At 59.6% G+C, this 54,414-nt stretch carries 59 protein-coding genes and 4 tRNA genes (1 of these 63 only partly in view); 42 read left to right on the forward strand and 21 right to left on the reverse strand.

Annotated elements, in window-relative coordinates; genetic code table 11:
- Positions 1–161, forward strand: partial view of a Lon protease family protein gene (locus tag HFK74_RS17520; RefSeq protein ID WP_180204542.1) — the 3' end only. 2,278 nt of this gene lie to the left of the window's left edge; the window shows 161 of its 2,439 coding nt (coding positions 2,279–2,439); its start codon lies off the left edge, out of view; it ends in the stop codon at positions 159–161.
- A gap of 308 nt (positions 162–469) precedes the next feature.
- Positions 470–811: a hypothetical protein gene (locus tag HFK74_RS17525; RefSeq protein WP_008058253.1), complete on the forward strand. Its 342-nt coding sequence runs from the start codon at positions 470–472 to the stop codon at positions 809–811.
- Positions 812–816: 5 nt separating this feature from the next.
- Here HFK74_RS17525 and HFK74_RS17530 read toward each other — a convergent pair whose 3' ends face one another.
- Positions 817–2,646 (reverse strand): hypothetical protein, encoded by a 1,830-nt coding sequence (locus HFK74_RS17530; RefSeq protein WP_180204543.1) that lies wholly within the window; start codon positions 2,644–2,646, stop codon positions 817–819.
- Positions 2,647–2,804: 158 nt separating this feature from the next.
- Between HFK74_RS17530 and HFK74_RS17535 the strand changes: the two genes are divergently transcribed.
- From HFK74_RS17535 to HFK74_RS17545, 3 genes are all read left to right on the forward strand, one after another.
- Positions 2,805–3,293, forward strand: a complete 489-nt coding sequence (locus HFK74_RS17535) for a TIGR00645 family protein (protein ID WP_007970904.1) — start codon at positions 2,805–2,807, stop codon at positions 3,291–3,293.
- A gap of 135 nt (positions 3,294–3,428) precedes the next feature.
- Entirely contained in the window at positions 3,429–3,719 is a 291-nt protein-coding gene (locus HFK74_RS17540; protein ID WP_008058258.1) for a DUF6482 family protein, read from the forward strand.
- A gap of 121 nt (positions 3,720–3,840) precedes the next feature.
- Complete coding sequence (locus tag HFK74_RS17545; RefSeq protein ID WP_180204544.1) at positions 3,841–4,458, forward strand: FKBP-type peptidyl-prolyl cis-trans isomerase; 618 nt, start codon at positions 3,841–3,843, stop codon at positions 4,456–4,458.
- A gap of 115 nt (positions 4,459–4,573) precedes the next feature.
- Here HFK74_RS17545 and HFK74_RS17550 read toward each other — a convergent pair whose 3' ends face one another.
- The 3 genes from HFK74_RS17550 to HFK74_RS17560 form a co-directional block, all read right to left on the reverse strand.
- Positions 4,574–4,831: a hypothetical protein gene (locus tag HFK74_RS17550; protein ID WP_180204545.1), complete on the reverse strand. Its 258-nt coding sequence runs from the start codon at positions 4,829–4,831 to the stop codon at positions 4,574–4,576.
- 208 nt (positions 4,832–5,039) lie between these two features.
- Positions 5,040–5,381: a zinc ribbon domain-containing protein YjdM gene (locus HFK74_RS17555; RefSeq protein WP_020798653.1), complete on the reverse strand. Its 342-nt coding sequence runs from the start codon at positions 5,379–5,381 to the stop codon at positions 5,040–5,042.
- Positions 5,382–5,561: 180 nt separating this feature from the next.
- On the reverse strand, positions 5,562–6,530 hold the full coding sequence (locus HFK74_RS17560; protein WP_180204546.1) for a polyprenyl synthetase family protein: 969 nt from the start codon (positions 6,528–6,530) through the stop codon (positions 5,562–5,564).
- Between the two features lie 239 nt (positions 6,531–6,769).
- On the opposite strand from HFK74_RS17560, the gene rplU reads away from it, so the two are divergent.
- The 5 genes from rplU to HFK74_RS17585 all read left to right on the forward strand — a co-directional run bounded on the left by rplU (position 6,770) and on the right by HFK74_RS17585 (position 10,528).
- Positions 6,770–7,084: a 50S ribosomal protein L21 gene (gene rplU, locus HFK74_RS17565; protein ID WP_007950961.1), complete on the forward strand. Its 315-nt coding sequence runs from the start codon at positions 6,770–6,772 to the stop codon at positions 7,082–7,084.
- 35 nt (positions 7,085–7,119) lie between these two features.
- Positions 7,120–7,377, forward strand: a complete 258-nt coding sequence (rpmA, locus tag HFK74_RS17570; protein ID WP_003281574.1) for a 50S ribosomal protein L27 — start codon at positions 7,120–7,122, stop codon at positions 7,375–7,377.
- Between the two features lie 195 nt (positions 7,378–7,572).
- Positions 7,573–8,796, forward strand: a complete 1,224-nt coding sequence (gene cgtA, locus HFK74_RS17575; protein WP_020798650.1) for an Obg family GTPase CgtA — start codon at positions 7,573–7,575, stop codon at positions 8,794–8,796.
- 137 nt (positions 8,797–8,933) lie between these two features.
- Entirely contained in the window at positions 8,934–10,052 is a 1,119-nt protein-coding gene (proB, locus tag HFK74_RS17580) for a glutamate 5-kinase (protein WP_180204607.1), read from the forward strand.
- Positions 10,053–10,063: 11 nt separating this feature from the next.
- Positions 10,064–10,528 carry a CreA family protein gene (locus HFK74_RS17585; protein ID WP_033041012.1) on the forward strand — a complete coding sequence of 155 codons (465 nt, stop codon included), beginning with the start codon at positions 10,064–10,066 and terminating at the stop codon, positions 10,526–10,528.
- A gap of 180 nt (positions 10,529–10,708) precedes the next feature.
- Here the strand turns inward: HFK74_RS17585 and rpsT are convergent, their stop codons facing one another.
- Positions 10,709–10,987, reverse strand: a complete 279-nt coding sequence (rpsT, locus tag HFK74_RS17590; RefSeq protein WP_008058289.1) for a 30S ribosomal protein S20 — start codon at positions 10,985–10,987, stop codon at positions 10,709–10,711.
- 252 nt (positions 10,988–11,239) lie between these two features.
- On the opposite strand from rpsT, the gene murJ reads away from it, so the two are divergent.
- The 6 genes from murJ to ispH all read left to right on the forward strand — a co-directional run bounded on the left by murJ (position 11,240) and on the right by ispH (position 18,729).
- Complete coding sequence (gene murJ, locus HFK74_RS17595; RefSeq protein WP_180204547.1) at positions 11,240–12,778, forward strand: murein biosynthesis integral membrane protein MurJ; 1,539 nt, start codon at positions 11,240–11,242, stop codon at positions 12,776–12,778.
- A gap of 129 nt (positions 12,779–12,907) precedes the next feature.
- The gene (gene ribF / locus HFK74_RS17600; protein WP_008058292.1) at positions 12,908–13,858 is read left to right on the forward strand and encodes a bifunctional riboflavin kinase/FAD synthetase; all 951 of its coding nucleotides are present in this window, start codon (positions 12,908–12,910) and stop codon (positions 13,856–13,858) included.
- Complete coding sequence (ileS, locus tag HFK74_RS17605) at positions 13,859–16,690, forward strand: isoleucine--tRNA ligase (RefSeq protein WP_180204548.1); 2,832 nt, start codon at positions 13,859–13,861, stop codon at positions 16,688–16,690. It begins immediately after the preceding gene.
- Positions 16,683–17,195 carry a signal peptidase II gene (gene lspA, locus HFK74_RS17610; RefSeq protein ID WP_180204549.1) on the forward strand — a complete coding sequence of 171 codons (513 nt, stop codon included), beginning with the start codon at positions 16,683–16,685 and terminating at the stop codon, positions 17,193–17,195. The genes ileS and lspA overlap by 8 nt, the downstream gene beginning before the upstream one ends.
- A 7-nt stretch (positions 17,196–17,202) precedes the next feature.
- Positions 17,203–17,640, forward strand: a complete 438-nt coding sequence (fkpB, locus tag HFK74_RS17615; protein WP_172435403.1) for an FKBP-type peptidyl-prolyl cis-trans isomerase — start codon at positions 17,203–17,205, stop codon at positions 17,638–17,640.
- 141 nt (positions 17,641–17,781) lie between these two features.
- On the forward strand, positions 17,782–18,729 hold the full coding sequence (gene ispH, locus HFK74_RS17620; protein ID WP_180204550.1) for a 4-hydroxy-3-methylbut-2-enyl diphosphate reductase: 948 nt from the start codon (positions 17,782–17,784) through the stop codon (positions 18,727–18,729).
- Between the two features lie 4 nt (positions 18,730–18,733).
- Here the strand turns inward: ispH and HFK74_RS17625 are convergent, their stop codons facing one another.
- Positions 18,734–19,246: a GspH/FimT family pseudopilin gene (locus HFK74_RS17625; protein WP_180204551.1), complete on the reverse strand. Its 513-nt coding sequence runs from the start codon at positions 19,244–19,246 to the stop codon at positions 18,734–18,736.
- Positions 19,247–19,314: 68 nt separating this feature from the next.
- Between HFK74_RS17625 and HFK74_RS17630 the strand changes: the two genes are divergently transcribed.
- Genes HFK74_RS17630 through thiO form a run of 7 tightly spaced genes read left to right on the forward strand, consistent with a single transcriptional unit; the run spans position 19,315 to position 24,928 of the window.
- Positions 19,315–19,788, forward strand: a complete 474-nt coding sequence (locus tag HFK74_RS17630) for a GspH/FimT family pseudopilin (RefSeq protein ID WP_180204552.1) — start codon at positions 19,315–19,317, stop codon at positions 19,786–19,788.
- Entirely contained in the window at positions 19,785–20,234 is a 450-nt protein-coding gene (pilV, locus tag HFK74_RS17635) for a type IV pilus modification protein PilV (protein ID WP_180204553.1), read from the forward strand. Before HFK74_RS17630 ends, pilV begins: the two co-directional genes overlap by 4 nt.
- A complete protein-coding gene (locus HFK74_RS17640) occupies positions 20,231–20,944 on the forward strand; it encodes a prepilin-type N-terminal cleavage/methylation domain-containing protein (protein WP_180204554.1) in 714 nt (237 codons plus the stop codon). Before pilV ends, HFK74_RS17640 begins: the two co-directional genes overlap by 4 nt.
- Entirely contained in the window at positions 20,941–21,417 is a 477-nt protein-coding gene (locus tag HFK74_RS17645) for a PilX N-terminal domain-containing pilus assembly protein (RefSeq protein WP_180204555.1), read from the forward strand. Before HFK74_RS17640 ends, HFK74_RS17645 begins: the two co-directional genes overlap by 4 nt.
- Positions 21,404–23,356, forward strand: a complete 1,953-nt coding sequence (locus tag HFK74_RS17650) for a pilus assembly protein (RefSeq protein WP_180204556.1) — start codon at positions 21,404–21,406, stop codon at positions 23,354–23,356. The genes HFK74_RS17645 and HFK74_RS17650 overlap by 14 nt, the downstream gene beginning before the upstream one ends.
- A 14-nt stretch (positions 23,357–23,370) precedes the next feature.
- Entirely contained in the window at positions 23,371–23,772 is a 402-nt protein-coding gene (locus tag HFK74_RS17655; RefSeq protein ID WP_180204557.1) for a type IV pilin protein, read from the forward strand.
- Between the two features lie 55 nt (positions 23,773–23,827).
- The gene (thiO, locus tag HFK74_RS17660) at positions 23,828–24,928 is read left to right on the forward strand and encodes a glycine oxidase ThiO (RefSeq protein WP_180204558.1); all 1,101 of its coding nucleotides are present in this window, start codon (positions 23,828–23,830) and stop codon (positions 24,926–24,928) included.
- A 63-nt stretch (positions 24,929–24,991) separates the two neighbouring features.
- Here thiO and HFK74_RS17665 read toward each other — a convergent pair whose 3' ends face one another.
- The 4 genes from HFK74_RS17665 to HFK74_RS17680 all read right to left on the reverse strand — a co-directional run bounded on the left by HFK74_RS17665 (position 24,992) and on the right by HFK74_RS17680 (position 29,297).
- Entirely contained in the window at positions 24,992–26,323 is a 1,332-nt protein-coding gene (locus HFK74_RS17665) for a sigma-54 dependent transcriptional regulator (protein WP_180204559.1), read from the reverse strand.
- A gap of 2 nt (positions 26,324–26,325) precedes the next feature.
- Positions 26,326–27,915 carry an ATP-binding protein gene (locus tag HFK74_RS17670; RefSeq protein WP_180204560.1) on the reverse strand — a complete coding sequence of 530 codons (1,590 nt, stop codon included), beginning with the start codon at positions 27,913–27,915 and terminating at the stop codon, positions 26,326–26,328.
- Positions 27,905–28,138: a PP0621 family protein gene (locus tag HFK74_RS17675; RefSeq protein ID WP_180204561.1), complete on the reverse strand. Its 234-nt coding sequence runs from the start codon at positions 28,136–28,138 to the stop codon at positions 27,905–27,907. The genes HFK74_RS17670 and HFK74_RS17675 overlap by 11 nt, the downstream gene beginning before the upstream one ends.
- Before the next feature lie 136 nt (positions 28,139–28,274).
- Positions 28,275–29,297, reverse strand: coding sequence for an outer membrane protein assembly factor BamD (locus HFK74_RS17680; RefSeq protein ID WP_180204562.1), 1,023 nt, complete (start codon positions 29,295–29,297; stop codon positions 28,275–28,277).
- Between the two features lie 151 nt (positions 29,298–29,448).
- Between HFK74_RS17680 and rluD the strand changes: the two genes are divergently transcribed.
- The 7 genes from rluD (at position 29,449) to HFK74_RS17715 (ending at position 34,542) form a co-directional block, all read left to right on the forward strand.
- Positions 29,449–30,411, forward strand: coding sequence for a 23S rRNA pseudouridine(1911/1915/1917) synthase RluD (rluD, locus tag HFK74_RS17685; RefSeq protein ID WP_008058321.1), 963 nt, complete (start codon positions 29,449–29,451; stop codon positions 30,409–30,411).
- Positions 30,408–31,133: a peptidoglycan editing factor PgeF gene (gene pgeF, locus HFK74_RS17690; RefSeq protein WP_180204563.1), complete on the forward strand. Its 726-nt coding sequence runs from the start codon at positions 30,408–30,410 to the stop codon at positions 31,131–31,133. The genes rluD and pgeF overlap by 4 nt, the downstream gene beginning before the upstream one ends.
- A 130-nt stretch (positions 31,134–31,263) precedes the next feature.
- A complete protein-coding gene (gene clpB / locus HFK74_RS17695; RefSeq protein ID WP_008058323.1) occupies positions 31,264–33,828 on the forward strand; it encodes an ATP-dependent chaperone ClpB in 2,565 nt (854 codons plus the stop codon).
- Positions 33,829–34,127: 299 nt separating this feature from the next.
- Positions 34,128–34,203 (forward strand) — tRNA-Asn (locus tag HFK74_RS17700).
- Between the two features lie 9 nt (positions 34,204–34,212).
- A tRNA-Pro gene (locus HFK74_RS17705) sits at positions 34,213–34,289 on the forward strand.
- Positions 34,290–34,294: 5 nt separating this feature from the next.
- Positions 34,295–34,370 (forward strand) — tRNA-Lys (locus HFK74_RS17710).
- 95 nt (positions 34,371–34,465) lie between these two features.
- Positions 34,466–34,542: transfer RNA gene (locus HFK74_RS17715), tRNA-Pro, on the forward strand.
- A 160-nt stretch (positions 34,543–34,702) separates the two neighbouring features.
- Here HFK74_RS17715 and HFK74_RS17720 read toward each other — a convergent pair.
- The 4 genes from HFK74_RS17720 to HFK74_RS17735 are packed head-to-tail and all read right to left on the reverse strand — an operon-like array spanning position 34,703 to position 37,436.
- Complete coding sequence (locus tag HFK74_RS17720) at positions 34,703–36,001, reverse strand: NAD(P)/FAD-dependent oxidoreductase (RefSeq protein WP_180204564.1); 1,299 nt, start codon at positions 35,999–36,001, stop codon at positions 34,703–34,705.
- 60 nt (positions 36,002–36,061) lie between these two features.
- The gene (locus HFK74_RS17725) at positions 36,062–36,235 is read right to left on the reverse strand and encodes a DUF3094 family protein (protein ID WP_033866070.1); all 174 of its coding nucleotides are present in this window, start codon (positions 36,233–36,235) and stop codon (positions 36,062–36,064) included.
- Positions 36,236–36,285: 50 nt separating this feature from the next.
- On the reverse strand, positions 36,286–36,813 hold the full coding sequence (locus tag HFK74_RS17730; protein ID WP_180204565.1) for an MOSC domain-containing protein: 528 nt from the start codon (positions 36,811–36,813) through the stop codon (positions 36,286–36,288).
- A complete protein-coding gene (locus tag HFK74_RS17735) occupies positions 36,810–37,436 on the reverse strand; it encodes a DUF1780 domain-containing protein (RefSeq protein ID WP_007970534.1) in 627 nt (208 codons plus the stop codon). The genes HFK74_RS17730 and HFK74_RS17735 overlap by 4 nt, the downstream gene beginning before the upstream one ends.
- A gap of 231 nt (positions 37,437–37,667) precedes the next feature.
- On the opposite strand from HFK74_RS17735, the gene HFK74_RS17740 reads away from it, so the two are divergent.
- Genes HFK74_RS17740 through HFK74_RS17750 form a run of 3 tightly spaced genes read left to right on the forward strand, consistent with a single transcriptional unit; the run spans position 37,668 to position 41,538 of the window.
- Positions 37,668–39,035 carry an aromatic acid/H+ symport family MFS transporter gene (locus HFK74_RS17740; RefSeq protein WP_180204566.1) on the forward strand — a complete coding sequence of 456 codons (1,368 nt, stop codon included), beginning with the start codon at positions 37,668–37,670 and terminating at the stop codon, positions 39,033–39,035.
- A complete protein-coding gene (locus HFK74_RS17745; protein ID WP_180204567.1) occupies positions 39,032–40,252 on the forward strand; it encodes a benzoate/H(+) symporter BenE family transporter in 1,221 nt (406 codons plus the stop codon). Before HFK74_RS17740 ends, HFK74_RS17745 begins: the two co-directional genes overlap by 4 nt.
- A gap of 17 nt (positions 40,253–40,269) precedes the next feature.
- Positions 40,270–41,538 (forward strand): OprD family porin, encoded by a 1,269-nt coding sequence (locus tag HFK74_RS17750; protein WP_180204568.1) that lies wholly within the window; start codon positions 40,270–40,272, stop codon positions 41,536–41,538.
- Between the two features lie 13 nt (positions 41,539–41,551).
- Here the strand turns inward: HFK74_RS17750 and HFK74_RS17755 are convergent, their stop codons facing one another.
- Entirely contained in the window at positions 41,552–41,794 is a 243-nt protein-coding gene (locus HFK74_RS17755; protein ID WP_180204569.1) for a DUF2790 domain-containing protein, read from the reverse strand.
- 120 nt (positions 41,795–41,914) lie between these two features.
- On the opposite strand from HFK74_RS17755, the gene HFK74_RS17760 reads away from it, so the two are divergent.
- Complete coding sequence (locus HFK74_RS17760) at positions 41,915–42,847, forward strand: LysR family transcriptional regulator (protein ID WP_180204570.1); 933 nt, start codon at positions 41,915–41,917, stop codon at positions 42,845–42,847.
- A 76-nt stretch (positions 42,848–42,923) separates the two neighbouring features.
- On the forward strand, positions 42,924–43,613 hold the full coding sequence (locus HFK74_RS17765; protein ID WP_180204571.1) for an energy-coupling factor ABC transporter permease: 690 nt from the start codon (positions 42,924–42,926) through the stop codon (positions 43,611–43,613).
- 19 nt (positions 43,614–43,632) lie between these two features.
- Here the strand turns inward: HFK74_RS17765 and HFK74_RS17770 are convergent, their stop codons facing one another.
- Positions 43,633–43,974 (reverse strand): hypothetical protein, encoded by a 342-nt coding sequence (locus HFK74_RS17770; protein ID WP_180204572.1) that lies wholly within the window; start codon positions 43,972–43,974, stop codon positions 43,633–43,635.
- A 181-nt stretch (positions 43,975–44,155) separates the two neighbouring features.
- On the opposite strand from HFK74_RS17770, the gene HFK74_RS17775 reads away from it, so the two are divergent.
- From HFK74_RS17775 to HFK74_RS17795, 5 genes are read left to right on the forward strand one after another with little or no spacing between them, the layout of a single operon-like run.
- Positions 44,156–45,598 (forward strand): c-type cytochrome, encoded by a 1,443-nt coding sequence (locus HFK74_RS17775; protein ID WP_180204573.1) that lies wholly within the window; start codon positions 44,156–44,158, stop codon positions 45,596–45,598.
- 48 nt (positions 45,599–45,646) lie between these two features.
- Positions 45,647–47,422: a cytochrome c oxidase subunit I gene (gene ctaD, locus HFK74_RS17780; protein ID WP_180204608.1), complete on the forward strand. Its 1,776-nt coding sequence runs from the start codon at positions 45,647–45,649 to the stop codon at positions 47,420–47,422.
- A complete protein-coding gene (locus HFK74_RS17785; RefSeq protein WP_180204574.1) occupies positions 47,419–48,111 on the forward strand; it encodes a cytochrome c oxidase subunit 3 in 693 nt (230 codons plus the stop codon). Before ctaD ends, HFK74_RS17785 begins: the two co-directional genes overlap by 4 nt.
- Positions 48,112–48,117: 6 nt before the next feature.
- Positions 48,118–48,822, forward strand: a complete 705-nt coding sequence (locus tag HFK74_RS17790) for a heme-copper oxidase subunit III family protein (RefSeq protein ID WP_180204575.1) — start codon at positions 48,118–48,120, stop codon at positions 48,820–48,822.
- Between the two features lie 13 nt (positions 48,823–48,835).
- A complete protein-coding gene (locus tag HFK74_RS17795) occupies positions 48,836–49,153 on the forward strand; it encodes a cytochrome C oxidase subunit IV family protein (protein WP_032831537.1) in 318 nt (105 codons plus the stop codon).
- 21 nt (positions 49,154–49,174) lie between these two features.
- On the opposite strand, the gene HFK74_RS17800 is transcribed toward HFK74_RS17795, so the two are convergent.
- From HFK74_RS17800 to HFK74_RS17820, 5 genes are all read right to left on the reverse strand, one after another.
- On the reverse strand, positions 49,175–49,735 hold the full coding sequence (locus tag HFK74_RS17800; protein WP_008058360.1) for a hypothetical protein: 561 nt from the start codon (positions 49,733–49,735) through the stop codon (positions 49,175–49,177).
- Between the two features lie 231 nt (positions 49,736–49,966).
- Positions 49,967–50,167: a DNA gyrase inhibitor YacG gene (gene yacG / locus HFK74_RS17805; RefSeq protein WP_060543361.1), complete on the reverse strand. Its 201-nt coding sequence runs from the start codon at positions 50,165–50,167 to the stop codon at positions 49,967–49,969.
- The gene (gene coaE / locus HFK74_RS17810) at positions 50,164–50,787 is read right to left on the reverse strand and encodes a dephospho-CoA kinase (protein WP_180204576.1); all 624 of its coding nucleotides are present in this window, start codon (positions 50,785–50,787) and stop codon (positions 50,164–50,166) included. Before coaE ends, yacG begins: the two co-directional genes overlap by 4 nt.
- Positions 50,784–51,656 (reverse strand): A24 family peptidase, encoded by an 873-nt coding sequence (locus tag HFK74_RS17815; RefSeq protein WP_180204577.1) that lies wholly within the window; start codon positions 51,654–51,656, stop codon positions 50,784–50,786. The genes coaE and HFK74_RS17815 overlap by 4 nt, the downstream gene beginning before the upstream one ends.
- 1 nt (position 51,657) lies before the next feature.
- Positions 51,658–52,875: a type II secretion system F family protein gene (locus HFK74_RS17820; RefSeq protein WP_180204578.1), complete on the reverse strand. Its 1,218-nt coding sequence runs from the start codon at positions 52,873–52,875 to the stop codon at positions 51,658–51,660.
- Positions 52,876–53,185: 310 nt separating this feature from the next.
- Here HFK74_RS17820 and HFK74_RS17825 point away from each other — a divergent pair, with 310 nt between their 5' ends.
- Positions 53,186–53,605, forward strand: a complete 420-nt coding sequence (locus tag HFK74_RS17825) for a pilin (protein WP_180204579.1) — start codon at positions 53,186–53,188, stop codon at positions 53,603–53,605.
- A gap of 309 nt (positions 53,606–53,914) precedes the next feature.
- Positions 53,915–54,268, forward strand: coding sequence for a BON domain-containing protein (locus HFK74_RS17830; RefSeq protein WP_180204580.1), 354 nt, complete (start codon positions 53,915–53,917; stop codon positions 54,266–54,268).
- The last annotated feature ends 146 nt before the right edge of the window (positions 54,269–54,414 follow it).

The raw sequence follows: 54,414 nt of genomic DNA on the forward strand, positions 1-54,414 counted from the left end.
CGGGCGAGCCGGATGAAAACGGCGAGTTCCCTGAAGGCAGCGTCAACGCACGGGTGGTGGAGCGCTTGCGGGTGATCGCGGAGATGATCAGCGAGGAGGACCTGAAAGAGGCCGAGAAGGAAATGGCGGTCGAGGCGCTGGTGGAGGCCAAGCCGGCCTGACCCCCGATCAACCCTGTAGGAGCGAAGCTTGCTCGCGAAGGCAATGTGTCAGGCAATGATGATGTCGACTGACACACCGCCTTCGCGAGCAAGCTTCGCTCCTACAGGTTTTTGGTGTTCTTGAAATTCAAAAGTGCCATCACTCTGGCGCCAATATTCACACAGTGACCATTCGGCGCCTTCTGGTCCTACTTGACGTCCTAGTCAGACTTTTCCTCTATTCTCTGCTCAAGGATATCGACAGTATCACTGGATCGAGACAGCCTTCCCGTGGAGGCTGAATACCGGATTTACCGAGGGTCGCCGCCATGCCGCGCAACCTCTGCCTGACTCGTCAATGTCTAGGTCTTGTGACTCGTATCGAATGCGCCATTCGCCCCTTGGCGGGCGATACGGGCATGTGGACCTTGCTCTTCGCCGCCGGAATGGCCGGTGAACAACCCTCAGCCATCAAGGCCCAAGGCCCGTTTCATGGCCCTTTTGTGGCTGAGTCCATCCTCGATACCATTGTTGAAAGCCTGACCCTGCACGGCTATGAACTGGCCGATGACCCGCAGATCTGGTGCCTGCATCTGCAAGCCCAGTTGCGGGAAATCAACGGTGGCCGTTGTCGTAGCGTGGGTGGCTTCGAGTTCCGGCCCGAGCACTGACAGCGCTATTGGGCCTGGCTGGACATGTCGGCCTTGTCGAGCTTGACCTCAAAACCGTATTGCACGGTGGTGAGGTCAGTTCGTTGATAGGCCTCCAGGCGCGTAGGTAGACCGTAGAAGTAATGCACGGCGAATAACGCGGGTCCTTCTGTGCTCGCGTCATGGCTGACCGCAAGAATTTCCTTCAGGTAATTGCCGCTGTCATCCTTGGCGAAAAAACGCCAGTCCTGGTCGGGAAACGCTTTCGAATCCACCACCAGTGCATTGCCCTTGAGTTCAAGGCCCTTGGGCAATTGATGGGCTTCGAAGGTCTGCTTGTCGACAGTGGCCAGGAACAGCGGGATGGAACCGACCACAAAGGCGGGCGTTTGAGGAAACAGGTTCAGGTCGTAGGTGATGGTGCCGCCCAAGGGATCGACCTCATACGCCTCGGGTGGCAATTCGATCGGCTCATCGCGCTTGCCGCTGCTGTCTTCGGTGAAGAAGCTGACCGGGCTATCGCCCGGGTTGAAAGACGTTCCGAGTAATTCATCGTTGAAGCTGCGCAGGTGAGTGAACTCGACGCGCGCAGCGCTGGGGTCCTCGACCGATTGATTGATCTTCACGCCCTTTTTCAACTGCTCCTGGGTCAGGGTCGCACCCTTGAGCCAGGTCGGGGCGCTGTCGTCATAGACCACTACCGGCAAGCTCAGCGGCTGGATGGTTTTCGCCGTGGTATGGCTATCGAAGCGGCGTACCGGCAGATCCAGGTCCTTGCGGGTCACCGTAACGCTGGAGAAATCCAGCAGGCTGACTTCAAGGGTTTCGAGGGTCCCGTTGAAATACACCTTGGAGTAGTGACGTTTCTGTTGTTTCTCGAAGGTTCGCTGCTCTTCATTGAGCTGTGTTTCCAGCGACTCGCTCCAGAGCTTCTGCTGTTGCAACTTCACCAGTTGTTTCTGGTAGAAGGCAATTTGAGCGGCGTTCTCATTGATCGAGCCTGAGCGCGACAGAAACTGCCCGGTGGCATCCCTCGCCTGGACGATCAGCGGATTCAACGGGGTGTCAGCGATCTCGGGGGCGGGCGGCGCGCTGTCGCTGAACTCGATTTCGGCGTAGTTATCCGCAAGTTTCACCAAGGTAACGCTCAAGTTGTCGTTGGTGCGAGTCTGGCCGATGTCCTTTTTCGTCAGGTCGAAGCTGTAGAGCCGGCGCGGTGCAATGACTTCCACCTTGCCTTGCAGGCTCACCGGTTGTGGCTGGTTCTTGATATCGACGTCCAGGCCTTCGATGAACGGATAGGTCACGGTCAGGTCATCAGGGTTGGTCACGTTGGAGCTCGATGGGCTCAGTTGAATGCCAGGGTCGGTTTCCGACCACTCCGGCTGGAAGGCGATGACCCGTTTGTTGCTCAAGGTGACCGACTGCCATTGCAGGCCATGGGGAAACAGAAACGCCGCCGGGATGCTGAAGTTGAAGGGGAACACCGGTTGCAGGTCCGTCAGGTAGTCGGAGCTGGAGTCCTTGTGCAGGACGAACAGGCCGTTGATGTAGGTGTCGACCAGGGCCTGGGGCGTAGGGTAGTGCTTGAGCATGGCGAGGGCGTCTTCGCCGTACTCGGTTTCCACGGGTTTGCTGTCGAGCTTGAGTTGCGCGCGCTCGAGCAACAACAGCGAGCCACCCAGTTCGGCCACCGCATCCTTGAGTTTCGGGTCCTCGATGGCATCCAGGGACTTCTCGAACTGCGCAGTCTTTTCCTCGAGGCTGACCTGACGCTTCTCGTCGCTGGGCGAGCAAGCGCTGATCAGCAGAGCCAGGCAAATCCCGGCACTCGTTAACGGCAATCGCCCATCCATTTCCAGTCTTCCTGTCCGATGTCATTTTGCTGTCAATGGTTTGGACACTAGCAGAAAACCTTTGATACACACGCGCAGGTGGCGGATTTTTCGATGGTTTTGGCTGTAACGGACGGCTGTTATACTCGCGGCCATTTCCAGTCCACATGTGAGATTCAATGGAACGCTTTATCGAAAATGCAATGTACGCCTCGCGCTGGCTGCTGGCGCCGATCTACTTCGGCCTGTCCCTCGGGCTGCTGGCGCTGGCGCTGAAATTCTTCCAGGAAGTCTTCCACGTTATCCCCAACGTCTTTTCGATGGCCGAGTCGGACTTGATCCTGGTCCTGCTGTCGCTGATCGACATGGCGCTGGTAGGCGGCCTGCTGGTGATGGTGATGATTTCCGGCTACGAGAACTTTGTTTCCCAACTGGACATCGACGACAGCAAGGAAAAGCTCAACTGGTTGGGCACCATGGACTCGTCGTCGCTGAAAATGAAGGTGGCCGCGTCCATCGTGGCGATCTCGTCCATCCACCTGCTGCGCATCTTCATGGACGCCAAGAACGTCGATCCCGAGCATTTGCAGTGGTACGTCATCATCCACATGACCTTTGTGGTGTCGGCATTCGCCATGGGTTACCTGGATAAAGTGACCAAGCACTAAACAACGGCTGTCCAGTTGTTGCTCACCGCCCGCCTGTTGCAAAACAGACGGGCGGTGTCGTTTATGGCTTGTGCTTTGATGCGCCGAGGCATATCCCTGTAAGGGTGTTGGCTCGTCACTGCGTGAGGTGCGCTCATGAACCTGCAAGAGTTGAATGCCTATGCCGTCGCCGGGAAGGTCGATGAGTTGAACCTGATCTCGATGGAGGGGGGTATCTACCTGCTGGAGGCGCGGATGCATGGTGCGGCGTATCCGTTGAGCGATGCGCCGGGTCACACGATGCAGTTGCGCTCGGTGGAGCATGCCCGTGATGTGCTGCGCTCCTTCCCCAAGTTGCACTTCAACCTGGTGCACACCGTGGTTCATGACGAAATGTGCGGGTTGGTTGCCGATATCGAGGAAAACCTGAAGGTGCCGATCGCCTGACCCCTCTGATCAACGCCACGACATCTGTGCTAGTCTGCTGGCCCTTTTGGTTCCGGGCGCTCCGGGACGCGCTGTGCACGCACGGCCAGTTCCCGGGTCGTCCGCACAGCGGAGCAGTGTCATGTCCGAAGTAAATCTGTCCACCGACGAAACCCGCGTCAGCTACGGCATTGGCCGTCAGCTGGGCGACCAGCTGCGCGACAACCCGCCACCGGGCGTTAGCCTGGACGCGATCCTGGCAGGCCTGACCGACGCGTTCGCCGGTCAGCCAAGCCGTGTTGGCCAGGAAGAAATGTCCGCTAGCTTCAAAGTGATTCGCGAAATCATGCAAGCCGAAGCTGCAGCCAAGGCTGAAGCGGCCGCTGGCGAAGGCCTGGCCTTCCTGGCTGAAAACGCCAAGCGTGATGGCATCACCACCCTGGCTTCCGGCCTGCAATTCGAAGTGCTGTCCGCCGGTGAAGGCGCCAAGCCATCCCGTGAAGACACCGTGCGTACCCACTACCACGGCACCCTGATCGACGGCACCGTGTTCGACAGCTCCTACGAGCGTGGCGAGCCAGCAGAATTCCCGGTTGGCGGCGTGATCGCTGGCTGGACCGAAGCGCTGCAACTGATGAATGCCGGCAGCAAATGGCGCCTGTACGTGCCGAGCGAACTGGCTTACGGCGCTCAAGGCGTTGGCAGCATTCCGCCGCACAGCGTACTGGTGTTCGACGTCGAGCTGCTGGACGTTCTGTAATACCTGACCCTGTAGGAGCGAAGCTTGCTCGCGAATGCATCACCTCGGTTTCAAATTGGAACCGAGTTGTCTCCTTCGCGGGCAAGCCTCGCTCCTACAGGGATCTGCAGCGTTTTCATATTTCGATCTTGTGATGCAGCTCATTGGTCGGGCGCAACGCCCGGGCATAGCAGAACAGGAACAGGTTGCGCACCACTTCCTTGAGCACCACCGGCTCGCTTGAACTCAAGCCATTGACGTCCAGGTCCCCCTGATCCTGCAGTTCGCTCAAGGCTTCCTCTTCCAGCACGGCACAGACTTCCCCGGTTTCCCGATGCAGGATCCTGAGGTAGGGGTGTGGGCGGTCCAGCCAGGCATCGATCAAATAAGTCATGGGTTCTCATCTCCATTGATGGGTTTCAATGAGAATAATTCCTATTCAATAAATAGCAAGGGCCTATTGGCTGATTCGGGATTTTTCTGGGTAAAGATTGCGTAAGGTCAAAACGGCAGGCGTTTGGCTATTGCGAGGATTCATTGGGCGAGGCGGGGCAGGGCGAAGTGCCACCCCGCGCCAGGGCGCGGGGTGGCGTGCTGCGGAATCAGACTTTTCTGACGAATTCGGATTTGAGCTTCATCGGGCCGATGCCGTCGATCTTGCAGTCGATGTCGTGATCGCCATCGCACAGGCGGATGTTCTTGACCTTGGTGCCGACCTTGACCACCAGCGACGTGCCCTTGACCTTGAGGTCCTTGATCACAGTGATGGTGTCGCCGTCCTGCAGGACGTTGCCGACCGAATCCTTTTTCACTGCGTCATCGGAGACCGCTTCGGCTTCACCGCTGGCGGACCATTCGTGCGCGCACTCGGGGCAGATCAGCTGGGCGCCGTCTTCGTAGGTGTATTCGGAATTGCATTTCGGGCAGGGTGGCAACGTGCTCACTAAGGCTCCTTGGATTCAGGATCGCTAAAAAGCGCACATTGTATAGGGTTTTATCCGAGGGGGCATAAAACAACTGTGGGAGCGAGCCTGCTCGCGAAGGCGGTGTGTCAGTCAGCAACAATGTCGACTGTCAGATCGCAATCGCGAGCAGGCTCGCTCCCACAGGGTGTTGCGGTGTTTCTAGTGCGTGCGGGCGACCGCAAACTCGCTCAATTCGATCAGTGCATCGCGATATTCGCTGGCGGGCAGCGCGTCCAGGCATTTGATCGCACGGGCCACATAGTCGCGTGCCAGCTGTGCGGTGTATTCCAGCGAACCCGAGGCTTCCACGGCTTCGCGGATGTTTTCCAGGTCTTCGATGCCGCCTTTCTGGATCGCCTTGCGCACCAGTGCAGCCTGATCCGGCGTGCCTTCGCGCATGGTGTAGATCAGCGGCAGGGTCGGCTTGCCTTCGGCCAGGTCGTCTCCGACGTTCTTGCCCAGGGTCTCGGCATCGCCTTTGTAGTCCAGCAGGTCGTCGACCAGCTGGAAGGCCACGCCCAGGTGGTCGCCGAAGGTGCGCAGCGCTTCGCACTGCTCAGGCGTCGCACCGGCCAGGGCTGCCGCACTGTGGGTCGAGGCTTCGAAGAGCATCGCGGTCTTGCCGCGGATGACTTCCATGTAGGTTTCTTCGGTGGTGCTGGCGTCGCGGACCTTCGACAGCTGCAACACTTCGCCTTCGGCGATGATGCGCGTGGCTTGCGAAAGGATCTTCATCACCGGCATGGAGCCCAGCTCGACCATCATTTCGAAGGAGCGCGAATACAGGAAGTCGCCCACCAGCACGCTCGGCGCGTTGCCCCACATGGCATTGGCCGTCGAGCGGCCACGGCGCATGCCGGACATGTCGACCACGTCGTCATGCAGCAGGGTCGCGGTGTGCAGGAATTCGATGGTGGCAGCCAGCAGGCGCAGGTCGTCGCCTTCGCGACCGAGGGCCTTGCCACACAGCAGCACCAATAACGGGCGCAGGCGTTTACCGCCGGCCGAGGTAATGTAGTCGCCGATTTTCGATACCAGCGGCACTCGGGAAGTCAGCTGCTTCTTGATGATGCCGTCGACGGCGCTAAAATCGTCCGCCACCGCGCGGTAGAAAGCTTGGGGTTGCATCAGCGACAGTCGCTCCAGAAGGGTTGCGCGGCATGCTAGGACCCACGCCTGCAGGTGTCAAGGCGCGATGGACGGCCCCTTGCAAGGGACTCGTGCCTTGCGTACAATCGCGCACCCTGAACTTCCTGGGCAGCACCTGCCTTACGCAATTGCAAGCGGGCCTCCAGCCCCATGCAGCCATGCCAGCCAATACCTCTTCTTATAAAGAGCTGGGTGAGCAGGATTATCGGAGAAATACCATGTCTTATGCAGTAATCGTTACTGGCGGCAAGCAGTACAAAGTCGCCCCAGGTGAATACCTGAAGATCGAAAAACTGGAAGTCGCTACCGGCGAATCCGTTACCTTTGATCGCGTTCTGTTGGTTGCCAACGGTGACGACGTGAATATCGGCGCTCCAGTTGTTGCTGGCGCTACCGTTGTGGCTGAAGTGATCTCCCAAGGTCGTCACGATAAAGTCCGCATCATCAAGTTCCGTCGCCGTAAGCACCACATGAAGCGTATGGGCCACCGCCAGTGGTACACCGAGATCAAAATCACCGGTATTCAGGCTTAATTACAGCCTAATTCCTCACTAGGAGAATTGAACTCATGGCACACAAAAAAGCTGGTGGTAGTACCCGTAACGGTCGCGACTCAGAAGCCAAACGCCTTGGCGTGAAGATGTATGGCGGCCAGGCTATCAAAGCAGGCAACATCATCGTGCGTCAGCGCGGCACCCAATTCCACGCTGGCTACGGCGTTGGCATGGGTAAAGATCACACTCTCTTCGCTAAAGTCGAAGGCGTGATCAAGTTCGAAGTAAAAGGCGCCTTCGGTCGTCGTTACGTGAGCGTAGTCGCGGCTTAATTGCGCGATCGCTGGAAAAGCCCTGTCTCGCGACGGGGCTTTTTCGTTTGTGGGGTGAGTCTCTTGCAAAACTGTTTGTATGGGCTGCCGGCGCTGGTTCTAGCGGTCGTTGATTGAGGTCGCTGCGCTCATTTTTGCAAGAGTCTTATGTCTTAGTGTTTTTCGGCTCGTCCGTATGGCGAGAGGCGTTTTGTTATGAAGTTTGTTGATGAAGTATCGATCCGAGTAAAGGCTGGCGACGGCGGTAACGGCTGCATGAGTTTCCGTCGCGAAAAATTCATCGAAAACGGTGGTCCGAACGGTGGTGATGGTGGTGATGGCGGCTCGGTCTACATGATCGCCGACGAAAACCTCAACACCCTGGTCGACTACCGTTACACCCGGCACTTCGATGCCGAGCGTGGCTCCAACGGCGGCAGCACCGACTGCACCGGCAAGAAGGGTGAGGATCTGGTGCTGCGCGTACCGGTCGGCACCACCGTGATCGACTCCGCTACCCAGGAAGTGATCGGCGACCTGACCAAGGCTGGCCAGAAGCTGCTGGTGGCACATGGCGGCTGGCACGGTCTGGGCAACACCCGTTTCAAATCCAGTACCAACCGTGCGCCACGCCAGACCACGCCGGGCAAGCCGGGCGAGCAGCGTGACCTTAAGCTGGAAATGAAAGTGCTGGCCGACGTGGGCCTGCTGGGCTTGCCGAACGCCGGTAAAAGTACCTTCATTCGTTCGGTATCGGCCGCCAAGCCGAAAGTCGCCGACTATCCGTTCACCACGCTGGTGCCGAACCTGGGCGTGGTCAGCGTCGATCGCTGGAAAAGCTTCGTGGTCGCGGACATTCCGGGCCTGATCGAAGGTGCTTCCGACGGCGCTGGCCTGGGGATCCGTTTCCTCAAGCACTTGTCGCGTACCCGCCTGCTGCTGCACCTCGTCGACATGGCGCCGCTGGATGACACCAGCGCTCCGGACGCTGCCGAAGTGATCGTCAACGAACTGACCAAGTTCAGCCCGTCCCTGGCTGAGCGTGACCGTTGGTTGATCCTCAACAAGTGCGACCAGATCCTTGAAGAAGAGCACGATGAGCGGGTCAAGGAAATCGTTGATCGCCTGGAGTGGACCGGTCCGGTATACGTGATCTCGGCCATCGCCAAGCAGAATACCGAGCGCTTGTGCCACGACATCATGCGTTACCTGGAAGATCGTGCCGATCGCCTGGCTAACGACCCGGCCTACAAGGAAGAACTGGCCGACCTTGATCAGCGCATTGAAGACGAAGCCCGTGCCCAGCTGCAGGCGCTGGACGATCAGCGTGCCCTGCGTCGCAGCGGCGTGAAGTCGGTCCACGACATCGGCGACGATGATTGGGACGAAGAAGATGTGGATGACGAAGACGGTCCGGAAATCATTTACGTGCGTGACTGATTCGTTGCGATAAACTTAAGCGCCGCTCAATCGAGCGGCGTTTTAGTATCTGGAAATCGATTGTTGGTCACGAGTAACCACGAATAACGTCACGGGCAGTGCCAGGTCGCGCTGCCCTCAAGCTAAGGTTGAAGATGATGCGGAGCAAGGTGACAGGTGCGCAGCGTTGGGTCGTGAAGATCGGCAGCGCTTTGCTGACGGCGGATGGCAAGGGCCTGGATCGCGCGGCAATGGGTGTCTGGGTTGAACAGATGGTGGCCTTGCACGAGGCGGGAGTCGAGCTGGTGCTGGTGTCCTCCGGGGCGGTGGCGGCCGGCATGAGCCGTCTGGGCTGGACCACGCGACCCAGTGCAATGCACGAGCTCCAGGCTGCTGCTGCAATCGGTCAGATGGGCTTGGTGCAGGCCTGGGAGTCGAGCTTTGCCGAGCATGGCCGGCACACTGCGCAGATTCTCCTGACTCACGATGACCTGTCCGACCGCAAGCGCTACCTCAACGCCCGCAGCACCTTGCGTGCGCTGGTCGAGTTGAAGGTTATCCCGGTAATCAACGAGAACGACACCGTGGTCACCGACGAAATCCGATTCGGTGACAACGATACCCTGGCGGCGCTGGTGGCCAACCTGGTCGAGGCTGACCTGCTGGTGATCCTGACGGACCGTGATGGCATGTTCGATGCCGATCCGCGCAACAACCCTGATGCCCAGCTGATCTACGAGGCGCGTGCCGATGATCCGGCGCTCGATGCTGTGGCGGGTGGTACTGGTGGTGCGCTGGGGCGTGGTGGCATGCAGACCAAGCTGCGCGCGGCACGCCTGGCGGCGCGGTCCGGGGCGCATACGATCATCGTGGGTGGTCGTCTGGAGCGCGTGCTGGATCGCCTCAAGGCGGGTGAGCGCATCGGCACCTTGCTTTCACCTGAGCGTGGCATGCTGGCGGCACGCAAGCAGTGGCTGGCCGGGCATCTGCAAACCCGTGGCACCCTGGTGCTGGACGCGGGTGCGGTGACGGCGTTGTCCGAGGGTAACAAGAGCCTGCTGCCGGTTGGGGTCAAATTGGTCCAGGGCAGCTTCCGTCGCGGCGAAATGGTGGTGTGCGTGGCGCCTGACGGTCGTGAAATTGCCCGTGGGCTGGCCAACTACAGTGCGCTGGAAGCACAAAAAATCATCGGTCAGTCGTCTGAGGCGATTGTCGGTCTCTTGGGTTATATGGCGGAACCGGAGCTGGTTCACCGCGATAACCTGATCCTGGTCTGAAGGAATACCTGATGCGCATGGCAAAAGGATTGTTGGGGTTGCTGCTGGCGATGCCGTTGCTGGCGTCGGCCGAGGAAATTGGCCAGGTGTCGACGGTGTTCAAGTTTGTCGGCCCGAACGATCGCATCGTGGTCGAGGCCTTTGACGATCCCAAGGTCGAGGGGGTGACGTGCTACCTGTCGCGCGCCAAGACCGGTGGTGTGAAAGGTGGGCTTGGGCTGGCGGAAGATCGCGCCGAGGCCTCCATCGCCTGTCGTCAGGTTGGGCCCATCAGCTTCAAGGGTGAACTCAAGGACGGCGACGAGGTGTTCAAGGAGCGTACCTCCCTGGTGTTCAAGACCATGCAGGTGGTGCGGTTCCTCGACAAGAAGCGCAATACGCTGGTGTATCTGGTGTACAGCGATCGCTTGATCGAGGGTAGTCCGCAGAATGCGGTGACGGCGATCCCGATTTTGCCGTGGGCGAGCGCCCAGTAATCTGACGCAATCAGAACTGTGGGAGCGAGCCTGCTCGCGAAGGCGGTGCATCAGTCAGCATGAATGTTGAATGTGATGACGCTATCGCGAGCAGGCTCGCTCCCACAGTTTTTGTGTGTTCATCAAATCGCAGGCAATAAAAAACCGACCCTGAGGTCGGTTTTTTAATGAGCGGGTCGCTTAGGCAGCAGCGACAACGCTCAGGGCCTTAACGTGGCCATTCAGGCGGCTCTTATGACGAGCAGCCTTGTTCTTGTGGATGATGCCTTTATCGGCCATACGGTCGATAACTGGCACAGCCAGAACGTAAGCAGCTTGAGCTTTTTCAGCGTCTTTTGCGTCGATGGCCTTAACTACATTCTTGATGTAGGTACGAACCATGGAACGCAGGCTGGCGTTGTGGCTGCGACGCTTCTCAGCCTGTTTTGCACGTTTTTTGGCGGAAGGTGAGTTGGCCACCGTCGAGCTCCTCGAAAGACTTTTTAGGAAATAGCAAACAAAATAGGCCGCGAATCATGCCGATGAGTTGAGGTCTTGTCAAGGGCGGTTGAGACGTTCCGCTAAGTGGTAGGTGCGACACCTCTGGATATTTCTTTCCAGCGTGCGACCTGTAAACTCGCGAGCTTTGGCTCTGTGCTGTTGCGGCGCGGAGTATCGCATAAGTAGGCGCGTAGTTCGCCTGCTGTTTATCGACAGGCACGAACTCTTTTAATGAATCTGCTCAAATCGTTGGCCGCCGTCAGCTCTATCACGATGCTTTCCCGGGTTTTGGGGTTTGTTCGTGACACCCTCATCGCACGTGCATTCGGCGCGGGAATGGCGACTGACGCCTTCTTCATCGCCTTTAAACTGCCCAACCTGTTGCGGCGGATTTTTGCCGAAGGGGCGTTTTCCCAGGCATTCGTACCGATTCTTGCCGAATACAAAAGCCAGAAAGGCGATGAGGCGACGCGAACCTTCATCGCCTATGTTTCTGGCCTGCTGACGCTGGTATTGGCGCTCGTCACGGCGTTGGGCATGCTTGCCGCCCCGTGGGTCATCTGGGTGACCGCCCCGGGTTTCGTCGATACGCCAGAGAAGTTCGAGCTGACTACGAGTCTGCTGCGGGTGACCTTTCCCTACATCCTGCTGATTTCCCTGTCGTCATTGGCCGGCGCCATCCTCAATACCTGGAACCGTTTTTCGGTGCCGGCCTTTGTGCCGACCCTGCTTAATGTCAGCATGATTATTTTCGCGCTGTTCCTGACCCCGTATTTCGATCCCCCGGTGATGGCGCTGGGCTGGGCGGTGCTGGCGGGCGGTCTGGCGCAGTTGCTTTACCAGCTGCCCCACCTGAAAAAGATCGGCATGCTGGTCCTGCCGCGCCTGAATCTGCGCGACAGCGGCGTCTGGCGGGTGATGAAGCAGATGTTGCCGGCGATTCTCGGGGTATCGGTGAGCCAGATCTCGCTGATCATCAACACCATCTTTGCCTCCTTCCTGGTTGCCGGTTCGGTGTCCTGGATGTACTACGCCGATCGCCTGATGGAGTTGCCGTCCGGTGTGCTGGGCGTGGCGTTGGGCACGATTCTGCTGCCGACCCTGGCCAAGACCTACGCCAGCAAGGATCGCCAGGAATATTCGCGAATCCTCGATTGGGGCCTGCGCCTGTGTTTCCTGCTGGTATTGCCGTGCGCCCTGGCGTTGGGGATCCTGGCCGAGCCGCTGACGGTTTCACTGTTCCAGTACGGTCAATTCGATGCCCATGACGCGTCCATGACCCAACGCGCACTGATTGCTTATTCCGTCGGTTTGCTCGGGATTATCGTGATCAAAGTGCTGGCGCCTGGCTTTTATGCGCAACAGAACATCCGCACGCCGGTAAAAATCGCGATTTTCACCCTCGTGGTCACCCAGTTGTTCAACCTGCTGTTGATCGGTCCGCTGGCCCATGCCGGCCTGGCGCTCGCCATCAGTGCCGGTGCCTGCCTGAATGCCGGGCTGCTGTTCTATCAACTGCGCAAGCAGCAGATGTACCAGCCGCAACCGGGCTGGGCGAAGTTCGGCTTCAAGCTGGTGGTCGCGGTGGTGGTGATGTCCGCTGTACTGCTGGCGGGGATGCATTTCATGCCCGCCTGGGGCGAGGGGCAGATGCCTGAGCGGTTCCTGCGCCTGGGCGCTTTGGTAATCGCCGGTGTGGTGGCGTATTTCGGCATGTTAGTGTTGATGGGCTTCAGGTTGCGCGACTTCAATCGCAGGACGCTTGGTTAAGGTCAGGGCCTGGATAAACAGGGGCGAGTCGGCGTTTTTGTCGGCTCGATTACTTTGGGATACGGTGTTGCCTGTCGTCGGCCGCCGGGTGTGGTTATAATCGACCACTTTATGAGCAAGAAGCGCGTTATGCAGCTGGTTCGAGGCCTCCACAATCTGCGCCCCCAGCATCGGGGCTGTGTCGCCACTATTGGCAACTTTGACGGTGTACACCGTGGCCACCAGGCTATCCTGGCGCGGCTGCGCGAGCGTGCGCTGGAGTTGGGCGTGCCCAGCTGCGTGGTGATTTTCGAGCCGCAGCCACGGGAATTCTTCGCCCCGGACACGGCACCGGCCCGGCTGGCCCGGCTGCGTGACAAACTGCAGCTGTTGGCGGCCGAAGGGGTGGACCGGGTCCTGTGCCTGGCTTTCAACCAGCGCTTGAGCAAGCTCAGCGCCAGTGAATTCGTCGATACCATCCTGGTTGATGGCCTTGGCGTGCAGCACCTTGAAGTCGGCGACGACTTCCGTTTTGGCTGTGACCGGGTAGGGGATTTCGATTTCCTGCAACAGGCCGGCGTCATGCAGGGCTTCACCGTCGAAGCGGCGCAAACCGTCGAGCTCGACGGTATTCGCGTCAGCAGCACCCAGGTGCGTAATGCGCTCGCCGCCGCTGACTTTGCCCTCGCCGAGCGCCTGCTGGGTCGCCCGTACCGGATCGCTGGTCGCGTGTTGCATGGCCAGAAGCTGGCGCGGCAGTTGGGTACGCCCACCGCCAACATTCAGCTCAAGCGTCGTCGCGTACCGTTTACCGGGGTTTACCTGGTCAGCGTCGACCTGGACGGGAAGACCTGGCCTGGCGTCGCCAATATCGGCGTTCGACCCACGGTCCAGGGAGATGGCAAAGCCCACCTCGAAGTACATCTTTTAGATTTTGCCGGCGATCTGTATGACCGGCGTATGACGGTGGTTTTCCACCAAAAGCTGCGTGAAGAGCAGCGTTTCGCCTCTCTGGAGGCGCTTAAGACGGCGATCAATGCGGATGTCGCCGCCGCCCGTGCCCTGTCGCACCTAGCGCCAATCGCTAATGAAGAGCCTTAAATGACCGACTATAAAGCCACGCTAAACCTTCCGGACACCGCCTTCCCAATGAAGGCCGGCCTGCCTCAGCGCGAACCGCAGATTCTGCAGCGCTGGGACAGCATTGGCCTGTACGGAAAGTTGCGCGAGATTGGCAAGGATCGTCCGAAGTTCGTCCTGCACGACGGTCCTCCGTACGCCAACGGCACGATTCACATCGGTCACGCACTGAACAAGATTCTCAAGGACATGATCATCCGTTCGAAGACCCTGTCGGGCTTCGACGCGCCTTATGTTCCGGGCTGGGACTGCCACGGCCTGCCGATCGAGCACAAGGTCGAAGTGACCCACGGCAAGAACCTGGGCGCGGACAAGACCCGCGAACTGTGCCGGGCCTACGCCACCGAGCAGATCGAAGGGCAGAAATCCGAATTCATCCGTCTGGGCGTGCTGGGCGACTTCGCCAACCCGTACAAGACCATGGACTTCAAGAACGAGGCCGGTGAAATCCGTGCCCTGGCCGAAATCGTCAAGGGCGGTTTCGTGTTCAAAGGCTTGAAGCCTGTGAACTGGTGCTTCGACTGCGGATCGGCCCTGGCCGAAGCGGAAGTCGAGTACGAGAACAAGAAGTCCTCGACCATCGACGTGGCGTTCCCGATTGCCGATGAAGCCAGCCTGGCTGCCGCTTTCGGCCTGCCATCGCTGGCCAAGCCTGCTTCGATCGTGATCTGGACCACCACCCCGTGGACCATCCCGGCTAACCAGGCGCTGAACGTCCACCCGGAATTCAACTACGCCCTGGTCGATGTCGGCGACAAACTGCTGGTCCTGGCTGAAGAGCTGGTTGAGTCGTGCCTGGCGCGCTACAGCCTGGAAGGCTCGGTCATCGCGACCACCACGGGCAAGGCGCTGGAACTGATCAACTTCCGCCACCCGTTCTACGACCGTCTGTCGCCTGTGTACCTGGCTGACTATGTTGAACTGGGCGCCGGCACCGGCGTGGTTCACTCCGCACCGGCCTACGGCGTGGACGACTTCGTGACCTGCAAGAAATACGGCATGGTCAACGACGACATCCTCAATCCGGTACAAAGCAACGGCGTCTACGCGACTTCGCTGGAATTCTTCGGCGGCCAGTTCATCTGGAAGGCCAACCCGGCCATCGTCGACAAGCTGACCGAGGTCGGCGCGCTGCTGCACACCACCATCATCGAACACAGCTACATGCACTGCTGGCGCCACAAGACCCCGCTGATCTACCGCGCCACCGCGCAGTGGTTCATCGGCATGGACAAGCAGCCGACCACGGGCGACACCCTGCGCCAGCGTTCGCTCAAAGCCATCGAAGAGACCCAGTTCGTGCCGGCCTGGGGCCAGGCGCGCCTGCACTCGATGATCGCCAACCGTCCCGATTGGTGCATCTCCCGCCAGCGCAACTGGGGCGTGCCGATCCCGTTCTTCCTGAACAAGGAAAGCGGCGAGTTGCACCCACGCACCGTTGAACTGATGGAAGAAGTCGCCAAGCGCGTCGAAGGCGAAGGCATCGAGGCCTGGTTCAAGCTGGACGCCGCCGAACTGCTGGGCGATGAAGCGCCGCAGTACGACAAGATCAGCGACACCCTGGACGTCTGGTTCGATTCGGGCACCACGCACTGGCACGTCCTGCGCGGTTCGCACCCGATGGGCCACGAAAGCGGTCCACGCGCCGACCTGTACCTGGAAGGTTCGGACCAGCACCGCGGCTGGTTCCACTCGTCGCTGCTGACCGGTTGCGCCATCGACAACCACGCGCCGTACCGCGAGCTGCTGACCCACGGTTTCACCGTTGACGAGTCCGGCCGCAAGATGTCCAAGTCGTTGGGCAACGTCATTGCACCGCAGAAAGTCAACGACACCCTGGGCGCCGATATCATGCGTCTGTGGGTCGCTTCTACCGACTACTCCGGCGAAATGGCAGTGTCTGAGCAGATCCTGCAGCGCAGTGCGGACGCCTACCGGCGTATCCGTAACACCGCGCGCTTCCTGCTCTCGAACCTGACCGGCTTCAACCCGGCCACCGACCTGCTGCCAGCCGAAGAAATGCTGGCGCTGGACCGTTGGGCCGTGGACCGCACCTTGTTGCTGCAACGCGAGTTGCAAGAGCACTACAGCGAATACCGCTTCTGGAATGTGTACTCCAAGATCCACAACTTCTGCGTGCAGGAGCTGGGCGGTTTCTACCTGGACATCATCAAGGATCGTCAGTACACCACGGGTACCGACAGCAAGGCCCGTCGTTCGTGCCAGACCGCGCTGTTCCACATCTCCGAAGCGCTGGTGCGCTGGATCGCCCCGATCCTGGCGTTCACCGCCGACGAGCTGTGGCAATACCTGCCGGGCGAGCGCAACGAGTCCGTCATGCTCAACACCTGGTACGAAGGCCTGACCGAGCTGCCGGAAGGCTTCGAGCTGGGTCGCGCCTACTGGGACCGCATCATGGAAGTGAAGGTCGCGGTCAACAAAGAGATGGAAATCCAGCGCGCGGCCAAGGCCGTCGGTGGCAACCTGCAAGCCGAAGTGACGCTGTTCGCCGAAGACGCGCTGACCGCCGACCTGGCCAAGCTGAGCAACGAACTGCGTTTCGTGCTGATCACTTCCACTGCCAGCGTTGCGCCTTTTGTACAGGCACCCGCGGACGCGGTAGTCACCGAAGTCAGCGGCTTGAAGCTGAAAATCGTCAAGTCGGCCTTCGCCAAGTGCGCCCGTTGCTGGCACTGCCGTGAAGACGTCGGCGTGAACCCGGAGCATCCGGAAATCTGCGGTCGTTGCGTCGACAACATCAGCGGCGCGGGCGAGGTTCGTCACTATGCCTAATGCCGTTGGCCGTTTTGGACGGCTGGGCTGGCTCTGGTTGAGTTTGCTGGTCCTGATCATCGACCAGGCCAGCAAGTTCTACTTCGAAGGCTCGTTGCAGATGTACCAGCAAATCGTGGTGATCCCCGATTACTTCAGCTGGACTCTGGCCTACAACACCGGCGCGGCGTTCAGCTTCCTGGCGGACAGCTCCGGCTGGCAGCGCTGGCTGTTTGCCCTGATCGCGGTCGTGGTCAGCGCAGTGCTGGTGGTCTGGCTCAAGCGTCTTGGTCGCAACGAAACCTGGCTGGCCGTCGCGCTGGCGTTGGTGCTGGGTGGCGCGCTGGGCAATCTATATGACCGCATAGCCTTGGGCCATGTGATCGATTTCATCCTGGTGCATTGGCAGAACCGCTGGTATTTCCCGGCGTTCAACTTCGCCGACAGTGCTATCACGGTTGGTGCGGTAATGCTGGCACTGGATATGTTCAAAAGTAAAAAGACCGGAGAAGCCGTTCATGACTGAACAGGTATTGGCTGAGCAACGCATCGGCCAGAACACGGAAGTCACCTTGCATTTTGCATTGCGCCTGGAGAATGGCGACACGGTGGACAGCACCTTCGATAAAGCCCCGGCGACCTTCAAGGTCGGTGACGGCAACCTGTTGCCAGGTTTTGAAGCCGCGTTGTTCGGTTTCAAGGCGGGCGACAAGCGTACACTGAGCATCGAGCCGGAAAACGCGTTTGGCCAGCCCAACCCGCAAAACGTGCAGATCATCCCGCGTTCGCAGTTCCAGGACATGGAGCTGTCGCCAGGTTTGCTGGTGATCTTCAACGATGCGGCCAATACTGAATTGCCGGGTGTGGTCAAAGAGTTCGATGACGCGCAAGTGACCATCGACTTCAACCATCCACTGGCGGGCAAGACGCTGACCTTTGACGTGGAAATCATTTCCGTCAAAGCGCTGTAAACGCTTTTCTGTAGGAGCCGGCTTGCCGGCGAAGGGATCTTGAAGGCTAGCGGTGAACGTGATGGGCTCTTCGCTGGCAAGCCAGCTCCTACAGTGAGTCGCAACGATCCAATTTTTCGCGCGCAAGACACGAGGCACAGCATGCAAATCAAACTCGCCAATCCCCGTGGCTTCTGCGCCGGTGTGGACCGGGCGATCGAAATCGTCAACCGCGCCCTGGAGGTCTTCGGGCCGCCGATCTATGTGCGCCACGAAGTGGTCCACAACAAGTTCGTCGTCGAAGACCTGCGTAACCGCGGGGCAATCTTCGTCGAGGAACTGGACCAGGTGCCGGACGACGTGATCGTGATCTTCAGTGCCCACGGCGTGTCCCAGGCCGTGCGGACCGAAGCTGCCGGCCGTGGCCTGAAAGTGTTCGACGCCACGTGCCCGCTGGTCACCAAGGTGCACATCGAAGTCGCCCGTTACAGCCGCGACGGTCGTGAATGCATCCTCATCGGCCACGCCGGTCACCCGGAAGTCGAAGGCACCATGGGCCAATACGATGCCAGCAACGGTGGTGCAATCTATCTGGTCGAAGACGAAAAGGATGTCGCCGAACTGCAGGTGCAGAATCCGGAGAAACTGGCGTTCGTCACCCAAACGACCTTGTCCATGGACGATACCAGTCGCGTCATTGACGCACTGCGTACGCGTTTCCCGGCCATCGGCGGCCCGCGCAAGGACGACATCTGCTACGCCACGCAAAACCGCCAGGACGCGGTCAAGCAACTGGCCGACGAATGCGATGTGGTACTGGTGGTCGGCAGTCCGAACAGCTCCAACTCCAATCGCCTGCGCGAACTGGCAGAACGCATGTCGACCCCGGCCTACCTGATCGATGGTGCCGAGGACCTGGACAAGAGCTGGTTCGACGGTGTCGAACGGATCGGCATCACTGCTGGCGCTTCCGCTCCGGAAGTCCTGGTGCGTGGCGTGATTCAGCAATTGCAGGCCTGGGGCGCCACCGGTGCCGATGAGCTGGCCGGTCGTGAAGAGAACATCACGTTCTCCATGCCCAAGGAACTGCGGGTCCGTTCGTTGCTCTGAGCCTTCAGGTCGCGCATAACGCCTGCGTGGTCTTCTCGCTGCGCAGGCTGATGCGACCGTTCGAGGCCAGCACCACCTGGTGTTGGCTCTGCGCGGCGCGTGCCGAGCACACATGCAATGTCCCTGCTTGAAAACCCCCGGACACCGGCTCGCCCAGTGGGCCGAATCGTACGGCAGTCCTGACATACTGATTGCCGAAAATCGCCACGCCCATACCGCTGCGGCGCTCGACCAGCAGCGGATTGCCGGGGTCTTCGTGCCCCTTGCCGCTGACATCCAGAATGATCCGCCAGCCCTGGCTCCAGTCGTCGTTTATGCCGTGAACCACGACGGCTTGACCGCGTGATATCGCTTCGCTTCTTGCACTGCGCAGACCGCTGACAAGTGACTTGGCCGCCTCCTCGCGATGGTTCGATTCTACAAGCGCTGCAAATGCCGGACTGACCAGCAGCAGAACAATCCCGGCAATCGCGAGTCCCATAAGCAATTCGATCAGACTGAAACCTTGCTCACGCATGAAATTTTCCTCCCTGGAACGTCCTGGCGTGTGTAAGCAGGTATAGCCGACGGCAGCAGAGGGCAACGATGGATCATCGTACAAAAGGTTTCACGCTGATCGAGTTGTTGATGGCGCTGGCGGTCTTCCTGGTCCTGATCACCCTGGCGGTCCCGGCATTTATCCGTTCGACACAAGGCACCAGGGCCGACACCGAGATGGGGGATCTGCTACGTGGCCTCAATTACGCCCGACTGGAAGCCATCGATCGCGGCATGACCCTCCGGGTTCGACCTACGGTGGGTGGGGGCATGTGGACAGGGGAGTTGTCGGTCTATGAGGGTACTGGCACTCCGGCCAATGTATTGCGGGTTGTTCCAGCGATGAGCAGCGGTGCGACTCTGACGCTAACCTCGGGAGTGACGGCCATCGATTTCAATCATCTGGGCGGGCTGTCGTCATCCTCGACGGCAGTGGTGATCAGCTATGTGCTCGGAACGCAAAGCAGGACGCTGAGTGTGTGTTTGAGCGGACGAATTCTACTGGGTGGAAGTTGCGGATGAGGTCATGGAGCAAGGGTGCCCAGGAGGGCATGACGTTGATCGAGGTCCTGGTGGCGTTGCTGATTCTGGGCGTGGCGCTGTTGGGTGCGGCCGCCGTTCAATTGAATGCCTTGAAATACACCGACAGTGCGCGCATGACCAGCCAGGCCAGTTTTATCGCCTACGACATGCTGGATCGCATTCGCGCCAATGCGGCCGCCGATTACACGGTTACACCGCCGACCTCGGGCAACCTCAACGTCGCCCGGGACCAGGACCTCTACGATTTCACCCAGAACATCGTCAATTTCGGTGGCGCCACGGCAACCGGCAGCATCTCCCTGAGCCAGCGGGTGTACACCATCACCATCACCTGGGACGACTCGCGGGCTGCCAACAGCCCCAACTCACGGCGCAGTTTCGTCCTCGCCAGCCGCGCGACCGTCGACCCGGTGGCCAATCCATGAACCGCTACCATCGCGGCTTCGGCCTGATCGAGTTGCTGATCGCCCTGGCGTTGAGCCTGGTCGTGGTACTGGGTGGGGTGCAGGTGTTCATCGCCGCGAAAAACACCTACATCAGTCAGAATGCCGCCGCGGCCATGCAGGAGGACGCGCGCTTCGTGCTGAGCAAGATGATCCAGGAAATCCGCATGGTCGGCATGTTTGGCTGTCTGGAGACGATCACCGATTCCAGCAAGGCGGGTGACTTCTCGGCCAGCCAGATAACGCCGATCAGTTGGGACAACGCAGGTCTCAGGTTGACCCTGGTGACGGCGGACTTCGGCAGCAATGGCGGGAAGCCAGCCTGGACGGTGGTTTCCGATTGTCGAAGCAGCGCGACGGCTTATACCGACTGGCGCGCACCTGCCACGGGGCAACAGGCATTCCCCATCCGGCGCTTGATCTACAGCTTGAAGAACGATCAGTTGATGCTGGGTGTCGGCAGGGGAAAGCCGCTTGAGCAAGTGCTGGTGGATAACGTCAGTGCCTTCAACGTCAGCTTCGGCCTCGCCAGCTCGGCTTCCGATACGGCGGCTTCCAGTTACAGCAGCAACCCGGCGGACCCAGCGCGCATCCGTAGCGTACGCCTGAGCCTGACCCTCACCGACCCGAACAAGCGGGTAAGCGACCAAACCTTCAACGTGGTTGCCGCCCTGCGCAACCGACTGCCATGAAGGGCGGGCTATCACCTGGTTCCCAGCGCGGCATGGCGCTGCTGGTCAGCCTGGTGTTCCTGCTGCTGCTGACGCTGATCGGCATCTCATCGATGCAAAACGCCACGCTGCAGGAAAAAATGGCCGGTAGCCTGAGCTTGCGCAACCAGTCGTTCCAGGCTGCCGAAGCGGTGTTACGCGTGGGTGAAAGCGCGGTGCAGCTCGACAGTTATTCGTTGCCAGTGTGCAGCGGCACGATTCGGTGTGCACCGCCTGCCGAATCGGTGACCCTCAAGGCGGCCGGATTCAATTCCACCTCGGGGGTGACCTGGATCGCGTCCGGCAGCGGCTTCTATGGCGTGCAGAACATAGGCACCACCCTGGCGGCGGTGAACGTGCCGAGCAACACCTCGGCCACCTTGTACCGGGTAACCGCCGTGGGCGTTGCGGGCAGTTCGCGCAGTGTGGTGGAGAGCATTTATGCGAAGTATTGAAAGGTGCGCGCCGCTGTGGAAATTGTTGAACGGGGTCTTTTGCACCTTGTTCCTGGCAGCTCCCGCCTTTGCCTTCACGCCTTCGGATTCGCCCTTGTTGTGCGCCGCCGGCTCCGGCGGCAGTGGTGTCGCCAGTGGCACTCGCTATTTCCAGACCCGTTACGACCCCAAGGACTGGCGCGGCACGATCAACGCCTACGGTTTCACCGCCAGTGGCGCGGTCGATACCGCATCGGTGCTGTGGTCCACCGACACCGCCATCGTGCCGGGCGCCAAGGCACCGACCTATCAATCCTGGAACAACCAGACCCACAGCGCCGTGACACTGGCCTTCGCCAACTTTTCCGCGGCCCAGCAAGCCGTTCTCAACCAGGGCTTGCCCAGCGGTATTACGGGCAGCGATCTGGTGGAGTGGAGTAAGGGCACCCACAAGGCCGGCCTGAAAGCGCGCAGCGTGTTGCTGGGCGATATCGTCAACTCACCGCTGGTCCTGGCGGCACCTTCGGATAAAACCGCCTCGGACTGGTCGGGGGACACCGGCTACAGCACTTACCTGGCCACCAAGGCGGCCAATATGAATGCCAGTCTGGTGGTCAACGCCAACGACGGGTTCGCCAGCGTCATCAATGCCGGCAACGGTGCCCGACGCTACGCCTACATGCCCTCCAGCGTGCTGCCGTCTTTGCGTAATATCGCCGATACCGCCTACATCAACGGCGTCAGCCACAAGTTTCTGGTGGATGGCCAGGTGGGCGTGTTCGATGCTCAGTTGAACAGTGCCTGGAAAACCCTCGCACTGGGCGGAACGGGGGCGGGCGGGAAAACCTTCTATGCGCTGCAGCTGTTCGACGCGTCGGCGGGGAATGTCACCAGGGCCTTGTGGGAGATCAGCGCACCGGCCGCTGCCAGTGCGGCGAACGCTTTCAATGATCTGGGTTATGCCTACGCCCGGCCGGAGGTGGCACGCTTGGCGGACGGACGATGGGCGGCGTTCATTGCCAACGGTTATGGCAGTCACTCCGGGGTGGCAGCGTTATATGTGGTGGACATTCGTGACGGCAGCCTGATCAGGAAAATCGTGATCGAGAGCCGCGAAACCACTAACGGCCTGTCTTCGGTGAAACTCAAGGTGAATTCGCAGAATGTGGTGCAGGCGGCCTATGGCGGCGACCTCAAGGGACGGCTCTGGAAGTTTGACCTCAGTGGCACCACCCCGGACACCTGGGGCCTGGCCTTTGCCGGCAAACCACTGTTTACCACCGCCGGTGGCGCTACCCAGCCGATCACCTCGCAGCCGTTGCTGGCGGATAATGCCCTGGGTGGCAAGATGGTGTTTTTTGGCACCGGGAAACTCAACGAGACGGCGGACAAGACCAACAAGGACCTGCAGGCGTTCTACGCGGTGTGGGATGCGATCGGGGGCTCCGGGCAGATCACCACCTCCAGTCTGCAGGCTCAGGCGGTGACCGGGGTGTCGTCGGGAAGTTCGGGGCAGGTGATCACCACCAGCCAGGACGAGGTGACCTACCCGGCGCAAAAGGGTTGGTACTTGCCATTGCGGTATAACAGCGCTCTGACCGGTGAGCGGGTGATCAACCAGGCCAGCCTGGTGCTCGGACGGATCGTCTTCACCACGGCCAGCGTGGATACCACGGACCCTTGCGCCAGCTTTGGTACCGGCAAACTGGTCGAACTCGATGCTTTCAGCGGTAAGATGCTCAATTACGCGGTGCTCGACACCAACGGCGACGCAGTGGTCGACAGCACCGACACGCTGTCCAGCGGCGTGGTCTTTATCGGCGGGATTCCGACCTTGAACGCCATCGTCAATGGCGCGACGCGAAAAATCGTGAACGATTCCAGTGGCGGTATCTCCACGCTGGTGGAAAAATCCGGCGGCGGCGGGAGCCGTCGCATCATGTGGCGACAAATACAGTAAGCGAGAGTTGAGGCATGCACAGATCCAACCGCGGTTTTACCCTGATCGAAATCATGATCGTGATTGCGATCATCGGGATCGTCATGACCATCGCTATGCCGAGCTTTACCGAATATCTCAATAAGGGGCGCCGCACCGACGTGGCCGGTCTGCTCTCAGAACAGGCGCAGATCCTCGAACGCCACTATTCGAAGTCCAGCGTCTACACCAACGCCACCGGCCTCAGCGCTGGCAACGACTACTACAGCATCACGCCGACCCTGACCGACCAGGCGTTCCTGCTGAGGGCAACACGCAAGGGCGGTACCGCCATGGCCACTGACAAGTGTGGTGATTTCACTCTTACCAACACCGGTGTCAGAAGCATGGTCAATGCTGCGGCCGGCCTGACCACCAAGGATTGCTGGGGTCGCTGAGTTTCCTTTTCGGGCGTTCTTTGCGCCACTGTCTATTTAACGGTTGGATCTGAACATGACCAGGCAACAGCAAGTGGTGATCGTCGGTGGTGGGGTAATCGGCCTGCTGACGGCATTCAATCTCGCGTCCCAGGTGCAGAGTGTGGTGCTGCTGGATCGATCGAGCGTCGGCCAGGAGTCGTCCTGGGCGGGCGGCGGCATCGTTTCCCCGCTCTATCCATGGCGCTACAGCCCCGCTGTTACCGCGCTGGCGCATTGGTCCCAGGATTTTTATCCACAGCTGGGCGAGCGTTTGTTCGCTGCTACCGGGATCGATCCCGAGGTGCATACCACAGGCTTGTACTGGCTGGACCTGGACGATGAAGCCGAAGCGCTGGCCTGGGCCGCGCGCGAGGGGCGTCCACTGCGGGCTGTGGATATCTCGGCGGCCCACGATGCGGTGCCGGTGCTCGGTGGCGGTTTTTCCCGCGCGATCTACATGGCCGACGTGGCCAACGTGCGCAACCCGCGGCTGGTGAAATCGCTCAAGGCGGCATTGCAGGCGCTGGGGAACGTGACGATTCATGAGCAATGCGAAGTCAGCGGGTTTATTCGGCAAGACGAAAAAGTAGTTGGTGTGCAGACCTCCACGGGCGCGATCCATGGCGATCAAGTGGTCCTGACCGCTGGCGCCTGGAGCGGCGATTTACTCAGGAGCCTGGGCCTTGAGTTGCCGGTCGAGCCGGTGAAAGGGCAGATGATCCTCTACAAGTGCGCGGCGGATTTCCTGCCGAGCATGGTGCTGGCCAAAGGGCGTTATGCGATTCCTCGGCGCGATGGGCACATCCTGATTGGCAGCACCCTGGAGCATGAAGGCTACGACAAGACGCCGACTGAATCGGCCCTCGAAAGCCTCAAGGCTTCGGCCGTGGAGCTGATTCCGGCGTTGGCTGACGCCGAGGTGGTGGGGCATTGGGCCGGGTTGCGGCCAGGTTCGCCGGAGGGCATTCCCTACATTGGTCGGGTGCCGGGGTTTGACGGTCTGTGGCTCAATTGCGGGCACTACCGTAACGGGTTGGTTCTGGCGCCGGCCTCGTGTCAGCTGTTCGCTGATGTGATGTTGGGCAGGACGCCGATCATTGATCCGGCACCGTATGCGCCGGCCGGGCGGATTTAGTCGATCCGCATATTTGAGTCGACGCAAACTCTGTAGGAGCGAGGCTTGCCCGCGAAGGGGCCCTCAATCCAGACCGAGTTTCTTCAGCCTGTAGCGCATCGACCTGAACGACAGATTCAACCGCTGAGCCGCCGCCGTGCGGTTCCAGCGGGTCTCTTCCAGCGCCTGGAGAAGCAGCTGGCGCTCAACGTTTTCCAGGTACGCCTCCAGGTTATCGATCTGCGTGAGGTCCGGCACGCCCCCTTCGGCGGCACAGTTACCTTCGGCCAGGCGCAGGTCGCTGGCCTCGATCTGCTTGTTTTCACACAAGGTGTGCGCCCGTTCGAGCATGTTCTCCAGCTCCCGCACATTGCCCGGGAAACGGTAGCTTTTCAGGGCGTCGAGGGCATTGGGGTGGAGTTTTGCCGCGGGCTGCCCAGTGTCTGCAGCCAGGCGCTTGAGCACATGGCTGGCCAGCGGCTCGATGTCGTCACGGCGTTCGCGCAAAGCTGGAACCCGTAGCTCGATCACGTTCAGGCGGTAGTACAGGTCCTGGCGAAAGCGTTCGGCAGCGACTTCGGCGCCAAGGTCTTTGTGAGTGGCGCACAGTATGCGCACATCGACCACTTTCTCCTGTTGCCCGCCGACACTGCGTACCGCTTTCTCCTGGATCGCCCGCAGCAGTTTGACTTGCATGGGCAGGGGCAGGTCTGCCACTTCGTCGAGAAACAGGGTGCCGCCGTGGGCCGCCTGGAACAAACCGGGTTTGTCCTCGATGGCGCCGCTGAAGCTGCCTTTTCGATGGCCGAAAAACTCGCTTTCCATTAGCTCCGTCGGAATCGCGCCGCAATTGACCGGCACAAAGGGCTGGCTGGCCCGTGGTCCTCGCTCATGAATCAGGCGGGCGACCAGTTCCTTGCCGCTGCCGGACTCGCCGCTGATGTACACCGGTGCCTGGCTACGGGCCAGTTTGTCGATCTGCTTGCGCAGAGAGCGCATGGGCGGCGAGTCGCCCAGCAAGCGGCGATCGATGGCGGTGCCAGGGGCGGGCAGTAGCAAGGCACTGGTCACCAGTTCCCGCAGGCGGGTCAGGTCCACCGGTTTGGTCAGGAAATCGAACGCACCGGCCTTCAGCGCATTGATCGCCGTGTCGAGGTTGCCATAGGCCGTGATCATGGCCACCGGCACTTGTGGGTAGCGTTGCTGGATGTGCTGCACCAGCTCAAGACCGCTGCCGTCCGGCAAGCGCATGTCGGTCAGGCACAGGTCGAACGTTTCGCGCTGGAGCAGGGCCAGGGCCTCGCCAACGTTGCGGGCGCTGTAGGTGTCGAGTTTCATCCGACCCAGGGTGATTTCCAGGAGTTCGCGGATGTCCGGTTCGTCGTCGACGATCAGGACTTTTTGCCGTGGGCTCATGTTCAACCCTGTTTGCGTCCGTGGGCAAAGGTGATGCGAAAACAGCCGCCGCCTTGGCGCGGCTTGAAGTCCAGGCGGGCCTGGTTGCTTTCGCACAGCTCGCGGGACAGGTAAAGCCCCAGGCCAGTGCCCTGGTGGCTGGTAGTGAAGAAGGGCTCGAACAATTGCGCTTGATGCTCCGGGGCCACGCCAGGGCCGTCGTCGAGGATTTCGAGGACGGGTAGCTGGCTGTCGGGATCGGTGAACAACTCAAGCCAGACCTGCGCCCGGTGGTGGTTCAGGGCGCTATGGCGCCATGCATTGCGAATCAGGTTGTCGAGAATCTGCTCCAGCTGGTTCGGGTCCATCAAGGTCTTGAAGTCGCCGGGAGCAATGTGCAGGTGGATCTTCTGCTGCTCGCCCGCCTGCTCGCGGGTTGCCGCCACGAACTGTTCGAGCCAGGGCTTCAGGTCGAGTCGTTGGGTCACGGTTTGCTGGCGGCGGGACAGTTGCAGGACGTTTTCGATAACCCGATTCATGCGCTGAGAGTGGTCTTGAATAATCTGCGTCAGACGTCGGTCCGCGGCATTCAGTTCCTCTGATTCTCGTAATAGCTGCGCGGCGTGACTGATGGCGCCCAGCGGATTGCGGATTTCATGGGCGATCCCGGCGGTCAGGCGGCCCAGGGCGGCGAGCTTCAGTTGCTGAGCCTGTTGGGTGATCTGTGCGAGGTCTTCGAGAAAGACCAGGGTCTGGTGATGCGGACTGGGGGCCAGGGCAATGAAGCTCGGCTGCAGTTCAAGGCCACTGCTGGCGATTTTCAGGCTTGGCGGGCGCAACGTCGGGTTGTTGATCCACAGTTGCAGGCGCTCGACCAGGGAAGGGGCATGTTCGTCGATCCGACGGCCTTCGAGGCGCTCGCAGCCCAGCAGGGACAAGGCGCTGTGATTGGCCAGTTGCACGCGCCATTGGTCGTCAAGCACCAGGATGCCCGTGCGCATGCGTTGCAGTATCAGTGCATTGAGGGCTTCCAGGCCGACGACCTGGCTGGCTTTCTGTTCCGCCAGGGTTTCGCTGACCTCCAGTCGCCGGACCAGGCCTTGCACCAGCAGCGCGGCGGCAAAACACAGGAGGCCAAGGGTACCGACCTGCAAATAATCGTTGGGACTGGCCTGATGGCTGACATTCAGCAGGAAGCTCGAACCCAGGATGCCAAGGGCGCTGATGGCGGCAATCAACAGGCCGATGCGTTTTCGCAACAAGGTATTGCTGATGGCCACCGAAACGATCAGCAAGTTGCCAATGGCGCTGGCCACACCGCCGCCAGCGTAGAACAACCCGCAAAGCAACAGGACGTCGACCAATGCCAGGCTGAACAATTGCGCGGGGCGGCGGGTGTTCCCGAAGAAGACCACCAGCAGGATGTTCAGCACCAGGTACAACCAGCTGCCGCCGCGCAGCAGGTCGGCATTGGCGGACGTCAGCAACCGGTTGTCCATGTCGCTGGAAATCAGCAGCACCAGAATGAGGCCGATGCTTAAACGGTAGAGGTGATAGAGACGCAGCAGTCGCTGGGACTGTTTGTCGCCGGGACTGGACGTCTCAGCGATCACTTTTGCCGGGGCCTTGCTCAAGGTGAGCCTGGCTGCAATACCACTGTTGTTGAAGTCTCAGGGCGCGGTCGCGGGGCAGGTGCACGCCGCAATGGGCGCAGCGCACCATGGGCGCCGCTTCCAGTTCGGGGGAGGACTTGGGTGCGGAAGCCTGGCCCTTGAACTTGCGCCAGAACCAAACAGCGGCGGCTATCACTGCGATCCAGAATAATAAACGAAGCATGGTGAGCTGCTTTATGACGGATGAATCGCCAGTTTAGCCAAGGACATGACGGGCGCACAGCGTATTCGCGCTGGATAAAAACGGCGCAATAAAAAAGGGAGACTCGAGAGTCTCCCTTCCTGTACCGCCGGTCGTATCAGTCGAATACGCCGAAGGTCATGTAGCTGAACCACGAGCGGTCTTCGTTGTTGCCCTCTGCCTCGTGGTTCTCTTCTTCGATCACGTCGCCGCTGCTGTCTTTAGGCTTGAGCTCGTTCGGAATCGCGTCCTTGGCGTCCTGGAATTGCTTCTGCACGTCCTGGTTGGCGCGGGTTTCTCCCGGTGGCAGCGGCGGACGGGATTCGATCAGGCCCAAGGTGGCCTTGCTCAGCCACGAACGGTTGTCGGCTTCGGCAACCGATGGCACGAACTGACCGTCCACCAGGCTTGGGTGGTTCGGGTAGTTGAGCTTCAGGGTTTCGAGGCTGGTGGCCGCCAGGTCGTCCAGGTGCAGGCGCTGGTAGGACTCGGTCATCACTGCCAGGCCGTCGCCGACAGCAGGGGTTTCCTGGAAGTTTTCCACCACGTAACGGCCACGGTTCGCGGCGGCCACGTAGGCCTGGCGGGTCAGGTAGTAGTCGGCCACGTGGATTTCGTAGGCTGCCAGCAGGTTGCGCAGGTAGATCATGCGCTGCTTGGCGTCCGGCGCGTAACGGCTGTTGGGGAAGCGGCTGGTCAGCTGGGCGAACTCGTTGTAGGAGTCGCGCGCGGCGCCCGGGTCACGCTTGGTCATGTCCAGCGGCAGGAAACGCGAGAGCAGGCCAACGTCCTGGTCGAAAGAAGTCAGGCCCTTGAGGTAGTAGGCGTAATCGACGTTCGGGTGCTGTGGGTGCAAGCGGATGAAGCGCTCGGCAGCCGCCTTGGCAGCTTCCGGTTCGGCGTTCTTATAGTTGGCGTAGATCAGTTCCAGTTGAGCCTGATCGGCATAACGGCCGAACGGATAGCGCGATTCCAGAGCCTTCAGCTTGGCAGTGGCGCTGGTGTAGCTATTATTGTCCAGATCGGCTTGAGCCTGTTGGTACAACTCGACTTCGCTCAGGTTTTCGTCTACGACTTCCTTCGAAGAGCAAGCAGCGGTCAATGCGAGGATGGCGATCAGCAGCAGGTGTTTCACTTGCATGGCGGCTTGCGTCCCTATGACGGCCGCTGTCTTGGGCGAGGCCGTCCTGTTATGATGAGCGCCCCGTTGAATAGCCTCGGGGCAAAAGACGCCGTATTTAACCACAAGCGCGCAGCCGAAACCAAAGGCTGTGCCGACGCCCAGTCCGAGCATGTCCGATAAAATTGAACTTCGCGCAGAGGTGCCGTCCGAATTGGGCGGCCAACGCCTCGATCAAGTCGCCGCACAACTATTCGCTGAGCACTCGCGCTCGCGCCTTTCCGCCTGGATCAAAGACGGCCGCCTGACTGTGGATGGGGCGGTTGTCCGCCCGCGAGACATCGTTCACGGTGGCGCCATTCTTGAACTCACTGCCGAGCAGGAAGCTCAGGGCGAATGGGTCGCTCAAGACATCGCCCTGGACATCGTCTATGAAGACGACGACATCCTGGTGATCAACAAGCCTGCGGGCCTGGTGGTCCACCCGGCTGCTGGCCACGCTGATGGCACCTTGCTCAACGCCTTGCTGCACCACGTGCCGGACATCATCAATGTGCCCCGCGCCGGGATCGTGCATCGCCTGGACAAGGACACCACCGGCCTGATGGTGGTGGCCAAGACCATCCAGGCGCAGACGCAGCTGGTGACACAGTTGCAGAGCCGCAGCGTTAGCCGGATCTACGAGTGCATCGTGATCGGCGTGGTGACGGCGGGCGGCAAGATCAACGCGCCCATCGGTCGTCATGGCCAACAACGCCAGCGCATGGCCGTGATGGAAGGTGGCAAGCAGGCCGTCAGCCATTACCGCGTGCTCGAGCGTTTCCGCTCCCACACCCACGTGCGGGTGAAGCTCGAAACCGGTCGTACGCACCAGATTCGCGTGCACATGGCGCACATCAACTTCCCGTTGGTCGGAGACCCTGCCTATGGCGGTCGTTTCCGGATTCCGCCGGCAGCCAACCCGACCATGGTCGAGTCGCTGAAGAACTTCCCGCGCCAGGCGCTGCATGCGCGGTTCCTGGAGCTGGATCACCCGACGACCGGTGTTCGCATGAGCTGGGAGTCGCCGCTGCCGGAAGATTTCGTCTGGTTGCTGACCCTGCTCAAGCAAGACCGCGAGGCGTTTGTTGGATGAGTGACTGGCTGATTCCTGACTGGCCCGCGCCGGCCGGGGTCAAAGCCTGTGTCACCACCCGTGCGGGCGGCGTCAGTGTGGCGCCGTTCGACAGCCTCAATCTTGGCGATCACGTTGACGACAGCCCTGAAGCTGTTGCCGAAAACCGCCGTCGCCTTACCGAATACTTCTCCATTCAGCCGGCCTGGCTGCAGCAGGTCCACGGCATTGTCGTGGCGGATGCGGACCCGAGCCGGGTGGTGACTGCCGATGCCAGCTGGACGGCGACCCCCGGCATCGCCTGCGCGGCAATGACCGCCGATTGCCTGCCCGCGCTGTTTTGCGACCGTGCCGGCACTCGCGTTGCAGCGGCCCATGCCGGTTGGCGCGGGTTGGCGGCGGGTGTGCTGGAAGCCACCCTCGACAGCCTGGCCGTGCCACCTGCCGATGTGATGGTCTGGCTTGGCCCGGCGATTGGCCCGCAAGCGTTTGAAGTCGGCCCGGAAGTGCGCGAAACCTTCGTCGAGCAACTGCCCGAAGCCGCCCAGGCATTCGTGCCAAGTCAAAACGCCGGCAAGTTCATGGCCGACATCTATACGCTGGCGCGTTTGCGCCTGGCTGCTCGTGGTGTAACGGCTGTCTACGGTGGCGGTTTCTGTACTGTGACCGATCCGCGCTTCTTCTCTTATCGCCGTGCGTCGCGCACTGGCCGCTTTGCCTCCCTGATCTGGCTTGAACGCTAGACTTGCCTGACCTGCATCAACGCCTCGACGCTTGAAACTCCCAGAATCGACCGCATCTAAGGTGGTATCTGGCAGGTTTCTTCATTCAGGATGTTTTATAGGTCCGGCCTGCTCAAAAGGAAGGTGACCCATGCGTATAGACCGTTTAACCAGCAAATTGCAGTTAGCGTTGTCCGATGCCCAATCCCTGGCCGTCGGTCTCGATCATCCGGCCATTGAACCGGCGCATTTGATGCAAGCCCTGCTCGAACAACAGGGCGGCTCGATCAAGCCCCTGCTGATGCAGGTGGGCTTCGACGTCAACAGCCTGCGTAAAGAGCTGACCAAAGAGCTCGACCAGCTGCCAAAAATCCAGAATCCGACCGGCGACGTGAATATGTCGCAGGATCTGGCGCGCCTGCTCAATCAGGCCGATCGCCTGGCCCAGCAGAAGGGCGACCAGTTCATTTCCAGTGAGCTGGTGCTGCTCGCCGCCATGGACGAGAACAGCAAGCTCGGCAAGCTGTTGCTCGGCCAGGGCGTGAGCAAGAAAGCCCTGGAAAACGCGATCAACAACCTGCGCGGTGGTGAGGCAGTCAATGACCCTAACCACGAGGAAGCGCGCCAGGCCCTGGACAAATACACCGTCGACCTGACCAAGCGTGCCGAAGACGGCAAGCTCGATCCGGTGATCGGCCGTGACGATGAAATTCGCCGCACGATCCAGGTGCTGCAACGTCGCACCAAGAACAACCCGGTGCTGATCGGTGAACCTGGCGTCGGTAAAACCGCCATCGCCGAAGGCCTGGCACAGCGCATCATTAATGGCGAAGTGCCCGATGGTCTCAAGGGCAAGCGCCTGCTGTCCCTGGACATGGGGGCATTGATTGCCGGTGCCAAGTATCGCGGCGAGTTCGAAGAGCGCCTCAAAGCCCTGCTCAATGAGCTGTCGAAGCAGGAAGGGCAGATCATTCTGTTCATCGACGAACTGCACACCATGGTCGGCGCCGGTAAAGGCGAGGGCTCGATGGATGCGGGCAATATGCTCAAGCCGGCCCTGGCCCGTGGTGAGCTGCATTGCGTTGGTGCGACCACGCTCAACGAGTACCGCCAATACATAGAGAAGGACGCCGCCCTGGAGCGACGCTTCCAGAAAGTGCTGGTGGACGAGCCGAGTGAAGAAGACACCATCGCCATCCTGCGTGGCCTGAAAGAGCGCTACGAGGTTCACCACAAGGTGGCGATCACCGATGGCGCGATCATTGCGGCGGCCAAGCTCAGCCATCGCTATATCACTGACCGGCAATTGCCGGACAAGGCCATCGACCTGATCGACGAGGCCGCCAGCCGTATCCGCATGGAGATCGACTCCAAACCGGAAGTGCTGGACCGCCTGGAGCGTCGCCTGATTCAGCTGAAGGTGGAATCCCAGGCGCTGAAGAAAGAAAGCGACGAAGCAGCAATCAAGCGTCTGGAAAAACTCCAGGAAGAAATCGCTCGCCTGGAGCGTGAGTACTCGGATCTCGAAGAAATCTGGAACTCGGAAAAAGCCGAGGTACAGGGTTCGGCGCAGATCCAGCAGAAGATCGAACAGTCTAGGCAGGAGCTGGAAAGCGCTCGCCGCAAAGGCGACCTGAGCCGCATGGCCGAGTTGCAGTACGGGGTGATCCCGGACCTGGAGCGCAGCCTGCAAATGGTCGACCAACATGGCAAGCCCGAAAACCAGTTGCTGCGCAGCAAGGTGACTGAAGAGGAAATCGCCGAAGTCGTGTCGAAATGGACCGGCATTCCCGTGTCGAAAATGCTCGAGGGTGAGCGCGAAAAACTGATGAAGATGGAAAGCCTGTTGCACCAGCGTGTGATCGGCCAGGATGAAGCGGTGGTGGCCGTTTCCAACGCGGTACGGCGCTCCCGCGCCGGGTTGTCCGACCCTAATCGCCCGAGCGGCTCGTTCATGTTCCTCGGCCCGACCGGTGTCGGTAAAACCGAACTGTGCAAGGCGCTGGCGGAATTCCTCTTCGATACTGAAGAGGCGATGGTGCGGATCGACATGTCCGAGTTCATGGAGAAACATTCCGTGGCTCGCCTGATCGGTGCGCCACCGGGCTACGTCGGTTATGAAGAGGGCGGTTACCTGACCGAGGCGGTGCGGCGCAAGCCTTACTCGGTGATCCTCATGGACGAAGTCGAGAAGGCGCACCCGGACGTGTTCAACGTTTTGCTCCAGGTGCTGGAAGATGGTCGCCTGACCGACAGCCATGGCCGTACGGTGGACTTCAAGAACACCGTGATCGTCATGACGTCCAACCTGGGCTCGGTGCAGATCCAGGAGCTGGTGGGGGATCGTGAGGGGCAGCGTGCAGCGGTGATGGATGCGATTTCCAGCCACTTCCGGCCGGAGTTCATCAACCGGGTCGATGAAGTGGTGATCTTCGAGCCTTTGGCGCGGGATCAGATCGCCGGTATCACCGAGATCCAGCTGGGTCGCCTGCGCAGTCGCCTGACCGAGCGAGAGCTGAAGCTGGAACTGAGCCCGGAGGCCATGGACAAGCTGATCGCGGTCGGTTACGACCCGGTGTACGGCGCACGGCCGCTCAAACGAGCGATCCAGCGCTGGATCGAGAACCCGCTGGCGCAGTTGATCCTTTCGGGTCGATTCATGCCGGGCGACACGGCCCATGGCGTGGTGGAGAACGACGAAATCGTCTTCGTCTGACCCCTAACGGCAGCAAAATCGAAAAGGCCTCGCATTGCGAGGCCTTTTTTTCATTCAGGCTGTTGAACTCTAAGGAAAAGGCTTGTAAAGTGCGCCCCGCAGTAAGTCACCCGCCAGGGTTTCTGCTCCAAGCGGAAATCTAAAATAAGTTGCAAATCATTAACTTGAATGCAAATTAGGGGGTTGACAGAGGTGCTGAAGATTGTAGAATAGCGCGCCTCAGACACACGAACGCAGCGATGCGAACGGGTCGAAGAGAACGCAGTAAAGCTACAAAGTTGTAAATTGAAATGTATAGTTCCGTGATAGCTCAGTCGGTAGAGCAAATGACTGTTAATCATTGGGTCCCAGGTTCGAGTCCTGGTCACGGAGCCAATTTCAAACCGGGGTATAGCGCAGTCCGGTAGCGCGCCTGCTTTGGGAGCAGGATGTCAGGAGTTCGAATCCCCTTACCCCGACCATTTTTGGGTCGTTAGCTCAGTTGGTAGAGCAGTTGGCTTTTAACCAATTGGTCGTAGGTTCGAATCCCACACGACCCACCATTTTTGAAACCAGTTAGCGCTGGAATCGAATCTTAAGATCAGACGCCAAAAGCTCTGTTCGCAGAAGGCGCCTTTCAAAGGTGCCTTTTTTTTACCGGGGTATAGCGCAGTCCGGTAGCGCGCCTGCTTTGGGAGCAGGATGTCAGGAGTTCGAATCCCCTTACCCCGACCATACTAAAAATCCTCGTATCGAAAGATACGGGGATTTTTTTTGTCCGGATTTTTTGTGTAGCCCATGTGAAGCTTCGCTGGCAAGCCAGCTCCTACAGGACCGCATCGGACTTGTAGGAGCTGGCTTGCCAGCGAAGAGGCCCTGGAAGGCGCTAAAGAACTTAGTGCAGCTTCAGGCGCGGCTCGGTCCCGCGTCCGATCTTGCTGCCCAGCATCAGCATCGCCGTGCGGAACGGCCCGTACAGCGCCATCTGGTGCATGCGGTACAGCGACACGTAGAACATCCGCGCCAGCCAGCCCTCCAGCATCACGCTACCGGTCAGGTTACCCATCAAGTTACCCACAGCCGAAAAACGCGACAGCGAGATCAGCGACCCGTAGTCGGTGTACTTGTACGTAGGCAGAGGCTTGCCTTCGATCCGCAGTTTCAGCGATTTGGCCAGCAACGAAGCTTGTTGATGCGCTGCCTGGGCGCGGGGCGGCACATTGCGATCAGTGCCCGGTTGCGGGCAAGCCGCACAGTCACCGAAGGCGAAAATGTTCTCGTCACGGGTGGTTTGCAGGGTCGGCAGCACCTGCAGTTGATTGATGCGGTTGGTTTCCAGGCCATCGATGTCCTTGAGGAACCCTGGCGCACGGATCCCGGCGGCCCAGACTTTCAGGCTGGCGTTGATCACCTTGCCATCCGCGGTGATCAGGCTGTCGGTCGTCACTTCGCTGACGGCGGCGTTGGTCATGACGTTGACCCCGAGTTTTTCCAGGGTCTTGTGCACCGGCCCGCCGATCCGTTCCGGCAGGGCGGGCAGCACGCGAGGCCCGGCTTCGATCAGGGTGATGTGCATGTTTTCCGGTTTGATCCGATCCAGGCCATAGGCCGCCAGTTCATGGGCGGCGTTATGCAGTTCGGCGGCCAGTTCGACCCCGGTGGCACCGGCACCGACGATGGCGACGCTGATCTGCTCGACCTTGTCGGTCTGCCCCGCATGAGCGCGCAGGTAGTGGTTGAGCAATTGCTGATGGAAGCGCTCGGCCTGCTTGCGGGTATCCAGGAACAGGCAGTGCTGCGCCGCGCCCAGGGTGCCGAAATCGTTGGTGGTGCTGCCGACGGAGATCACCAGTGAGTCGTAAGGCACTTCCCGGGCGGGCACCAGTTCCAGCCCGGCTTCATCGTAGGTGGCGGCCAGCTGGATTTTTTTATTGGCGCGATCAAGCCCGCTCATGCGCCCCAGCTGGAACTGGAAGTGGTTCCATTTTGCCTGGGCCACATAGTTGAGTTCGTCTTCGGATGAGTTCAGCGACCCGGCCGCGACTTCGTGCAACAGCGGTTTCCAGATGTGGGTCAGGTTCGCGTCGACCAGCATCACGCTGGCCGTGCCGCGCTTGCCCAGAGTCTTACCCAGACGGGTAGCCAACTCCAGACCGCCGGCGCCGCCGCCGACAATTACAATACGATGGGACATGGGGATAACTCACAAGGCTAAAGAAAATCGGTGTGGTTACCCAAGCGAGCGCCAGGCAGCTCATAGCGTCAGGTAACTGATAAGTCGGCTCAGCAGGCCCAGACCAATGGTCACTGCCAATACCAGCACCAGGAGCATCCACGGCCGGAAAGGCCGGCGCTCGACTCGGTGTTGGGACAGTTGCAGATAGGCTTCGACATGCTTTTGGTCTTCGGGGTTCAGGCGGCTGGTCATAAAGGCCTCGTCAGTAGACGTTGCTGAAGGTGAAGAAGCTACAGGCAGACTCAACGAACGTTGAACGGAGCATAGCCGCTGTCCGGAATGGGCTCGACGCTCACCTTGTCGTCCAGTCGAATGATCCCACTTTGTAACACCCGGGCGGTGATTCCGCCATGTCCGCGCACAGCCTGAAAGGTCCCGGGGCCCAGGTTGTGTTGCAGGCGTGCGCAGGGCTGGCACCAGCCGGTGGTTTCGAAAATCGCCTGGCCGATGCGGAAGCGCCGGCCCTTGAGGCTGAACAGGTTGATGCCACTGATAACGAGATTGCGCCGCAGATCTCCGGGCTTGACCGGTTGATCGTCCGGGCGGCCCATGAGCGAGCTGATCACCGCCAGATGCTCCCACTGGATCAACGTCACCTGCCGCGCATTGCGTACCCCGGGGCGGGCGCGATCACCGGTCAAGCCGGCCTCCAGTCGCGCTTCCACGGCATCCAGTTCGATCATCGGTACATGACGTTCCGGACGCACGCCGATCCAGCGTACGCGGCCGATCTGCGGCACTTCGGCAATCAGTTCCTGCAATGGGCTCACAAGCTGATCCCGACGTCGAACACGATGCTGCGGCCCAGGTTGCTGCGCAGGAAATCCGGCGCATCGGGATGTGCGAACAACACGCGGGCGAAGGTCGGACCCACCAGCGACAACGAGCGCCAGCCCTGGCGCAGGTATTCGGTGGGCGGCGGGAAATGACTGTTGAGGTCCAGCACTTCGCGCTTGAGGCTGGCGAAGGCAATGATGTCCAGCTCGCCCAGGTCCATGCCGCGTTCTTTGTAGTTGTGCGCTTTTTTGCGCAAGGTCGGCGCCAGCCGCAGCAGGAACTCGTTGGCCGGTATGCGCCGGGGCTTGGCCTCGCGCCTTACCAGCTGGCTCAGGGAGAACGCGCTGCGCCGCCGTTGCAGTTCGTCGCGCCATTCATCATTGAGGCGTCGGCCCTCGTCGAGGACGAAGAACACCTCGAAACTGGCGTCGCGAAACAACACGTCCGGCGGCTCCCCGGCCGGGGCGAATTCGTCGGCGCGGTAGGGAATGTTCAGGCCTTGCAGCAGGCGCTGGCAGACCCAACGCTCTCGCTCCCATTTGCGGGCATTGGACAGGAACGCGTTGGCTTGCTCGGCCGCAATGGTCAGCAGGCGTAAGTAATCTGAGTCATCCATAGGCCCAAGCTTAGCGCTCAAATCTGATCGCAAAGAAAACAGTTTGTCGCACGGGGGCAAATACCGCTGCGAAATTCCCGCCTGCAACACCTCATTACGCCTCTGCACAAAACGGATAGCGATCTGCGTGATGCGGATATTGACCTGCGCCAGAGGCCTCTAGCATCGGCTGTACGGACGTAAGCCGTATTCCCGATGCTCTTAAAAGAAAAACAACAAGAGATGAACGCCATGCGCAAAATCGACGTACACGAGGTTATCGACAAGGCTCGCTTCAACCGCTTTCACTGGATGGTGCTGTTCTGGTGTGCCCTGATCATCATCTTCGACGGTTACGATCTGGTGATCTACGGCGTGGTTCTGCCGATGTTGATGAAGGAGTGGGGGCTCAGTCCCCTGCAAGCGGGTGCACTGGGCAGTTATGCATTGTTTGGCATGATGTTCGGCGCACTGTTCTTCGGCCCGCTGTCGGACAGGATCGGCCGCAAGAAAGCCATCACGATCTGCGTGATCCTTTTCAGCGGTTTCACCGTGCTTAACGGGTTTGCCCGAAACCCCACGGAGTTTGGTATCTGCCGCTTCATTGCCGGCCTGGGCATTGGTGGCGTGATGCCCAATGTCGTGGCGTTGATGAACGAATACGCGCCGAAAAAGATCCGCAGCACCCTGGTGGCGATCATGTTCAGCGGCTACTCGGTGGGCGGCATGCTGTCCGCCGGGCTGGGCATCGTGCTGATCCCAAGCTTCGGCTGGCAGTCGGTGTTCTACGTGGCAATCCTGCCGTTGCTGCTGTTGCCGCTGATCATGTATTTCCTGCCCGAGTCGGTGGGGTTCATGCTGCGCCAGGGGCGCAATGACGAAGCTCGCAAGATTCTCCAGCGGATCGACCCGGCCTACGTCGCGCAATCCGATGACCAGTTGCACATGATTGAAGTGAAGGGCACGGGCACCCCGGTGTTGCAGTTGTTCCGCGAGGGCCGTGCGCTGCGCACGCTGATGCTGTGGCTGGCGTTTTTCTGCTGCCTGCTGATGGTCTACGCCTTGAGTTCCTGGCTGCCGAAACTGATGGCCAACGCCGGTTACAGCCTGGGTTCGAGCCTGTCGTTCCTGCTGGTGCTGAATTTCGGTGCGATCTTCGGTGCAGTCGGCGGCGGCGTACTGGGTGACAAGCTCAACCTGCCGCGCGTGCTGTCGGTGTTCTTCGCCATGGCGGCAGTGTCGATCACCCTGTTGGGCTTCAACAGCCCGATGCCGGTGCTGTACCTGCTGATCGCCATCGCTGGCGCCACCACCATCGGCTCGCAGATTCTGCTGTACGCCTGCGCCGCGCAGTTCTACTCCATGAACATTCGATCCACCGGTCTTGGCTGGGCTTCGGGCATCGGGCGCAATGGTGCGATCGTCGGGCCATTGCTGGGTGGTGCCTTGCTCGGGATCAGCCTGCCGCTGCAACTGAATTTCATGGCGTTTGCCTTGCCTGGTGCGATTGCCGCCATCGCCATGACGGTGTTCGCCATCAGCAGTCGGCGCAGTGCCCGACAATCACTAGCAGGCGCGCAACAGGGTGCGTCTGGCGGAGCTGTCGGCGAGGCTTCATGAAGACCTTGATGCGCGACTTTTCCCTGTCGGCGGCCGTCGCCGGATTCATCGCCACGGTGATTTCCTACGCAGGTCCCCTGGTAATCATTTTCCAGGCCGCCGAGGCTGCACACCTGTCACGAGAAGTGCTGTCATCGTGGGTCTGGGCGATTTCCATCGGCAGCGCCGTGCTCGGCATCGGCCTGAGTTTGCGCTACCGCGTGCCGGTGATCATCGCGTGGTCGGCGCCCGGTTCGGCGTTGCTGGTGGCGTTGTTGCCAGGGATCTCCCTGCCGGAAGCGGTGGGTGCCTATCTGGTCAGCAGCCTGATCATTTTCCTGGTCGGGGTGTCGGGGGCGTTTGACCGGATCATCGGCAAGCTGCCGGCAGCGGTGGCGGCGGCGATGCTGGGAGGGATTCTGTTCAGCTTCGGCACCGGGCTGTTCGTCTCGTTGCAGGGCAAGCCGTTGCTGGTGCTGGCGATGTTTGCCACGTACCTGGTCTGCAAACGGCTGATGCCGCGTTATGCAGTACTGATGGTGCTGCTGGTGGGCTGCTCGATGGCGTTGCTCGCCGGTGATCTGCATCGCGAGGCGCTGGTCATCGGTTTGGCCACGCCGGTGTGGATCACCCCGGCGTTCAGCCTCAGCGCAACGCTGAACATCGCCTTGCCACTGGTGATGGTGGCGCTCACCGGCCAATTCGTTCCTGGCATGGCAGTGTTGCGCGCCAGCGGCTACGCCACGCCATCGGGCCCGATCATCGCCAGCAGCGCTTTGGGCACGGCCCTGTTGGCGCCGTTCGGTTGCCACGGGCTGAACCTGGCGGCGATTACCGCGGCCATTTGCACCGGCCGAGAGGCCCATGAAGACCCCGGCAAGCGTTATGTGGCCGGGGTGGTGGGTGGCCTGTGCTACCTGGTGCTGGGGATCTTCGGCGCCACCCTGGTCTCTCTGTTTACCGCATTCCCCAAGGAGCTGATCGCGGCCCTCGCCGGGTTGGCGCTGTTCGCTGCGATTGCCGGAGCACTGGCGGGCGCGATGGCGGTGCCAAGCGATCGCGAAGCCGCGCTGGTGACCTTTCTCACCACCGCCTCGGGCATGTCGCTGTTTGGGTTGTCCGCGGCTTTTTGGGGACTGATTTTCGGCATGGTCACCCATTTGATGTTGAGCAGCCGTCGCTCCACCCCAAGCCGCGAAAGCGCTGCGGCCAAGGCACTTCTACCTGTCGATCAATAAAAATAAGAGAAAAAACGATGAAACAGATTCTTCCAACAACCGGTTCAGTGTTGTCCATGGCTGTCGTCTCGGGTTTCTCCACCGGCGCGATGGCCGCCGAGGGCGGTTTCATCGAAGACACCACAGCCACCTTGCAGGCACGCAATTACTACTTCAGCCGCGACTATTCCGACATCGTCGGGGCCAATCAGCAATCGAAGGCCGAAGAGTGGGCGCAGGGATTCATCCTCAACGTCAAATCGGGTTATACCCAGGGCACCGTCGGGTTCGGCGTGGATGTTATCGGCCTGCTCGGGCTCAAGCTCGACAGCAGCCCGGATCGGGTCAATACCGGTTTGCTGCCGGTGCAGGATGACGGGCGTGCGGCGAACGATTACAGCCGTCTGGAGGGCGCCTTGAAGATGCGCTACTCCAAAACCGAACTGAAAGTGGGGGAGTTGCAACCCAACCTGCCGGTGCTGGTGTTCAGCGATATCCGACTGCTACCGCCCAGCTATCAGGGTGCAAGCATCAGCTCCAGCGAGATCAATGGCCTGACGCTGCAGGGCGGGCATTTGAATTCCACCAGCCTGCGCAACGAGGCCGGCGATGAAAAAATGCAGGCCATGCTCGGTCACGTACCGCAACGTCAGGTCAGCAGTGACGGCTTCAATTTTGCCGGGGCCGATTACGTCTTGAACGATAAACGCAGCTCGGTCAGCGCCTGGTACGGGCAACTGGAAGACATCTACAACCAGCGCTTCCTGGGGCTCAAGCACAGCCAGCCGATGGGTGACTGGGTATTGGGGGCCAACCTCGGCTACTTCGATTCGCGCGAGGACGGCAAAAAACTGCTGGGTAACATCGACAACCAGGCGTTCTTTTCGCTGCTGTCGGCCAAGCGTGGCGGTCACACATTTTATCTCGGCTATCAGGGCATGTTCGGCGACAGTGCCTTCCCGCGGGTGTTTGCCAACATCTCACCGCTTGGCAACGAAGTGCCGACCTATGAGTTCGCCTTCACCGATGAACGCTCCTGGCAGGCACGTTACGACTATGACTTTGCGGCCCTGGGAGTACCGGGGTTGACCAGCACTGTGCGCTACATCAGCGGCAACAATGTCGATACCGGCAAGGGGTATGAGGGCAAGGACCGTGAGCGTGACCTGGATATCGGCTATGTGCTGCAGAGCGGCAGCCTCAAAGGCCTCGGTATCCGTGTGCGCAATGCGATGGCGCGGTCCAACTACCGCAGTGATATCGATGAAAACCGGCTGATCCTGAGTTACACCTGGACGCTGCTCTGAGTGCCAGGGCGGATCACAGGCTGCTGGTGCAATCACCGATGACGTTGTAGGTCACGCGGCGGGTCTGGCCCTGATGGTCGACATAGACCATGGTCGCTGGTACAACGCCGCACGCGGTGGCGGTGTTCGACACGGAAACCACCTTGGCGATGTCCAGCGGCTGGGCCGGGTTGTACAGGACCGCGAGGGGCTCGTTTTCAGCGGCCATGGCCGAGGTGGCGACGAGGGTCAGAAACAGGCTGATCAAGGTTTTCATTATGGCGAGCTCCATGTGGATTCGATGGGTAAAGTCTAGTCTTTGCCACCGCTGGATAAAGGGGCGAACGCCTGATAAAGCCTTACATGAAACGTAACAGTCAGCGGCCGAGGGAGGCTTATGGATTTGCTTAACAACTTGCGCGTGTTCGTCCGTGTCGTGGACTGCGCAAGTTTCACCGCCGCCGCCGACGCGCTGCAATTGTCCACCGCGCAAGTCTCGCGCCTGGTCGCGGACCTGGAGCAGCATGTGCAAGCCCGCCTGCTGCAGCGCACCACGCGGCGCTTGAGCCTGACCGAGGCCGGTGAACGATTCCTGCTGCGCAGTCGGCTGATACTCGACGAGATGGAGGAGGCGACCGCGGAGGCTCGCGGTGCGCATCTCAAGCCAAGTGGACGGTTGCGGGTGCACAGCATGAACGGCATGGGGGTGCTGATCACGCCGTTGATTGCCCGCTACAGCGAGCTTTATCCCGATGTGGTGATTGAGCTGACCCTGTCGCAGCGCAATCCCGATCCGCTTGAGGAAGGCCACGACGTGGTGATCTCGACGGCCCAGGAACTGGCCGATTCGCAATTGGTCGCCCAGGTCGTCGGGCAGTTTTACAGCGTGCCCTGTGCTTCCCCGCAATACCTGCAACGCCGGGGTGTGCCGGACCATCCGCGGGCGCTGGACGATCATCAGTGCTTGCGCATGCTCGACCCCTTGTACAGCGATCAGTGGCTGTTTCAGGACGAGGAGGGCGAGCACGCGGTCAGCCCGTCCAGGACTTTTCAGTGCAATGTCGCCGAGTCGATGGTCAAGGCGTCGGAGGCCGGCATGGGCATCAGCCTGATTCCGTTCTACACCGCCACGCGTTCCTTGAGCGACGGCACCTTGATGCGTTTGCTACCGGACTATCGGCCTCGTCAGCGTAATGTGTATGCGCTGTATCCGTCGCGGCGCTTTCTCGATGCCAAGGTCCGCACCTGGGTAGATTTTCTCAAGACCGAACTGCCCAGGTTGTTCGCCGAGCATGAAGCGGTGATCAACGATCCCCGGCATTGGGCTTGAAGTCGAGGGGCCAGCAGCGGGCGGTGTAGACTGAAGGCCTGTTCTCTATCGGCAAGACAATGGAGTGTGCCCCGTCATGATCGGCGCCGAGTTGCTGTCACCCGCAACCCTAACGGTGGGGTGGCTGATCTATGTGCCAGTGCTGATCTGGGCCGTTGCGCGGGTGTCCTGGGTCGAGCTGTTCAGCGACAGCCGTCGCCAGCATTTGCTGTTCGGCACGGTGTTCGCGCTGTTCGCGCTGTGGCTGGTGCGGCGGGATTTCGATACCGGTGTGTCCTATCACTTCATTGGCATGACCGCGGTGACGCTGTTGCTCGACTGGCCGCTGGCGATCGTCGGTGGACTGGTGGCGCAAACTGGGCTGGTGCTGCTGGGCCGTCAGGATTTTGTGGCCATGGGGGTCAATGGCGCGCTGTTCATTTTGTTGCCGGTGTTGATCACCGAATGCTGTGCGATTCTGGTGGAGCGCGCGCAGCCACGAAATCCCTTCGTGTACATCTTCGTTTCCGGTTTCTTCGCTGCAGCCCTTACAGCGTTGCTGTGCCTGGTGCTGTCGCTGACATTGTTGTGGTACGACGAGCGGTTTGCCATGCCTTACTGGCTCGAAGACTTCATCGGCTACCTGTGGCTGCTCATTTTTCCAGAGGCGTTCATCAACGGCATGGTGGTCAGCGCGCTGGTGGTGTTCTGCCCGGAATGGCTGGAAACCTTCAACCGCACGCGTTACCTGTCGGCGCCCTGGAAGGACGACGACCCCAAGTCTTGATCCCTTCAAATCCGCCGTTTCAATCGATCAACTGATCAATCAGGACCACGTTGGAATAGATCAGGCTGCCATCACTCGCCCGGTGTCCGACCAGATGGAACTGACCACGTTCGTAGTGCAGATAGACGCGCATCTTACAGTCGGACAAGGGGCCGTAACCCTCTGGCAAGACCAGGTTCAATGTGTCCATGTCGACATCGACCATGACTTCTTTCAGCGCAGGGTTCTTCTGCAGGCGTTCTTCCGCTTCCTCCAGGCGTAGATGTAGAGGACCGTCGACGTAAAAATGGATCTCGCCTATCGGGTCGGATGGTTGGTTGGGGTTGGGTTTGCACCTGCCTTCGAGCGTCAGGTTACTCATGACGAAACCTCCATCGGGGATGCTGGCGTGCCATTGAGTATAGCCGCCTGCCGGGTCTCGCTTGCCGACCTATACTTTTCACTGGCTTTGCCACCTTGAGTGGTAGTTGCCGGCCCTGTCTGGACGTCAGTGGCGATGCTTGCGCGAGGCCTGTGAGCAACAGCAATAGGATGAAGAGAAAATGGCGATAGCAATTATCTTGATTCTAATCGTTATTGCCTCAGTGCTCTTTCATGTACTAGCGCCCTGGCATGCAGCACCGCCCGCTTCCAACTGGGGATCGATAGACACCACACTGTTCATTACCCTGATCATCAGCGGAATATTTTTCATCGCCATTACGGTGTTCATGGCAGTCGCCATAATGCGCTTTCGCCATAAGGAAGGTGCCAGGGCGCACTACCAGCCAGAAAGCAAAAAGCTGGAGTTCTGGTTGATTGTCGTGACCTCGATTGGTATCGCCGCCATGTTGGCGCCAGGCCTGGTGGTCTACAACGATTTCATCCGGGTGCCGAAAGAGGCTTATGAACTTGAAGTGGTCGCCCAGCAATGGCAGTGGACCTATCGTTTTCCGGGCCAGGACGGGAAGTTGGGCAAGTCGGATATCAAGTTTGTCGATGCCGCCAATCCCCTCGGAGTTGATCCCAAGGATCCCGCCGGACAGGACGATGTACTTATAAAGAATAATGAAATCAGACTTCCGCTTAATAAACCGGTGAAAGTTTTACTGCGTTCCAAAGATGTGTTGCATAACTTCTATATCCCGCAAATCCGCAGCAAGATGGACATGGTGCCCGGGATGGTCTCGTACTTTTGGTTTACCCCCACTAAAACCGGGAAATATGAAGTCCTGTGCGCCGAGTTTTGTGGCGTAGGCCATTTCAACATGCGCGGCCAGATGATCGTGGAAGAGCAGGGCGCCTTCGATCAATGGCTGAGCGGCCAGCCGACTTTTGCGCAGACATTGGCCACCGCTGCCAAACCCGGTCAGGACAGCGTGCTGGAAAAAGGTCGCCAGTTGGTCGAACAATACGGCTGCAGTGCCTGCCATAGCCAGGATGGCAGTGCCCGTCTCGGCCCGGGATGGAAGGGGCTCTACGGTCGCACTGAACAGTTTGCCGACGGCACCACTGCGCTGGTCGATGAGGCTTACCTGAAAGAGTCGATCCTCAAGCCCCAGGCCCGTCTGGTACAGGGCTACCCGCCGGTGATGGTGGCCTATACTCTCAAGGACGATGAAATGGCTTCTGTCATCGCCCTGATCAAGTCACTGGGCGTTGCGCCGCAAGCGTCGGGTCCTGGCGAGGACCTGGTGGCGCAGGGACAACAGCTGGCCCAATCGCTCGGCTGCCTGGCCTGTCACAGTGTCGATGGCAACAAGGGCGTCGGCCCCACCTGGCAGGGCCTGTATGGCTCGACAGTCACCCTGGCCGACGGTACGAGCGTAAAGGCCGATGAGGGCTATCTGAAAGAATCGGTTCTTGATCCCGGTGGCAAAATCGTCAAGGGCTATGCGGCCGTCATGCCGGCCTTGAAACCGAGCGACAAGGACTTGGACGCGCTGATCGCCTTTATCAAATCCAAAGCCAATGCAGACGCGAGCAAGGCGCAATCAGGGAAGTAGCCGTAAACAGCCAGGAATGCACTGAAACTTCGACAGGAGGATGACGTGATGGCCTATGCGGAGCAAGCCGAAACAGAAGCACTGCACGAACCCAAGAGTTTCCTGACCAAGTACATCTGGAGTCAGGACCACAAGGTCATCGCCGTTCAGTACTCCTTGACGGCGCTGTTCGTGGGGCTTATCGCCGTGGTGTTGTCCGGCTTGATGCGCATGCAGATAGGTTTCCCCGGCAGTTTGGCATTCATGGATGCCAGTACTTACTACCAGGCGATGACCATGCACGGCATGATCATGGTCATCTACTTGCTGACGGCCTTGTTTCTGGGGGGCTTTGGCAACTATCTGATCCCGTTGATGGTGGGCGCCCGTGACATGGTCTTCCCCTATGTCAACATGCTCAGTTACTGGTTCTATCTGCTGGCGGTAGTGGTGTTGCTCGCCAGTTTCTTTGTCCCTGGCGGCCCCACCGGTTCGGGCTGGACGCTTTATCCGCCACAATCGATCAGTCAGGGCACACCAGGAGTCGAGTGGGGCATCGTGCTGATGCTCGTCTCACTGGCGATCTTTATCGTCGCCGCCACCATGGGTGGGTTGAACTACGTCACCACGGTGTTGCAGGCGCGCACGCACGGGATGACATTGTTTCGCATGCCGCTCTCGGTGTGGGGCATCTTCATGGCCTCGATCATGGCCTTGCTGGCGTTCCCGGCGTTGTTTGTCAGTGCGGTCATGATGCTGTTCGACAAGCTGTTGGGCACCAGTTTCTTCATGCCGGCGATGATCTCGCTGGGGCAGCAGCTCGATCACCAGGGTGGCAGCCCGATATTGTTCCAGCACCTGTTCTGGTTCTTCGGCCACCCGGAGGTCTACATCGTTGCGCTCCCTGCGTTTGGCCTGGTTTCCGACCTGATCAGCACCCATGCGCGTAAAAACATCTTCGGCTATCGAATGATGGTGTGGGCGATTATTGCGATTGGCGTGCTCAGTTTTGTGGTCTGGGCGCACCACATGTATGTCAGCGGCATGAACCCGTACTTTGGCTTTTTCTTCGCCGTCACCACCTTGATCATCGCGGTGCCGACGGCACTGAAAGTCTACAACTGGGTGCTGACCCTGTGGCGCGGTGACATCCATCTGACCGTGCCGATGCTGTTTGCCCTGGCCTTTATCGTCACCTTCCTGGTGGGCGGCCTGACCGGGTTGTTTCTCGGCAATGTGATCGTCGATATTCCGCTCTCGGACACCTATTTCGTCGTCGCCCATTTTCATATGGTCATGGGGGTCGCACCGGTACTGGTGGTGTTCGGCGGCATTTATCATTGGTTCCCGAAAGTCACCGGGCGTATGTTCAACGACACCCTGGGCAAGTTGCATTTCTGGATAACTTTCCTGGGCACCTACGCCATCTTCTTCCCGATGCACTATCTGGGCTTCCAGGGGATGCCTCGTCGGTACTACGCCTATGACAACTACGCCTTCATTCCGCAGTCGGCACATGAGTTGAATGCCTTCATTACGGTGGTCGCATTGATCGTCGGCGTTTCCCAGTTGCTGTTCGTGTTCAACATGGCCTGGAGTGTATTCAAAGGTAAACCCGCCGGCAGTAACCCCTGGGGCGCGGCCAGTCTGGAATGGCAAACACCGGACACCCCACCGGTACACGGTAACTGGGGTGCGAAGTTGCCGGTGGTGCATCGCTGGGCCTATGACTACAGCGTGCCGGGGATAGAGCAGGATTTCGTGCCGCAAACGGTCTCCGCCGAAGAACTGGAGCAAATGCGGCAACTCAGTGCTGGAACCAAAATAGCGGACGTCAAGACATGAACAGGCTGCTATTGAGAAACGCCGATGACGCTGACCCCGGCGGCAGTTGGAATCGCGATCCTGAAGGTATTCATTCCGCCGAAGATGCCGATAGAAGCCAAATCGCAATAACAGGCCTGCGCTTGTTTCTGGCGGTGGTGAGCTCGTTATTCTTGCTATTTTTACTCGCCTTTATCGCCCGCTCACAAATGGCTGACTGGCGACCGCTGGCAGACCCCATGGCGCCGCTGGCCAATCCATGGCAGCTGTGGGTGAATTCGGGTTTTCTGGTATTGAGTTGTATCGCACTGCAGTGGTCGCGCATGGCCGCCCGCCGGGCTCGAATGGACGCATCGGTCATTGCTTTTGTAGTGGGGGGCGGATTTGCCATTGCCTTTCTGGCGGGGCAACTCTGGGTCTGGCAGCAATTTGTCGATTGGGGCTACTTTGTCGCCAGCAATCCGGCCAACAGTTTCTTCTACCTGTTGACCGGCATGCACGGCCTCCACCTGTTGGGCGGGTTGATTGCCTGGGTCTGGATCATCGCTAAATTCCTGCGTCATGTGCCTTTGCCGCAACTCAGCGCCAGCATAGAGCTATGTGCCATCTATTGGCACTACTTGTTGGGTCTTTGGTTCGTGCTGTTCGCGCTGCTGAGCAGTACGCCAGCAACCTATGAAGCCATCGCCAGATTCTGCGGCCTGAGGTGAAAAACCATGGCATCGCATCCGCAAGCCCCCGTCGAGTCCGAACCAGCCAGTCCGCTGCCTGCACCGGGATGGCAGGGCATCGCCAGTGACTGGGCCTCGGATAAGGACGCTTTCAAGCAGGTCCACTGGGGCAAGGCGATGATGTGGATATTCCTGCTCAGCGATACGTTTATTTTCACCTGTTTCCTGACCGGCTACATGTCGGTGCGCATGACCATCACCGACGCCTGGCCGAACCCCAGTGAAGTGTTTGCACTGACGATTGGCGGCAGGGAAATCCCGCTTATCCTGATCGCCATCATGACCTTTGTGCTGATCAGCAGCAGCGGCACCATGGCCATGGCCGTCAATTTCGCCTATCGCCGGGATCGCGCGAAAACCACGGCCCTGATGCTGGCAACCGCGGCCTTGGGGGTGACCTTCGTCGGTATGCAGGCCTTTGAATGGAGCAAGCTCATCGCAGAAGGGGTGCGTCCCTGGGGAAACCCCATGGGGGCGGCGCAATTTGGTGCCAGCTTTTTCATGATTACCGGTTTCCACGGACTGCATGTGTCAATCGGCGCCATCTACCTCAGCATCGTGGCGATGAAAGTATTTCGCGGCGATTATGAGCGCTCCGGCAACTATCAGAACGTCGAGATAGCCGGGCTTTATTGGCACTTCGTGGACTTGGTGTGGGTGTTTATTTTTGCTTTCTTCTATTTATGGTAGAGGAGCGCGGATGATGGCGCATGTTCAAGGTCAGCAACATCCAATCAGCCTGTATCTGAAGATCTGGGGACTGTTATTCGTCCTCAGCACCCTGTCGTACCTGGTCGACTATTTCCACTTCCACGGTTATCTCAGGTGGGCCCTGATTATCACGTTCATGTTGCTGAAGGCAGGCTTGATTGTCTCCATCTTCATGCATATGGCATGGGAGCGGTTGGCCCTGGTGTACGCCATATTGGTGCCACCTTTGTGTTTGCTGGTGCTCGTCGGACTGATGGCCACCGAGGCGGACTATGTGTTCCTCAGCCGGGTCATTTTCTTTGGCCAATAAGCGGCCATCAGTCTTCGGCAGTTAACCTGATATCACGCGCTTGAACTGATGCCATTTGTGCTGCCAGGCGACTGTCCAGTGGGGCGCGGCGGTTCCCGTGCCGGCGATTTCCAGCATTGGATGATGCCCGATGACCTGGTCCAGTACCGATTCCTGATTCGGTTCAACATCCACGAAGAAGATGTGCTTGCCCTCTTGTATCGCTTGCTTGTAATTGCGGAAGTGAGCGTTCGGCACCTGGAACCCGAAGAAGCCACCTTCCCAGATGCAGAAACCCAGGATAACGATGGCAAGGAAGATGAAGGGCATCCAGCCTGCGGCGGATTCGGTCCAGCCCAACCAATAGGCGCCGCCCAGGACCACTGCGGCGAGTGGGATACCGACCACCGCACCAATCTCACCAGAGTGAACGGCATCCTGTTCCATTAACGAGGTCACCTCGTGGAGGTGATGTTCTTCAACATCGGCAACCTTTTGACTGAGCACATGAATTTGTTCGGAGTTGATGCCGCTGGCTTCCAGTTCATTTTCAACGGTTTCAAGATCGTCGAGATTGTCACTGATGTAATAGTGTCGATTCATGCCACACCTCCCATCTCGTGTTGGCGTTGAACCTCCGCTGTCCAGCAGCCAATTACCGAGATTGTGCCGTCGGTAAGAGTACCCGTGGGGAACGTTGCACATTCATGCAATTCGAGAGAAGTATAGCATTCGCCGGTTTGCCGGATTTTAGGCGTCTAGCGCTACAAGACGGTGTCAGGGCCTGGCTCAGCTGGTCGATTTCTGTCGCATGCCAGGCCCTGATGATCGGTATCAGTGACGCGGGTCGAAATCGCCGCTGAACAATTCGTCCTCGGCATCCGGGGCCACTGGAATCTTGTGCTCTTCCGACGCCCAGGCGCCCAGGTCGATCAGTTTGCAGCGGTCGGAGCAGAACGGCCGGAATTTGCTCTCGGGGCTCCATTCGACAGGGGCGCCACAGGTTGGGCATTCGACGGTTGGGATCTGGCTCATGACTGGCCTCCACGCAAAGTAAGGTAAAAGTGATGCAGGCGTTCGACCTCGCTGTGCAGCCAGGCGAGGTCGCGGTCGTTGACCACCACGTCGTCGGCATGGCTTACGCGATCCTGACGGCTGGACTGGGCCTTGAGGATCGCCTGGACCTGCTGTTCGCTGGTCTGGTCACGCCGCAGGGTGCGTTCGATCTGCAACTGTTCGGGGGCATCGATCACCAAAACCCGTTGGGTCATGGCGTACTGGCCAGACTCGATCAGCAGCGGCGAAACCAGGATCGCGTAAGGTGATTTTGCCAGCGCCAGGTGATGGGCAATCTCTTCGGCGATCAGCGGATGCAACAAGGCTTCCAGCCAGCGGCGTTGCTCCGGTACCTCGAAGATCAGTTTACGCAGCGCGGCGCGATCCAGTTGCCCGTCGGCTTGCAGCACGCCGGGACCGAAGTGTTCGGCAATTTTTGCCAGTGCCGGCCGACCCGGTTCCACCACCCAGCGAGCGGCATGATCGGCATCGACCGCATGCACGCCCAGGTCGATGAAATGTTGGGCCGCCGCGCTTTTGCCGCTGCCGATGCCGCCGGTCAAGCCGAGAATCCAGGGTTTTTCCACAGGGGTATTCATTTCAGACCGACAAGCTGCCAATAGAAGTCGGTTATTTGACCACCCCAGAGCAAGGCAATCCAGCCGGCAATGGCCAGATAGGGACCGAAAGGGATGGGGGTCGATGTTTGTGCCTTGCGCAGGCGCAGGTAAACCGCGCCGATGATCGCGCCCACCAGGGATGACAGGACGATCGTCAGCGGCAGGATCTGCCAACCGCCCCAGGCGCCAAACATCGCCAGCAGCTTGAAATCGCCATGCCCCATGCCGTCCTTGCCGGTGAGCAGCTTGAACACCCAGAACACCGTCCACAGCGCCATATAACCGGCAATGGCGCCCCACAACGCCTCGGGCAATGTCACGAACAGGTCGAGGCTGTTGACGATCAGCCCCAGCCACATCAGCGGCAGCACCAGTACATCCGGCAGCAGTTGATGCTCGGCGTCGATCAGGCTCATGGCCAGCAAGCCCCAGGTCAGGAGCATCGCCAGGCCGGCTTGCCAGCCGAAACCGAAGTGCCAGGCAATGAACGCCGACAGGAGGGCGCAGGCCAGTTCGGTCAATGGATAGCGTTTGCTGATCGGCGTCGTGCAGGCCGAACAGCGCCCGCGCAGGAACAGGAAGCTGAACACTGGAATGTTTTCCCAGGCACGAATCCGGTGGCCACAATGCGGGCACTGGGAGTGCGGCAGCAGCAGATTGTAGGTCGGCAACGGCGTTTCACCGGGCAGCCCGAGGATCTCATGGGCCTGCACGCGCCAGTCGCGCTCGAGCATTTTCGGCAGGCGCCACACCAGCACGTTGAGGAAGCTGCCAACCAGCAGGCCGACCACCCCGGCGATGACGACGAAAGCCAGCGGGAAGTGGGTCAGAATTTCGTTCAAGGGCATGTCAGATCGCTGAGCCGAGTTGGAAGATGGGCAGGTACATCGCGACCACCAGGCCGCCGACAATAACACCCAGCACCACCATGATGAACGGTTCCATCAGGCTGGTGAGGTTGTCGACCATATTGTCGACCTCGTCCTCGTAGAAACCGGCGACCTTGTCGAGCATGTCGTCCAGTGCGCCAGACTCCTCGCCAATGGCAGTCATCTGCACGGCCATGTTCGGGAAAACACCGCTAGTGCGCATGGAGAAATTCAGCTGCATGCCCGTCGCCACGTCCTGCCGGATGCGCAACACCGCGCGTTTGAACACGATGTTGCCGGTGGCGCCGGCCACCGACTCCAGGGCTTCGACCAGTGGCACGCCGGCCGCGAAGGTCGTCGACAGCGTGCGGGCGAAACGGGCCACGGCGGACTTGTACATCAAGGTGCCTATCAGCGGTAGTTTCAACAGCCAGGTGTCCATTCGGTCGCGAAAACCTTGTGAGGTTTTCTGGGCGTGGCGCACAGCGAAAAAGGCCGCGATCAGTGCGCCCAGCAGCATCCACCACCACGCTTGCATGAATTGCGACAGGTCGATGACCATCAGGGTGAAGGCCGGCAGTTCAGCGCCAAAGCCCTTGAACACCGATTCGAACTGCGGCACCACCTTGATCAGCAGGATGCCGGTCACAATGATCGCGACACACACGACGACCAGCGGGTAGGTCATGGCTTTCTTGATCTTCGCCTTGAGACTTTCGCTTTTTTCCTTGTAGGTCGCCACCCGCTCCAGCAGGGTGTCCAGCGCGCCGGCCTGTTCCCCGGCGTCCACCAGGTTGCAGTACAGCTCATCGAAGTATTGCGGTTTTTTGCGCAGGGCCGCGGCGAAGCTGTTGCCCGCCGCCACTTCCTGTTTCACCTCATCGACCAGCTTGCGCATGGCCGGGTTGTCGAAGCCTTCGCCGATGATGTCGAACGACTGCAACAACGGCACACCGGCCTTCATCATGGTCGCCATCTGCCGGGTGAAGAGGGCAATGTCCAGGGCCTTGATGCGTTTGCCCAGATTGAAAATCGACGTGGTTTTCCTGCGCACCTTACCGGGGTTGATACCCTGTTTGCGCAATTGCGCCTTGATCAGCGCCGGGTTCCGGCCGCTCAATTCGCCCGTCACCTTCGTGCCTTTCCTGTCTGTGCCTTCCCAAGTGTACACGCTGGTTCTTGCTGCCTTGACTGCCATGTTCAGTCCTTGCTGACCCGTTTATAACGCCGTTGCATTGATCGCAGCCGACCCTCATAGATCGTGAATGTGCCGATGCGTTCCTCGGGGTACCGGGTACAAGGCATTCAAGATTTATAGCCTAGTCAATCGGTGGAACCAAACCAGCGCTGTTGAGGTGACAAAAAATGTCAGATAGTGCGGTTCCTGGGGGTAGGAAGGGGCTGGGTGGCAACTGTGCACCCCGCGAACAGGGCGTCCCGGGCTTGGCATGGGCTGTGCTGGAGACGGTGCAGATCATGAGATTTCGACTCATGCACGGAGGCTGTCATTGAACAATCAAAAAGGTTTTACCCTGATCGAGCTGCTGATCGTGGTGGCGATCATCGGGATTCTGGCGACGTTTGCGCTCCCTGCTTACTCCAAGTACCAGGCGCGGGCCAAGGTCACGGCCGGGTTGGCCGAGATTTCAGCATTGAAGGTACCGTTTGAAGATCTGATGAACCAGGGGACGGACCCGGATCTGGCGCAGGTGGGCGGTTCCGCCAGCACGTCCAACTGCACCACGACCGCAGCGGGCAAAGCCGCAGAGGGAACGGGCACGATTGGTTGCACCATCCTCAATGCGCCGGCGCAGGTGCTGAATAAAACCATTACCCTGACGCGCTCATTGAATGGCTGGGCGTGCACCACCGGTGTCGACCAGGAATACGCGCCGAAGGGCTGCACAGGTGTTGCGCCAAAAGCTTGATCCGTCTGTTTGTTGCCTCATACCCCGCCGCTGCGGGGTATTTTTTTGCTCGCCGTTAGCAATATCGAAGTAATTGAGAAAACTTCCAACAATTCATGGCCTTAGGCCTTCTTCAAAACCCGCAACTTGCATGTAGATAATGTCCAACTCATGCATTTTGCATGATTGTGAAAAATGACTGTTTTTATAACTTCTTGATTCATAAGGAGTTAATGTTTGTTTCAAAGTTGGCACAGCGTTCGCAATATCTCTGGTAACCCTGCTGACAGATCACCCAGCAGACTTTCCAGAAAAACAGGAGTTACTCGTATGAAGAAGTTCGCTATTGCTGCCGCTACTGCTACCGCGCTGACCCTGACCATGGCCAACGCTGCATTTGCCCAGACTCAGGTCACACAAGGCCCGATGATGCTGGCCGCCGGTGAAATGACCGAAGCGAAAGAGGATGTTTCCGATACCTGGATCACTACCAAAGTCAAATCAGACCTGGTCACCGAAAAAGGCATTCCGGGTACCGATATCAAAGTGGAAACCAACAAAGGTGTTGTGTCCCTGTCGTCCACCGTTGCGGTAACGGATGCACAGAAAGCCACCGCCGTGGCGATCACCAAGAAAATCAAAGGCGTCAAGGCGGTCTCCGCTGACGGCCTGAAAGCCGAGTAAGGCAAGACTTCTCGCCTGGACTGGGAGAAGGCGCGGCAGGCGGGCTGAGTCATACGCCTGCCGCAACCTAGAAGTTCATGCGACCGGCCACAAGGACGTGGCCATTACAGGCCCTGGCATTCGTGTCGGGGCCTGTTCTATTTGGT

It is taken from the genome of Pseudomonas sp. SbOxS1 (assembly GCF_013416725.1).
In the GTDB taxonomy this organism is placed as follows: Bacteria; Pseudomonadota; Gammaproteobacteria; order Pseudomonadales; family Pseudomonadaceae; genus Aquipseudomonas.

What these genes read in the sequence shown, in the direction of transcription:
- ileS (WP_180204548.1), top strand. Translation starts at nt 13,859, where the DNA reads ATGACCGACTATAAAGCCACGCTAAACCTTCCGGACACCGCCTTCCCA.
- HFK74_RS17790 (WP_180204575.1), top strand. Translation starts at nt 48,118, where the DNA reads ATGGCATCGCATCCGCAAGCCCCCGTCGAGTCCGAACCAGCCAGTCCG.
- HFK74_RS17720 (WP_180204564.1), bottom strand. Translation starts at nt 36,001, where the DNA reads ATGTCCCATCGTATTGTAATTGTCGGCGGCGGCGCCGGCGGTCTGGAG.
- HFK74_RS17815 (WP_180204577.1), bottom strand. Translation starts at nt 51,656, where the DNA reads ATGCCCTTGAACGAAATTCTGACCCACTTCCCGCTGGCTTTCGTCGTC.
- HFK74_RS17645 (WP_180204555.1), top strand. Translation starts at nt 20,941, where the DNA reads ATGAAGGGCGGGCTATCACCTGGTTCCCAGCGCGGCATGGCGCTGCTG.
- HFK74_RS17535 (WP_007970904.1), top strand. Translation starts at nt 2,805, where the DNA reads ATGGAACGCTTTATCGAAAATGCAATGTACGCCTCGCGCTGGCTGCTG.
- proB (WP_180204607.1), top strand. Translation starts at nt 8,934, where the DNA reads ATGCGGAGCAAGGTGACAGGTGCGCAGCGTTGGGTCGTGAAGATCGGC.
- HFK74_RS17680 (WP_180204562.1), bottom strand. Translation starts at nt 29,297, where the DNA reads ATGCAAGTGAAACACCTGCTGCTGATCGCCATCCTCGCATTGACCGCT.
- HFK74_RS17760 (WP_180204570.1), top strand. Translation starts at nt 41,915, where the DNA reads ATGGATTTGCTTAACAACTTGCGCGTGTTCGTCCGTGTCGTGGACTGC.
- rluD (WP_008058321.1), top strand. Translation starts at nt 29,449, where the DNA reads ATGTCCGATAAAATTGAACTTCGCGCAGAGGTGCCGTCCGAATTGGGC.
- HFK74_RS17735 (WP_007970534.1), bottom strand. Translation starts at nt 37,436, where the DNA reads ATGGATGACTCAGATTACTTACGCCTGCTGACCATTGCGGCCGAGCAA.
- yacG (WP_060543361.1), bottom strand. Translation starts at nt 50,167, where the DNA reads ATGAGCCAGATCCCAACCGTCGAATGCCCAACCTGTGGCGCCCCTGTC.
- HFK74_RS17640 (WP_180204554.1), top strand. Translation starts at nt 20,231, where the DNA reads ATGAACCGCTACCATCGCGGCTTCGGCCTGATCGAGTTGCTGATCGCC.
- HFK74_RS17655 (WP_180204557.1), top strand. Translation starts at nt 23,371, where the DNA reads ATGCACAGATCCAACCGCGGTTTTACCCTGATCGAAATCATGATCGTG.
- HFK74_RS17560 (WP_180204546.1), bottom strand. Translation starts at nt 6,530, where the DNA reads ATGCAACCCCAAGCTTTCTACCGCGCGGTGGCGGACGATTTTAGCGCC.
- coaE (WP_180204576.1), bottom strand. Translation starts at nt 50,787, where the DNA reads ATGAATACCCCTGTGGAAAAACCCTGGATTCTCGGCTTGACCGGCGGC.
- HFK74_RS17770 (WP_180204572.1), bottom strand. Translation starts at nt 43,974, where the DNA reads ATGAGTAACCTGACGCTCGAAGGCAGGTGCAAACCCAACCCCAACCAA.
- rplU (WP_007950961.1), top strand. Translation starts at nt 6,770, where the DNA reads ATGTCTTATGCAGTAATCGTTACTGGCGGCAAGCAGTACAAAGTCGCC.
- cgtA (WP_020798650.1), top strand. Translation starts at nt 7,573, where the DNA reads ATGAAGTTTGTTGATGAAGTATCGATCCGAGTAAAGGCTGGCGACGGC.
- rpmA (WP_003281574.1), top strand. Translation starts at nt 7,120, where the DNA reads ATGGCACACAAAAAAGCTGGTGGTAGTACCCGTAACGGTCGCGACTCA.
- HFK74_RS17755 (WP_180204569.1), bottom strand. Translation starts at nt 41,794, where the DNA reads ATGAAAACCTTGATCAGCCTGTTTCTGACCCTCGTCGCCACCTCGGCC.
- lspA (WP_180204549.1), top strand. Translation starts at nt 16,683, where the DNA reads ATGCCTAATGCCGTTGGCCGTTTTGGACGGCTGGGCTGGCTCTGGTTG.
- HFK74_RS17800 (WP_008058360.1), bottom strand. Translation starts at nt 49,735, where the DNA reads ATGAATCGACACTATTACATCAGTGACAATCTCGACGATCTTGAAACC.
- HFK74_RS17630 (WP_180204552.1), top strand. Translation starts at nt 19,315, where the DNA reads ATGGATCATCGTACAAAAGGTTTCACGCTGATCGAGTTGTTGATGGCG.
- HFK74_RS17625 (WP_180204551.1), bottom strand. Translation starts at nt 19,246, where the DNA reads ATGCGTGAGCAAGGTTTCAGTCTGATCGAATTGCTTATGGGACTCGCG.
- ctaD (WP_180204608.1), top strand. Translation starts at nt 45,647, where the DNA reads ATGGCCTATGCGGAGCAAGCCGAAACAGAAGCACTGCACGAACCCAAG.
- HFK74_RS17530 (WP_180204543.1), bottom strand. Translation starts at nt 2,646, where the DNA reads ATGGATGGGCGATTGCCGTTAACGAGTGCCGGGATTTGCCTGGCTCTG.
- HFK74_RS17675 (WP_180204561.1), bottom strand. Translation starts at nt 28,138, where the DNA reads ATGCTTCGTTTATTATTCTGGATCGCAGTGATAGCCGCCGCTGTTTGG.
- HFK74_RS17765 (WP_180204571.1), top strand. Translation starts at nt 42,924, where the DNA reads ATGATCGGCGCCGAGTTGCTGTCACCCGCAACCCTAACGGTGGGGTGG.
- ispH (WP_180204550.1), top strand. Translation starts at nt 17,782, where the DNA reads ATGCAAATCAAACTCGCCAATCCCCGTGGCTTCTGCGCCGGTGTGGAC.
- HFK74_RS17775 (WP_180204573.1), top strand. Translation starts at nt 44,156, where the DNA reads ATGGCGATAGCAATTATCTTGATTCTAATCGTTATTGCCTCAGTGCTC.
- pgeF (WP_180204563.1), top strand. Translation starts at nt 30,408, where the DNA reads ATGAGTGACTGGCTGATTCCTGACTGGCCCGCGCCGGCCGGGGTCAAA.
- HFK74_RS17585 (WP_033041012.1), top strand. Translation starts at nt 10,064, where the DNA reads ATGCGCATGGCAAAAGGATTGTTGGGGTTGCTGCTGGCGATGCCGTTG.
- HFK74_RS17750 (WP_180204568.1), top strand. Translation starts at nt 40,270, where the DNA reads ATGAAACAGATTCTTCCAACAACCGGTTCAGTGTTGTCCATGGCTGTC.
- HFK74_RS17725 (WP_033866070.1), bottom strand. Translation starts at nt 36,235, where the DNA reads ATGACCAGCCGCCTGAACCCCGAAGACCAAAAGCATGTCGAAGCCTAT.
- HFK74_RS17545 (WP_180204544.1), top strand. Translation starts at nt 3,841, where the DNA reads ATGTCCGAAGTAAATCTGTCCACCGACGAAACCCGCGTCAGCTACGGC.
- pilV (WP_180204553.1), top strand. Translation starts at nt 19,785, where the DNA reads ATGAGGTCATGGAGCAAGGGTGCCCAGGAGGGCATGACGTTGATCGAG.
- HFK74_RS17795 (WP_032831537.1), top strand. Translation starts at nt 48,836, where the DNA reads ATGGCGCATGTTCAAGGTCAGCAACATCCAATCAGCCTGTATCTGAAG.
- HFK74_RS17740 (WP_180204566.1), top strand. Translation starts at nt 37,668, where the DNA reads ATGCGCAAAATCGACGTACACGAGGTTATCGACAAGGCTCGCTTCAAC.
- ribF (WP_008058292.1), top strand. Translation starts at nt 12,908, where the DNA reads ATGCAGCTGGTTCGAGGCCTCCACAATCTGCGCCCCCAGCATCGGGGC.
- HFK74_RS17665 (WP_180204559.1), bottom strand. Translation starts at nt 26,323, where the DNA reads ATGAGCCCACGGCAAAAAGTCCTGATCGTCGACGACGAACCGGACATC.
- thiO (WP_180204558.1), top strand. Translation starts at nt 23,828, where the DNA reads ATGACCAGGCAACAGCAAGTGGTGATCGTCGGTGGTGGGGTAATCGGC.
- murJ (WP_180204547.1), top strand. Translation starts at nt 11,240, where the DNA reads ATGAATCTGCTCAAATCGTTGGCCGCCGTCAGCTCTATCACGATGCTT.
- HFK74_RS17820 (WP_180204578.1), bottom strand. Translation starts at nt 52,875, where the DNA reads ATGGCAGTCAAGGCAGCAAGAACCAGCGTGTACACTTGGGAAGGCACA.
- HFK74_RS17745 (WP_180204567.1), top strand. Translation starts at nt 39,032, where the DNA reads ATGAAGACCTTGATGCGCGACTTTTCCCTGTCGGCGGCCGTCGCCGGA.
- HFK74_RS17540 (WP_008058258.1), top strand. Translation starts at nt 3,429, where the DNA reads ATGAACCTGCAAGAGTTGAATGCCTATGCCGTCGCCGGGAAGGTCGAT.
- HFK74_RS17550 (WP_180204545.1), bottom strand. Translation starts at nt 4,831, where the DNA reads ATGACTTATTTGATCGATGCCTGGCTGGACCGCCCACACCCCTACCTC.
- HFK74_RS17525 (WP_008058253.1), top strand. Translation starts at nt 470, where the DNA reads ATGCCGCGCAACCTCTGCCTGACTCGTCAATGTCTAGGTCTTGTGACT.
- HFK74_RS17650 (WP_180204556.1), top strand. Translation starts at nt 21,404, where the DNA reads ATGCGAAGTATTGAAAGGTGCGCGCCGCTGTGGAAATTGTTGAACGGG.
- HFK74_RS17785 (WP_180204574.1), top strand. Translation starts at nt 47,419, where the DNA reads ATGAACAGGCTGCTATTGAGAAACGCCGATGACGCTGACCCCGGCGGC.
- clpB (WP_008058323.1), top strand. Translation starts at nt 31,264, where the DNA reads ATGCGTATAGACCGTTTAACCAGCAAATTGCAGTTAGCGTTGTCCGAT.
- HFK74_RS17830 (WP_180204580.1), top strand. Translation starts at nt 53,915, where the DNA reads ATGAAGAAGTTCGCTATTGCTGCCGCTACTGCTACCGCGCTGACCCTG.